We start from the raw sequence: 55,073 nt of genomic DNA, 5'->3' as shown, positions 1-55,073 counted from the left end.
CCGTTCGGTCCGCACGAGCCGGAGAGGCGCCTCATTCCTTCGCTGATCCGGAGCCTCCGTGCCGGACAAGACTTCGATTGTTCGCATGGCGGCCAATTGCGCGACTTCGTCTATGTCGACGATCTCGCGCAGATGATCGCCGCCGTGCTCGACAGCGAGCTCAAAGGCGCGGTCAATCTCGCCAGCGGCGAGGTGTGCAGCCTGCGCAGCGTGATCGAGCACTTCGCCGAGTGCCTCGAGGCGCTTCATCTGGTCAGGTTCGGCGCCGTCGATGCAACGGGCGTCGATGCCGAGCCGATGCTCGCCGCCCATGTCAGCCGCCTCCGCGAGGTGACCGCAGGCGTGCCGCTGGTCGGATTCAAGGCAGGTGCCGCCCGCACGCTCGCATGGTGGACCGATCGCCTGCCGAGGAGCGCGTGAGGTGCGGTCCGCTTGCAGCAGGCGGACGGCAGGCGGGTCCCGTGGCAATTACGGAGTTGTCTCGCCGAGCGTCTATGCTAGCAACGGGCCGACCGAAACCTCCTTCATGTCGGCCGGGGCAAGCGATGACTACGTTCAACCGCATCTTCACGACCGAGCGCCTGCTCCAGATCATCGTGATCCTGGCGGCCACCGTCGCCATGAAGCTGATGAGCTGAATGCCGGCGGACTATCGTCCGCTGAACTCGGGCACGTCGGGCAGATAGTTCGATCCTTCCGAGCCCAGGAAATCGAACATCGCCTGCGCCGGCGGCAGCAGCACCTTGTCGCTGCGGCGGATCACATACCATTGCCGCACGATCGGCAGGCCCGCGACGTCGAGCACGATGAGCCGGCCTTCGGCGAGCTCGTGCGCCACCGTGTGGGCCGAGATGAAGGCGATGCCGAGCCCGGCGATGACCGCCTGCTTGATGGTCTCGTTGCTGCTCATCTCCATGCCGACGATCGGCTCGAGGTCGGACTTTTGGAACATGCCCTCCATCAGCGTCCGCGTGCCCGAGCCGGGCTCGCGGGTGAGGAAGGTCTCGTGCACGAGGTCGGTCAGGCTGAGGCCGGAATCCTTTTCCAGCCAGTGCCCCTTGCGCGCGACGATGATGTGGGGATTGCGCCCGAGCTGGCGGACGTCGACGGAGACGTCGGCCGGTGGCCGACCCATCACGGCGAAATCGAGGTCGTAGCCGTGCATGGCCTCGCGAATCTCCTCGCGATTGCCGATGGTCAGCTTGATCTCGATCTTGGGATAGCGCTTGGAGAATGCCGCGATTGCATGCGGCACGAAATACTTCGCGGTCGAGACCGCGCCGAGATGCACGGTGCCGCCGGTCCGCCCCGCCAGCAGGTCGAGCGCGCCCTGGCAGTCGGTGATGGCGGCCTCGACCCGCTCGGCGAGCGCCAGGACCTCCTTGCCCGCCTCCGTCAGCAGCATGCCGTCGCCGGTCCGCTGCACCAGCGGCAGGCCGGCGAGGTCCTGAAGCTGCCGCAGCTGCTGGGTCACGGCCGGCTGCGTCAGCCCGAGATGGCCGGAGGCCGCCGTCACGCTGCCCTTGGCCGACAACGCCGCAAGCGAACGAAGCTGCCGGATCGTGAGATGCCGGAGCTGGGCCGCAGCATGGCCGGGACCATTATAAGAAAATTCTTTAACGCTCATTATGAATAGAAATTTTCCTTATTAAGCTGCCCCTGTCAATCTCCTGATGCCGGGACTGATCGCTGCCTGCCTCCAGAGGGGAGGGAATGGACGCGGCGCCGGCACAGGGGATGGACGCAGATGACCGGGCAACTCAGGCTGGACGATCACCTTCAACGGTATTCCGAGACCGCGCCGCACGCGCTGGCGGTGGCCGCCGCGGTTGATGCCATCGCGGCGGCGGCGATCGAGATCGCCGACCTCATCGCCACCGGTGATCTCGCGGACGCCTCCGGCCTGACGACGGGGCGCAACAGTGACGGCGACGTGCAGCGCGATCTCGACGTCCAGGCCGATGCGATCCTGCGCCGCTGTCTCGGCAAGCTGCCGATCGCGGCGCTGGCGTCGGAGGAGATGCGCGAGGCCCAGATCGGCGACCGCGAGGGCCGCATCTGCATCGCGATCGATCCGCTCGACGGCTCCTCCAACATCGACATCAATATGACGGTCGGCACGATCTTCTCGATCCTGCCGGCACCCGAGGACCTCTCGCTCGCCTTCCATCAGCGCGGCTCGGCGCAACTCGCGGCGGGCTTCGTCACCTACGGCCCGCAGACCTCGCTGGTGCTGACGCTCGGCGAAGGCGTCGACATCTTCACGCTCGACCGCAAGGCGGGCTGCTTCCGCCTCGCGCGCGCCGGCGCGCAGATCGCCGAGGCCTGCGAGGAATTCGCGATCAACGCGTCGAACCGCCGGCACTGGGATCCGCCGGTGCGCGCCTTCATCGACGAATGCCTCGCCGGCGTCGAAGGGCCGGCCAACCACGATTTCAACATGCGCTGGGTCGGCTCGCTGGTCGCGGAGGCCTACCGCCTCCTCACCCGCGGCGGCGTGTTCCTCTATCCCTCGGATGCGCGTCCCGGCTATGGCGACGGTCGCCTGCGCCTGACTTACGAGGCGCATCCGATGGCCATGATCATCGAGCAGGCCGGCGGCTCCGCCACGACGGGACGCGAGCGCATCCTCGACCTGTCGGCGCAAAACCTGCACCAGCGCGTGCCGCTGATCATGGGTTCGAGCAACGAGGTGCGGCGCGTCGAGGAGCTGCATTGCGATCCGGTGCTGGTCGCCAGCGTTTCAGCGCCGCTATTCGCGCGGCGCGGATTCTTCCGGCTCTGATCGAGGTGACGCATGTCCAGGAAACATCCGATCATCTCCATCACCGGCTCCTCTGGCGCCGGCACCACCTCGGTCAAGAAGACCTTCGAGCAGATATTCTTCCGCGAGAAGGTCAACGCCGCCTACATCGAGGGCGACGCCTTCCACCGCTATGACCGCGCCGAAATGCGCACGCAGATGGCCAAGGAGGCCGAGCGCGGCAACAGGCATTTCAGCCATTTCAGCCCCGAGACCAACCTGTTCGAGGAGCTGGAGCGCGCGTTCCGCGACTACGGCGAGACCGGCACGGCGGTGACGCGTCACTACGTGCACGATGCCGAGGAATCCGCACTGCATGGCGCGGCGCCCGGCACCTTCACCGATTGGAAGAAGCTGCCGGAGAACTCCGACCTCTTGTTCTACGAAGGCCTGCACGGCGCCGTGGTCACCGACAAGGTCAACGTCGCGCGCTATGCCGACCTCAAGATCGGAGTCGTGCCAGTCATCAATCTCGAATGGATCCAGAAGCTGCACCGCGATCGCAGCGCGCGCGGCTATTCGACCGAGGCCGTTACCGACACCATCCTGCGGCGGATGCCCGACTACATCCACTACATCTGCCCGCAATTCACCGAGACCGACATCAACTTCCAGCGCGTGCCGACGGTGGACACCTCCAATCCGTTCGTCGCGCGTTGGATCCCGACGCCGGACGAATCGATGGTCGTGATTCGCTTCAAGAATCCGCGCGGTATCGACTTCCCCTATCTGCTCTCGATGCTGCCGCAGAGCTGGATGTCGCGCGCCAATTCGATCGTCTGTCCCGGTGCGAAGCTCGATCTCGCGATGCAGCTGATCCTGACGCCGCTGATCATGCAGCTCATCGAGCGCAAGCGAAACCTGAAGTAAAGAGGGAGGATCCGATGAACATCTCCGTCCACGCCGAAGCCGACCTCACGGCGGTCGCGCACAACGACCTGGCCAATGCCGTCCGCTTCCTCGCGGTCGATGCCATCGAGACCTCGCAATCCGGCCATCCCGGCCTGCCCATGGGCATGGCCGACGTCGCGACCGTGCTGTTCTCGCGCTTCCTGAAGTTCGACTCCGCGCATCCAACCTGGCCGGACCGCGACCGCTTCGTGCTCTCCGCAGGCCACGGCTCGATGCTGCTCTACGCATTGCTGCATCTGACCGGCGGCGATGTCAGCCTCGACGACATCAAGGCCTTCCGGCGATGGGGCTCGAAGACGCCGGGCCATCCCGAGTATGGCCACACGCCGGGTGTCGAGACCACGACGGGGCCGCTGGGGCAGGGCATCGCGACTGCGGTCGGCATGGCGCTCGCCGAGCGCATGGCCAATGCGCGGCATGGCGACGGGCTCGTCGATCATTTCACCTACGTCATCGCGGGCGACGGCTGCCTGATGGAAGGCATCAGCCAGGAGGCGATCTCGCTCGCCGGCCATCTCGGGCTCGGCCGCCTGATCGTGCTGTTCGACGACAACGGCATCTCCATCGACGGTCCGACCTCGCTCGCGACATCCGACGACCAGCTCGCGCGTTTCGCCGCCTCCGGCTGGTCGGTGCGCGGCGTCGACGGGCATGATCCCGAAGCCGTTGCACAGGCGATCGCGGAGGAGCGGGCGACCGCAAAACCGTCGCTGATCGCCTGCCGCACCATCATCGGCTATGGCGCGCCCGACCGGCAGGGCACCGAGAAGGCGCATGGCGCGCCGCTCGGCGCCGAGCAGGCCGCGGCGGCGCGCCGCACGCTGGGTTGGGATTATCAGCCCTTCGTGGTGCCGATCCCGGTGCTCAAGGCTTGGCGAATGATCGGGCAGCGCGGGCAGGTCGATCGGCTCGCCTGGCTCGATCGCTATGAACGCGCGACGCCAGAGCAGCGCGACCTGTTCGTCGAGGGCAAGGCCGTTGGACTGCCGGCCGCCTATGCGCTGGCCGCCGCGAAATTGCGCGAGCGCTTTGCCAGCGAACGGCCGAAGCTCGCGACGCGGCAGGCCTCGCAGCAGGTGCTCGACGGCATCGCCGGGACCATCCCCGGTCTGGTCGGGGGCTCCGCGGACCTGACGCATTCGAACCTCACGCACGCCAAGGCGCAGGCTCCCGTCAAGCGCGGGGCCTTCGCCGGCGACTACATCCACTACGGCATTCGCGAGCACGGCATGGCCGCCGCGATGAACGGTCTCGCGCTGCATGGCGGCTTCATCCCCTATGGTGGCACGTTCCTGGCGTTCTCCGATTACAGCCGGCCGGCAATCCGCCTTGCAGCCCTGATGCGGCTGCGCGCCATCCACGTGATGACCCACGACTCCATCGGCCTTGGCGAGGATGGCCCGACGCACCAGCCGGTCGAGCATCTTGCGGCGCTGCGCGTGATCCCGAACCTCCTGGTGTTCCGTCCCGCCGACGCGGTGGAGACGCTGGAAGCCTGGGACTGCGCACTCAGCTCCGAGAGCCGTCCCTCCGTGCTGTGCCTGTCGCGGCAGGCGCTGCCAACCTTCCGCAGCGATGCGCGCGGCAGAAACCGTGTCGCGAACGGTGCCTATCTCGTCGTCTCCCCCGATGGCGGACGTGACGTGACGCTGATCGCAACCGGCTCGGAAGTGTCGATCGCACTGGAAGCCGCGCGGCTGCTCGCGACTGAGCACATTCGTGCGGCCGTGGTCTCGGCGCCGTGCTTTGCGCTGTTCGAGGAGCAGCCGGACGATTATCGCGCCACTGTGCTCGGCACGGCGCCGCGCGTCGGTATCGAGGCGGCTGTCGCCGGTGATTGGCATCGCTGGATCGGCGCCGACGGCGAGTTCGTGGGCATGCGCGGCTTCGGCGCCTCGGCGCCGGCGCCGGTGCTGTACCGCGAATTCGGCATCACGCCACAGAGTATTGCCGAAGCCGCCCGCCGGGCGATTGCTCGCAACAGTCGATAAGGAGGACATCCCTTGGCACGCATTACCCTTCGCCAGCTGCTCGATCACGCCGCGTCTCATGGCTACGCGGTGCCGGCGTTCAACATCAACAACATGGAGCAGGGCATCGCGATCATGCAGGCGGCGGCCGAGGTCGACGCGCCCGTCATCATGCAGGCCTCGCGCGGCGCGCGCAGCTATGCCGGCGATCTCATGCTCTCGCACATGATCGACGCGCTGGAGCGGACCTATCCGGACATCCCGCTCTGCATGCACCAGGACCACGGCAATGACGAGGCGACCTGCGCGTCCGCCATTGCCCATGGCTTCACCTCTGTGATGATGGACGGTTCGCTCAAGGCGGATGCCAAGACTGCGGCCGATTACGATTACAATGTCGCAATCACTCGCCGCGTCGTCGATCTCGCGCACTGGGTCGGGGCTTCCGTCGAAGGCGAGCTCGGCGTGCTCGGCTCGCTCGAACATGGCGGCGGCGAGCAGGAGGACGGCCACGGCGTCGAGGGCAAGGTGAGCCACGACCAGCTGTTGACCGATCCCGATCAGGCCGTCGATTTCGTTCGCGCGACGAAAGTCGACGCGCTCGCCATCGCGATGGGCACCTCGCACGGCGCCTACAAGTTCAGCCGCAAGCCCGATGGCGACATCCTGGCGATGCGGGTGGTCGAGGAGATCCACCGCCGCCTGCCGAACACACATCTGGTCATGCATGGCTCTTCCTCGGTGCCGCAGCCGCTGCAGGACATGTTCAACCAGTTCGGCGGCGAGATGCCGCAGACCTGGGGCGTGCCGGTCGAGGAGATCGTGCGCGGCATCAAGAGTGGCGTGCGCAAGGTCAATATCGACACCGATTGTCGCCTCGCGATGACCGCGGTGTTCCGAAAAGTGGCGGCGCAATCGCGCAACGAGTTCGATCCGCGCAAATTCCTCAAGCCCGCGATGGACGCGATGCGCGAGCTTTGCCGCGAGCGCTTCGAGCAGTTCGGCACCGCAGGCCATGCCAGCAAGATCAAGGTCGTTCCCTTGAGCGAGATGGCGCGGCGTTACCGCGCCGGCGAGCTCGACCCACGTATCGACGCCCGTGAGCCCGTTGCGGCCTAGTTAGTCGGAAAGAGCAGAGAAGAGAGCAGGAGAGAGACATGAACGCACATACCGGCACGGTCCGCGGCAAGGAGCGTTATCGCTCTGGCGTCATGGAATACAAGCGCATGGGCTATTGGGAGCCCGACTACACGCCGAAGGACACCGACGTCATCGCGCTGTTTCGCGTCACGCCGCAAGAGGGGGTCGATCCGATCGAAGCGTCGGCTGCGGTGGCCGGTGAATCCTCGACCGCGACCTGGACCGTGGTGTGGACCGACCGCCTCACGGCGGCCGAGAAGTATCGCGCCAAATGCTACCGGGTCGATCCGGTCCCGGGCTCGCCGGGCTCCTATTTCGCCTACATCGCCTATGACCTCGACCTGTTCGAGCCGGGCTCGATCGCGAACCTCTCGGCCTCAATCATCGGCAACGTGTTCGGCTTCAAACCGCTCAAGGCGCTGCGGCTGGAAGACATGCGTTTCCCGGTCGCCTATGTGAAGACGTTCCAGGGGCCGGCGACCGGCATCGTGGTCGAGCGCGAGCGCCTCGACAAGTTCGGCCGGCCGCTGCTCGGCGCGACGGTGAAGCCGAAGCTCGGACTCTCCGGGCGCAACTACGGCCGCGTGGTCTACGAGGCGCTGAAGGGTGGGCTCGACTTCACCAAGGACGACGAGAACATCAACTCGCAGCCCTTCATGCATTGGCGCGACCGCTTCCTCTATTGCATGGAGGCCGTCAACCGGGCCCAGGCGGCCTCGGGCGAGGTGAAGGGCACCTACCTGAACATCACCGCGGGGACGATGGAGGACATCTACGAGCGCGCCGAATTCGCCAAGGAGCTCGGGTCGTGCATCGTGATGATCGACCTCGTGATCGGCTACACCGCGATCCAGTCCATGGCCAAATGGGCGCGGCGCAACGACATGATCCTGCATCTGCATCGCGCCGGTCACTCGACCTATACGCGGCAGAAGAGCCACGGCGTGTCGTTCCGCGTCATCGCGAAGTGGATGCGCCTAGCCGGCGTCGACCACATCCATGCCGGCACGGTGGTCGGCAAGCTCGAGGGCGATCCCAACACCACGCGCGGCTATTACGACGTCTGCCGCGAGGACTTCAACCCGACCAAGCTCGAGCACGGCCTGTTCTTCGACCAGTCCTGGGCGAGCCTGAACAAGATGATGCCGGTGGCCTCCGGCGGCATCCATGCCGGCCAGATGCATCAGCTGCTCGACCTGCTTGGCGAGGACGTGGTGCTGCAATTCGGCGGCGGCACCATCGGCCATCCCATGGGTATCGCGGCCGGCGCGATCGCCAACCGCGTGGCGCTGGAAGCGATGATCCTCGCCCGCAACGAGGGCCGTGACTACGTCCACGAAGGTCCGGAGATTCTGGCGAGGGCGGCCGAGACCTGCACGCCGCTGAAGGCGGCGCTCGAGGTCTGGAAGGACGTGACCTTCAACTATCAATCCACCGACACGCCGGACTTCGTGCCGACGGCGCTCGAAACCGTCTAGGGAGACGCAACATGAAACTCACTCAGGGTTGCTTTTCGTTTCTGCCCGATCTCACCGACGACCAGATCACCAGTCAGGTGCAGTATTGTCTTGGAAAGGGCTGGGCGGTGAACATCGAGTTCACCGACGATCCGCATCCCCGCAACACCTATTGGGAGATGTGGGGCCTGCCGATGTTCGATCTCCAGGACGCTGCCGGCGTGATGATGGAGCTCGCGGAGTGCCGCAGGGTGTATGGCAACAGATACATCCGCATCAGCGGCTTCGATTCCAGTCATGGCTGGGAATCGGTGCGGATCTCCTTCCTGGTCAACCGGCCGCCTGATGAGGCCGAGTTCGAGCTGGTCCGGCAGGAGGTCGGCGGCCGGGCGATCCGCTACACCACCGTGCGCAAGCACGCCGCGCACGCGTCAACTTAAGTCATCCGTTTCCGCACGGAGCTCTCCCTGCTCCGGATCCTTGGCGGACCAACTGCTTCGCCGCCTCCCTCGCGGCGAAGCCCTTTTTTCGAGGTCCCGATGCTGGATGTGCCCCACGCAACCACGACTGAGCCCAGCGAGACCCAATTCGATCTCCGCAAGGAGGCCGAAGCGGCCGGGATCACCGACACGCTGCAGCAGCTCGATCAGGAGCTGGTCGGATTGAGACCGGTGAAGAACCGCGTGCGCCAGATCGCCTCGCTGCTGCTGATCGAGCGCATCCGGCAGCGCGCGGGCCTGGCCTCGGCGCCGCCGACGCTGCACATGTCGTTCACCGGAAATCCCGGCACCGGAAAGACCACGGTCGCGCTGCGCATGGCGAAGATCCTGCACGGTCTCGGCTTCGTGCGGCGCGGGCAGGTGATCTCGGTGACGCGCGACGACCTCGTCGGCCAATATATCGGTCACACCGCGCCGAAGACGAAGGAGATCCTGAAGAAGGCGATGGGCGGCGTGCTGTTCATCGACGAAGCCTATTATCTCCATCGGCCTGACAACGAGCGCGACTACGGTCAGGAAGCGATCGAGATCCTGCTCCAGGTGATGGAGAACCAGCGCGAGGATCTCGTCGTGATCCTCGCCGGCTATGGCGAGCGCATGACGAGCTTCTTCGCCTCCAATCCCGGCTTCCGCTCGCGCATCGCCCACCACATCGAATTTCCCGACTATGCGGAAGAGGAACTGCTCGTCATCGCCGAGCTGATGCTGAAGGAGCGGGGTTATCGGTTCTCGGCGGCGGCGCGCGAGGCCTTCGAGAGATACATCGCGCTGCGCCGGACCCAGCCATTCTTCTCCAACGCGCGTTCGATCCGCAACGCGGTCGACCGTATCCGCCTGCGGCAGGCCGATCGCCTGGTGTCCGATCTCGACCGCATGCTCGATGTCGCCGATCTCGAGACCATCGATCCCATGGACGTCCTGGCGAGCCGCGTCTTCAGCGGCGGCACTGACGCGCGGAGTGCAAAGCCATGACCGGAGAGATCGTCATCGCTCCCTCGATCCTGGCTGCGGATTTCGCGCGCCTCGGCGAGCAGATCGCGGCAATCGACGCGGCTGGCGCCGACTGGATCCATTGCGACGTCATGGACGGACATTTCGTGCCGAACATCAGCTTCGGCGCCGATGTCATCAAGGCCATCCGGCCGATGACGAAGAAGATCTTCGACGTGCATCTCATGATCGCGCCTGTCGATCCCTATCTCGAAGCGTTCGCGAAGGCCGGGGCCGATGTCATCACCGTCCACGCCGAAGCCGGCCCGCATCTCGACCGTTCGCTTCAGGCCATCCGGGCGCTCGGCAAGAAGGCCGGTGTCAGCCTGTGCCCCGCCACTCCCGAGAGCGCGATCGAATATGTGCTTGATCGCATCGATCTCGTGCTGGTGATGACGGTCAATCCAGGATTTGGCGGTCAGTCGTTCCTCGAATCCCAGCTTCCGAAGATCGAACGTGTCAAGGCCATGATCGGCGACCGGCCGATCAGGCTCGAGGTCGACGGCGGCGTCACGCGCGACAATGCCGCTGCGGTGGCGGCGGCCGGCGCCGATACGCTGGTGGCGGGTTCCGCAGTATTCCGCGGCAACTGCGTCGCCGATTATGCCGCGAACATCGAGGCCATTCGCATTGCTGCCGAGACAGCACGGGTTCCGAAGCTGCGAGAGAATGCTGTGCAGCCGATGCGCCTCGGCGAAAGCGCGCGCATCCGGTAGACTACGGATGGCTTCGCCAAGCGTTTGCGCAGAGGTATCGACGGCCTCGGCGACGGATTTTCCCGGAGTCCTACGGGGAATCTGACGCAAGTCGACAATACCCTTCATGCCGGGGTAACCAACGGTGTCGAAGTAAGCGCCCGATTAACGGCGACGCAATGCGCCGCTCCACAATCTGTGGTTCAAGAGCTGCAGAGAGCGTGGGATGCACATTCGATATCTTCACTGGAATGCTGCCCATGGCTGGCGCGGAGCGGATGCCCTGCGCGAGCCACCCCAGCTCGTGCTCTATTTCGGCAGCCGCGAGCAACTCGCGGACGGCCAGCGTTATCGCGAGCTGCGCGGTCTCTATCCCGACAGTCATATCGTCGGATGCAGCACCGGCGGCCAAATCCATGGCGACGATATCTGCGATGACGAAGTCGTCGCTGTCGCCTTGCACTTCGCCCATACGCAAGTGCGGCTGGTGCAGGAGGTCGTCGAGACCCGCGACGCGTCGCGAGCCTGCGGCGTGCGTCTTGCCCGCCAGGTGCTGGCGGCGGATCTGGCGGGCCTGTTCGTCCTATCGGACGGGTTGGCGGTGAACGGCGCCGAGCTGCTCGCCGGGATCACCGAAGTGCTGGGGCCGGATCTGCCCGTGACCGGCGGGCTCGCCGGCGATGGCACCCGATTTGAACAGACGATGGTCGGAGCCGACGCGGAGCCGTCGCCGAACCGCATCGCCGCAATTGCATTCTACGGCGCCTCGTTCCGCTTCGCGCATGGCTGCGCCGGCGGCTGGGACGTGTTCGGGCCGCGCCGCAAGGTGACGAAGGCGCAAGGGTCGGTGGTCGTGGAGCTCGACGGCGAGCCGCCGCTGGATCTGTATACCCGCTATCTCGGCGAGGAGGAGGCTGCGGCGATGCCGGGTTCGGGCCTGGCATTCCCCTTGCGCATTCACGACGAGGCCGAGCCGAACCGGCAGATCGTGCGCTCCGTGTTCGCGGTGGATCGCAATGCCCGCACGCTGACATTCGCGGCCGACATTCCGGAAGGATGTACCGCGCAGTTGATGCGCGCCAATTTCGACAGTCTCGCCGCAGGTGCCGGGGAGGCCGGTAGGCAGGCGCGCAGCGCACTCGCGGACGAGGTTGCCGGGGACAAGCTTGCGATCCTGGTGAGCTGCACCGGCCGCCGCAGAGTGATGGGGCAGCGCACCCAGGACGAGCTGGATGCCGTTGCCGCCGAGCTCGGCGACGACGTCGTCCGGATCGGATTCTACTCCTACGGCGAGATCGCTCCGCCGGCCGTGTCCGGCCGCTGCGAACTGCACAACCAGACCATGACCGTCACCGTCATCGCGGAGGCGGCGGCTTGACCATGCATCGGCTACTCGCCAGACAGATCCGCCAGTCGACGGACGAATCCGGCAAGGTCGATCTGACCAAGCTCGGCGAGCTCGTCAGCGCGGCCTATGAGGAGAGCGATTGCGATCGCCGCCGCACCGACCGCGCGATCAAGCTGATGATCGAGGAGCTCGAACAGACGCATAAGCGAGCCGAACAGGATCTGGGGCGGGCGCGCGAGTTCCTCGACAGCATCATCGAGAATATCCCGATCGCGGTGTTCGCCAAGGATGCGAAGGATTCCCGCTATATCCTGCTCAACCGCGCCGGCGAAGAATATTACGGAATGCCGCGCGAGGAGATGCTGGGCAAGACGCCGGAACAGATCTTTCCGGACAAGATCGCCCGTGCCGTCAACGAGCAGGATCGCCGCGTCGTCGACAGCGGCACGCCGATGTTCCTCGAGGGACATCTGCTCGAAGTCGGCGTCAAAGGCCGCGATCGTCTGGTCAATTCGCGCAAGCTGCTGATCAGGGACGGCAGTGGCGCGCCGCAATATCTGGTCGGCGTGATCGAGGACGTCACCGAGAGGATCACGAACGAGGCGCGGATCAGCCATCTTGCGCATCATGATGTCTTGACCGACCTGCCGAACCGCAGCGCCTTCAACGCCGCGCTTGGCGAGCGGCTGGAGCGGGCGCAGGAGGCGGCGACCAGCTTTGCCGTGCTCAGCCTCGATCTCGACCGCTTCAAGGAGGTCAACGACGTGTTCGGTCACCCCGTCGGCGACATGCTGATGCGGGCGGCGGCGGACCGGCTTGCCGCGGAAGCCGACGGCGCCTTCGTGGCCCGTATCGGCGGCGACGAGTTCATGATCCTGATGCCGGACGACATCAGCCGTGAGGACGTTCTGGGCCTCGCCGAACGGCTGGTCGAGACCATCGGCACGGAGCTCGAGGTCGACGATTATCTGCCCCATGTCGGCCTCAGCATCGGCATCGCGTTTTATCCGGATGACGGCGTGAATGCCGCCACGCTGCTCGCCAACGCCGATTCGGCACTCTATCGTGCCAAGCGCGAGGGCAGGGGGCGGGTCCGCTTCTTCGAATCCGAGATGGATCAGGAGCTGCGCGACCGCAGGCTGTTGCAGCACGATCTGCGGCAGGCGCTGGAGCTGAACCAGTTCCTGGTCTACTTCCAGCCGCAGGCGCGGGTGGATGGCGAGGTCATCGGCTTCGAGGCGCTGCTGCGCTGGAATCATCCGACGCGAGGCTTCGTGCCGCCGGACCAGTTCATTCCGCTGGCCGAGGAGAACGGGCTCATCGTCGAGATCGGCGAATGGGTCTTGCGCGAAGCGTGCCGCGAGGCGGCATCCTGGCCGCGTCCGTTGCAGGTCGCCGTCAATTTGTCGCCGGTCCAGTTCCAGGCCGGCGATCTCGAACGTTCGATCCACCAGATCCTGCTGGAGACGGGGCTGACGCCGACGCGGCTCGAGGTCGAGATCACCGAGGGCGTGCTGATCGGCGATTTCAACCGCGCACTCAATCTGCTGCGGCGGCTGAAGGCGCTCGGCGTCCGCATCGCAATGGACGATTTCGGCACCGGTTATTCCTCGCTGTCCTATCTCCAGTCATTCCCGTTCGACAAGATCAAGATCGATCGGGGGTTCATCTCCAATCTCGAAGCGTCGCCGCAATCGGCCGAGATCGTCCGTGCGGTCCTGAGCCTCGCGCACGCCCTGCATATCCCGGTCATTGCCGAAGGGGTGGAGACGGAGGCGCAGCGCGCCTTCCTGGCGCGCGAGGCCTGCGAGGAGATGCAGGGCTATCTGGTCGGCCGGCCCGACCTGATCGAACGCTATCTCGACCTGGTCGGGGTGACCGTGGAGCGCCGGCTCTACGCCTAGGTCCGGCGTCCCGGGTTCCGGGCGTCAGCCGACATCCATCTGGAACTTTGGGCCGGACATATATTTCCTGGACAATAAGGCAAGGCCAGGCGCGCGCGGGGGGCGCAGCAAATCTTTTGCACAACCGCCATCGCCCTGACGCAAATTGGAGTGATAAGCTCTGCGAATGCGAGGGAGGGTCTCATGGAGAACGTACGTCGCTATCGGGCGCTGGCGTCCCTCTGTCGTCAGCAGGCGGCCTACCGGCCGCTCCAGAACTGGGAACTGCTCGGCCAAGCCGAACATTTCGAACATCTCGCCGAGGTCGCGCTCAAGGCGCATTTCGACGCGTGCAACGTGAAGCACCCCGAGGCCGCCGAGCCGCCCGCGACCTGGGAGACCCCGGTCGCGGCGTAGCGGCGCCTGTTAGTCTCAATGCGACATCAGCGTCGGCACCGTCATGGCTTCCAGCATGGCGCGGGTGACGCCGCCGAGAACGCGCTCCTGCAAGCGCGAATGGCCGTAGCCGCCCATCACCAGGAGATCGAGGGCCTCATCGGCTGCCAGCGACAGGATGGTCGGCTGGATGTCGGAGCGCGTCGCCGAGAGGCCGACCGTGCGGGTCGACAGTCCACGTCGGCCGAGATGTCTTGCCAGGCTGCTCGCTGAAGCTTCGTCTGAGACCGCCTTGTCTTCGTTGATGGTGATGATCACGATCTCATCGGCGCGCGCCAGCAACGGCGCGGCGTCGTGTACGGCGCGGGCCGCGACGCGGCTGCCGTCCCAGCAGATGCCGATCCGGTTCGCCCTGAACGCCCCATGGAAGGTGTAGGGCAGGAACAGCACCGGGCCACCCGCCTGAAACAGGATCTCGCCCGGCACGTCGTTGTCGAACGAGCTTTGCGCCGGATCGGGCTGAAGCACGACGCTGAGGTCGTGCAGCCGCGCCATCTCGCCGAGCGAGCCGGCCGCGTCCGCCGGGATCGCACCGAGCGGGCGGCAGGCGTAGGCGATGCCGGCGTTCGCCGCTTCGATCTCGAACACCGAGAGCGCGGCCTCGGCCCGCTCCACGGCGCGCTCGCGTTCGAGCTCGAACACGGCGGCGACCGCGGCGCCGCCCTCCATCACGTAAGCCGCACTGGTCGCGACATAGCCGACGGCGACCGCGTCAAGATGGGCGCTGAACTGTGCTGCGAGCGAAATCGAGCCATCGATTGCCGGACGCATGGGACGTTCGGTTGGGATGTGGACGAGAATGTCTTTGTACATGGGGCGCCTCCGATGAAAATCCGGGGGCAGTTTTTCACTGCCGGAAGGACCCGCGTTGAGCTGCATCAAATGCGAGGACGGACCTTGCCGCGCGCATTCTTTGCCAAGATTTAATCGGTTGGACGGGACGTCGTAAGGTGACGGTGTCCATGTTGGATGCAAGGCGACACCTTCCAACATGGATATTTCGACATGAACGATCGCGCCAATTCCGACACCCCGACGTCCCGCAAGATCTTGAGGCCGCGCCGGCTCGCGCTGCTCGGCACCGTGGCCGCGCTCGGCGTGGCCGTGCTGGCGGCCTCTCCCGGCTCTTCGAAGTTCGGTCCGGGTTCCTTCATCGCACCGGCCCAGGCCGCGGAATCCGCCGCGACGCCGCCGGGCTTCGGTGACCTCGTCAGCAAGGTCAAGCCCGCCGTCATCTCGGTGCGGGTCAGGATCGACCAGGACAACGACCAGAGCGCCATGCTGCAACAGAACCGGATGGACCAGGACGAGCAGACGCCGTTCGACCAGTTTTCGCGGCAGTTCGACTTCCGCTTTCCGGGCGGCCCGAACGGCATGCCGCGCCAGCGCCATCAGATGATCACGGGCGAAGGCTCCGGCTTCTTCATTTCCGCCGACGGCTATGCCGTGACCAACAACCACGTCGTCGATCATGCCGCCTCGGTGCAGGTGACGATGGACGACGGCACCAGCTACACCGCGAAGGTCGTCGGCACCGATCCCAAGACCGATCTCGCGCTGATCAAGGTCGACGGCAAGAAGGATTTCCCGTTCGTCAAGTTCTCCGACCAGAAGCCGCGCATCGGCGACTGGGTGGTCGCGGTCGGCAATCCCTTCGGTCTCGGCGGCACCGTGACGGCCGGCATCGTCTCGGCCAGCGGCCGCGACATCGGCAACGGTCCCTATGACGACTTCATCCAGATCGATGCGCCGATCAACAAGGGCAATTCTGGCGGTCCGGCCTTCGACATGAGCGGCAACGTGATCGGCGTGAATACCGCGATCTTCTCGCCCTCCGGCGGCTCGGTCGGCATCGGCTTCGACATTCCGGCCTCGACCACAAAGCTCGTCGTGGCGCAGCTGAAGGACAAGGGCGCGGTGACCCGCGGCTGGCTCGGCGTGCAGGTGCAGCCGGTGACATCGGAGATCGCCGACAGCCTCGGCCTGAAGGAGGCGCGCGGCGCCATCGTCGACAATCCGCAGGATGGCAGCCCGGCGGCGAAGGCCGGCATCGAGGCGGGCGACGTCATCACCGCCGTCAACGGCACCGCGGTCAAGGATTCGCGGGACCTTGCCCGCACGATCGCGACCCTTGCGCCTGGCAGCTCGGTGAAGCTCGACGTCTTCCACAAGGGCGACAGCAAGACGGTGACCCTGGCGCTCGGCGAGTTGCCGAACGAGCAACAGGCCAAGGCCGATGTTGGCAAGGAACAGTCGAGCCCCGGCACTCCGCGCCTCGGTCTTGCTCTGGCGCCGGCCGGTGAGGTCCAGGGGGCCGGCCAGAAGGGCGTCGTCGTCACCGAAGTCGATCCGCAAGGGCCGGCGGCGCAGCACGGCATCCGGACCGGCGACGTCATCCTCAATGTCGGCGGCAAGGCCGTCGCCAATGTCGGCGAGGTCCGGTCGGAGCTGGCGCAGGCCAAATCGTCCGGCAAGCGCAGCGTGCTGCTGCAGGTCAGAAGCGCGGAGGCGACGCGGTTCGTCGCGGTGCCCCTCGCCTGAAGCAAACGACGCTTCCCACTTATTCAAAAGGGCGGCCCTCGGGCCGCCTTTTCCTTTCGCGTTCAGGAGAGGGGGCGGCCGCCGATAACATTCTCGTTAACGGCAGGGATGGTGACCCGGTTCATACGAAAAAGCCGTGTTCGGCCGCCACAGTTCCGAACGCTCGTCAGCAACGACGCTGCCGAGAGATTGCAAGCGTGGAACTTCGAACTTGCGGCCGCTTTGTGGAACTCGCCGGTGGTTCGAATTTGATCGGTGCCGACATGGATCGATTGAAGCTCTCGCTGAGAGGTGCGCTGCTCGCGGCGCCGTTCGTGCTGTGGGGCGGAAACGCGCTCGGTCGTGACGACGGCCGCTATGCGAGTTCGCCCCTCAAGCCCTGGTTCGACAGCCTGCGCAGTCACCTCGGGCCGTGCTGCTCGGACGCCGATGGCTTTGCCGTCTCAGATCCCGATTGGGAATCGCACAACGGACACTATCGCGTGCGCCTCGACGGGGAGTGGGTCGACGTGCCTGATGAAGCCGTTATCACCGAGCCGAACCGCGCCGGCCGCACCATGGTGTGGCCGGTGAAGACTGCGTTCGGGGTCTCGATCCGCTGCTTCATGCCGGGCAGCATGATCTGAGGCGTGCAAGCCTCAACGCTTGCTGGATTTGCGCTTAGACGATGTCCTGGCTGTCTTCTTGGTCGTCCGCTTCTTGGACGCTTTTTTCTTCGTAGCCTTCTTCGTGGTCTTCTTCGGGACCTTCTTGCCCTTCTTGCGCGCCTTCGACAGTCCGATCGCGATCGCCTGCTTGCGACTCTTCACCCGTCCGCCACGGCCCTTGCGACCGCTCTTCGCCGTGCCCTGCTTGTAGCGCCGCATCTCGCTTTCGACATCGCTGCCGGAGCTGCGCGAGTAGCGGCGTTTCTTTGCCTTGCGTGCCATGCATGTTCTCCCTTGGCTAAGGAGAACCATTCGACACGGGCATCGTTCCGAAGCCCGCACCCGACGTTCCGGGCGCATGCCGTGACCTAGAGCATTTTCGGTTCTGATTGAATCAGAACCGAAGCTCTAGCTTCTTGTTTTGACGCGTTTTCTTCACGCGAACCGGTATCCACTCGAAAACGTTCTAGACTAGAAGGAATTCGCCAGCTCGATCTCTGCTTCCAGCACCTGGATGCGCCGTGCGGCCTCGGTGAAGGACAGATCGCGCGCATATTGTGCGGGCTGATAGGCCTCTTCACTCAGCCGTTTCAGCTTCAGCCCCTGGGCCCGGGTCATCTGCTCGGCGAGAAAGACCCTGGCGTTGAATTGACCTTGAACCTGCATCTGACATCTCCATCCCGAAATCCTGGCTTGACTATATGTTCTTATTTTGTTCTAACAAGCCATGGACAACAGAATTAATGAAATTCGACGTAAAATCAGCGCCTTCAGACTGGAAATGGCCGAGGTCGAGGCGGCCGTGCGTGCTTCCATCAACGGCGATCGCGATTGCACCCGGCAGGCGCTGGCGCAGATGGATTTGCGCCGGAAGCTCAATCTGCTCATCGGCGAATGGAAGACTGCCGGTGGCGGCGATGTCCTGCCTGACGTTCGCAATCGCGCCCGCCTTCGTCTTGTGAAGCCCGTCGGCAGTTCCGGGCGCGGGATCTCGCGGCGCTGAAGCTTCGAGGGGGAGGGCGTCGTGGAGGAAGACCCGGACGCTTACCGGATCCTGAGGTTACGCGCCGAGATTCTCGAACTCGGCTCTGCCATCCGGCAATTGCAGCGTGCGGGTCTCGATGATGCCGCGGCCCAGCTGCTGATCGGACGCAAGCGGGCGCAGCTCGAGCAACTCGTGAAGACGGACTCTGCGAGCCGCGGGCTCAGCCTCGGAATGCGCCGACCGCAATGAGCTGACGCCGGCGCCCGTCGATGCCGCGGGCGCCGAACAATCATCGCGACAAAAAGGCCCTGCGTTGCCGCGGGGCCTTTGATGTCAGGTGGCGTGAGCTCGCTTGGTATTGCAGCTCACTTGGTATTGCTCATGCCCTTGCTGTTCTGGTTCGTCATGGTGCCGCCCTGGTCTGAACCGGGACCCGAACCGCCCTGGCCTGAGGGATCTGCGCCCTTCGACGACTTGGTGTTGGCGCCGGTGGTCTGCGATGACGACATCGAGGATCCATGTTTGGCCTTGTGCGACTTGGCCTGCGCGGCGAGCGGGGCGGCGGCAAGGCCCGTGGCCAGCACTGCGGTGAGAACGAGCTTGGTCGTTGTCATGCGGGGGGAACTCCCTGGGTTAAATTGACGCAGGCAGCCAACCGCCATTTGCCGCAGGAGTTCCCGACAAAGGTCCTGCCGCGCTTCACCGTGCTTCAAGATTGCTTGTCCTCGACGAGGATGAACACGACGCCGGTGAGGGCCGCGCCGATCGCGAACGTCGTCACCAACGAGAGGGCGAAGACAGTCGCGGCCTGGCTTCCACCGTGATTAAGCAGGCCGGCGACGGCGGGATTGCAAAGGATCAGCGCGAGACTGAAGACGAGGCCGAGGGCCGCGCCCATCATGGCATGCGTCATCAGCTTGATAAGACCGCTCGCAGAGATCAGGTCGGACGACTTCTTTGCGCGCATGGGAACTGCATCCCGATCTGCCGGGCAACGCCCCTGGGTTTGGCTGGTTCCAAATGAATGAAGGAATTGTCATCCCCGGCTTCATCGGACGTTCATGCCGGGCTTGCGAGGATGGGCACGTCAAAACGGGAACACTCGCTATGGGTAAGGTTGTCTTTCTTTACCGGTCGCTGGCCTACCGCAACGCGGCCGCGGACATTCTGCGCAAGGCTCGCAAGCTACCGCTCGGCGCGGAGCGAAGCGCGGCTCGCCGCTATGCCAGGGCACTCCGGGATCTCGCCTGCACGGAGGCCTGGCTCGAAGGCCGGGTCGCGCGCGAACCGCGGATGGCGCAACGAATGATGGCGTCCGGCTAAGCTCCTTGCCTTCCGGTCTGGCCGGAAGGCACACCTCGCTTCGCCTCCTGCTGCCCTGTCTCGGCGCGACCGTTCGCTCGAAAACGTCTAACCCGATGCGCGCTGCAATTCCGCGGAGCTGGCATCCTCGAACTTGCCGGATGGGCTCGCCGCCGACGTCTTGCGTGTCAACGGCACCTCCAGACGGCATAACAGGCCTTCAGCTCGCCAGTCGAACTGCGCTTGTCCACCGAGCTGCGACTCGACGCTCGCAAGCAGGCTCCGCGTGCCGAAGCCGCGGGATTTCGGAGTCATGACGAGCGGACCGCCGGATTCCTCCCAGCTCAGCGTCAGCAATTGGTTCTCGACCTGCCAGCGGATCGCGAGCCGTCCCGACCTCGTCGAGAGCGCGCCGTACTTGGCCGAGTTGGTGAACAGCTCGTGCAGCGCGAGCGCCAGGGTCTGGGCCGTCGTCGGCAGCAACTGGACCTCCGGACCCGCCAACACGATCTGGCCGCCGAGTGAATAGGGCGCAAGCTCCTCATCGATCAGCCTGGAGAGCTCGGCACCCTGCCAGCTCGACAGCGACAGGATGGTGTGCACACGCGCGAGCGCATTGATGCGGCCCTCGACGGCATTGACATAGGCCTTGACCTCGTCGGCGCGGGTGAGGCGCACGATCGATTGCGCCAGCGCCAGCGCATTCTTGGCGCGATGATCGACTTCCCGGGCCAGCAGATTCTGCCGTTCCTCGGCACGCTTGCGTTCGGTGATGTCCACGGTGACGCCGCTTACGCGCACGACGCGACTGCTGTCGTCCACCGTCGCCGCCGCCGTGCCGACGCACCAGCGCACCTCGCCGTCGGGTCGAATGATGCGGAATTCGGTCTCGTAGGCTCGCGTGCCCTTGTTGAATTCGGCAATCGCCTTGCGCAACTGCTCGACGTCATCGGGATGCAGCAACGCCTGAACGTTGGCCGGGTTGACCGCGAAGCTGTCGGGGCTGACGCCAAAGATGCGATATTGCCCCTCGTCCCACATCCAGTCGCCGCTGATCCAGTCCCAATCCCAGGAGCCCATCTTGCCGGCGGCGATCGCCATGCTGCGCCGCTGCTCGCTTTCACGCAGCTTCGCGGTTGAGTTCTCCAGCTCCGCCGTGCGTGCGCGGACGCGATCCTCGAGCTCCCGATTCAGCCGTTCCAGCTCGCGGGTCTTGCGGTAGAGCTCGGCAAACACCTTGATCTTGGCGCGCAGCACCTCCGGCACGACCGGGACCGGCACGTAGTCGACCGCGCCCATCTCGTAGCCGCGCAAGCGGTCGATGTCGCTGACCTGGATGGCGGAGATGAAGATCATCGCGGTCTTCTGGAAGCGAGGATGCTCGCGGATCATCGCGGCGAGCTCGAAGCCGTCGAGCTCGGGCATGCAGACGTCGACCAGGATCACCGCGATCTCGGTCTTGAGCAGCACCTCCAGCGCCTCGCGTCCGGACGAGGCGATCACGAGGTTCTCGTCGAGATCCTTCAATATCACCTCGTAGGCGAGCAGCTTGGCCGGCTGGTCGTCGACGAGGAGGATGTTGACCTTTTCGTGGTCCATTCGCGGATCCAAACTCAACGGTGCAGCCACATGCGGATCGCAAGCAGCAATTGATCGGTGTTGACGGGTTTGGCGAGGTAGTCGGACGCGCCGGCCTCCAGGCATTTTTCGCGGTCGCCCTTCATCGCCTTGGCGGTCAGCGCGATGATCGGAAGGCGGGCGAAGGCCGGGTTCTCGCGAATGACGCCGATGGTTTGGTAGCCATCCATCTGCGGCATCATGATGTCCATCAGCACGATGGCGATCTCCGGGTTGGACTCGACCAGGGTCACCGCCTCGCTGCCGGTCGTCGCCGTCAGCACCTTCATGCCGCGCCGTTCCAGCACGCTCGACAGCGCGAAGATGTTGCGGGCGTCGTCGTCGACGAGCAGCGCAGTCTTGCCGATCAGATCCTCGTCGGAACTGTTCAGCTTCTCGAGCATGCGCTGCTTCTCGATCGGAAGTTCCGTGATGACGCGGTGCAGGAACAGCGCAGTCTCGTCGAGCAGCCGTTCCGGCGATTCGACGCCCTTGACCACGATGCTGCGCGCCATGGTGTGGAGTTCCGCATCCTCCTCCGCCGAAAGCTCGCGGCCGGTGAAGACGACGACCGGAATGTTGGACAGCGCCTCGTCGTTGCGGATCTGGTCCAGCACCTCGAAACCGCTCATGTCGGGCAGGCGGAGGTCGAGCACCACGCAGTCGCAGGGCGACTCGCGCAGCGTCGAGAGCGCGCCGGCGCCCGTGTCGGTCGTGACGATCTCGATGTCGTCGTGATGCAGCAGCTCGCGGATCGAGAGCTGTTCGGCTTCATTGTCCTCGACGATCAGGAGCCGCTTGCGCCGCGGCCTTGCATATTCCTTGATCTGCGTCAGCGCGGCCGAAACGCCTTCGGTCGTCGTCGGCTTGTTGACGAAGGAGAACGCGCCGCGCGCCAGCGCATGCTGGCGGTCCTCGTCGAGCGTGATGATCTGCACCGGGATGTGACGGGTGAGCGGATTGTGCTTGAGCTGGCTCAGCACGGTCCAGCCGAGCATGTCGGGCAGGAACACGTCGAGCGAGACGGCGCGCGGCTGGTATTGCTTGGCGAGCTCCAGCGCCTCGGCGCCCTGGGCGGCAACCAGCACCTTGAATCCCTTGTCGCGTGCGAGGTCGACCAGCACGCGCGCATAATGCGGGTCGTCCTCGACGATCAGGAGGATGCTGTCGCCGGGCTCGAGATTGAGCCGGTCGTCGGCAAGCTGCTCGATGACGCGCGGCTGGTCGGGCGCGGCCGGTTGCAGTGCCGGCGGCTGGCTGTATTGCTGCGGTGCCGGCGCAGTCCGCGGCGCGAGCGTCGGGCCGGAATATTTCAGCGGCAGATAGAGCGTGAAGGACGATCCCTTGCCCGGCGCGCTGCGCAGATGGATTTCGCCGCCGAGCAGGCTCGCCAGCTCGCGGCTGATCGCAAGTCCAAGGCCGGTGCCGCCATATTTGCGACTGGTGCCGGCGTCCGCCTGCTGGAACGCCTCGAAGATCAGCTTCTGCTTCTCCAGGGGGATGCCGATGCCGGTATCGGACACTTCGAATGCGATCACGGCCGGTGCGGTATTCAGCACCGGGTGATCCGTTCCCCAGCCGCCGAGCGCGCCGGTCACCTTGAGGCGCACCTCGCCTTCGGCGGTGAACTTGAAGGCGTTGGAGAGCAGGTTCTTCAGGACCTGTTGCAGACGCTTGGAGTCGGTGACGATGCTGCGTGGCAGGTTCGGATCGATGTCGATCTTGAACGACAGGTTGCGATTATCCGCCTCGTGCCGGAACGGCCGCCCGACGGTCTCGAGCAGGTTCGCGGTCAGGATCTCCTCGGCATCGACCGTCACCGTGCCGGACTCGATCTTGGACAGGTCGAGAATGTCGCTGATGAGATTGAGCAGGTCGGTGCCGGCGCCGTGGATGGTGCGGGCGAATTCGACCTGCTTGGCGGTGAGGTTGCCGTCCGGATTGTCGGTGAGCTGCTGTCCCAGGATCAGGATCGAGTTCAGCGGCGTGCGCAGCTCGTGGCTCATATTGGCGAGGAATTCGGACTTGTACTTCGAGGTCAGCGCAAGCTCGGTCGCCTTTTCCTCCAGGGCGCGGCGGGCCTGCTCGATCTCCTGGTTCTTGCGCTCGACCTCGACGTTGCGCTCGGCGAGCTGCTGCGCCTTCTGCTCGAGCTGGTCGTTGGTCTGCTGCAATTCGCGCTGCTGGGTCTGAAGCTCGCCGGCGAGCTGTTGCGACTGCTTGAGCAGGCCTTCGGTCTGCATCGTCGCTTCGATCGAATTGAGCACGATGCCGATGGAGTCGGTGAGCTGCTCCAGGAACGTCATCTGCGAGGTCGTGAAGGAGACGAGCGAGGCGAGCTCGATCACGGCCTTGACCTGGCCCTCGAACAGCACCGGCAGCACCACGAGGTTCTTCGGTGCGACGCGGAACAGCGCCGAGTTGATCGGCACCACGTCGGATGGAATGTCGGCGATCACGCGAGGCCGTTTGTCGAGCGCGCATTGGCCGATCAGGCCGTCGCCGAACTGCAGCACGCGCTGATAGGGGTAGATGCCGTCGCTGGCGTAGGAGGCCAGCAGCAGGAGTTGCGGATTGTCCTCGCTCTCGACCTGGTAGATCACGCCGGTATGGGCGTTCACCAGCGGCGACAGCTCGGTGAGCAGCAGCCGGCCGACGGTGGTGAGGTCGCGCTGGCCCTGGAGCATGTTGGTGAATTTGGCGAGGTTGGTCTTCAGCCAGTCCTGCTCGGTGTTCACGTCCGTCGTCAGACGGAGGTTCGTGATCATCGTGTTGATGTTGTCTTTGAGCTCGGCGAGCTCGCCGCGGGCATCGACCTGGATCGACGGAGTGAGGTCGCCTTTGGTCACGGCGGTCGCGACTTCCGCGATCGCGCGCACCTGCGAGGTGAGGTTGGCCGCGAGCAGGTTGACGTTGCCGGTGAGGTCCTTCCACGTGCCGGCCGCACCGGGCACGTCGGCCTGACCGCCGAGACGGCCTTCGACGCCGACCTCGCGCGCCACCGACGACACCTGATCGGCGAAGGTCGCGAGCGTCTCGGTCATGTTGTTGATGGTGTCGGCGAGCGCCGCGACCTCGCCCTTCGACTTCACCGTGAGGTTCTGCTTGAGGTCGCCGTTGGCGACCGCCGTCACCACCTTGACGATGCCGCGAACCTGCTCGGTGAGGTTCGCCGCCATGACGTTGACGGTGTCGGTGAGGTCCTTCCAGGTACCGGCCACGCCGGGCACCTGGGCCTGGCCGCCGAGTTCGCCCTCGGTGCCGACTTCGCGCGCCACGCGCGTGACTTCGCCGGCGAAGGCGTTGAGCTGGTCCACCATGGTGTTGATGGTGTTCTTGAGCTCGAGGATCTCGCCCTTCACGTCGACAGTGATCTTGCGCGACAGGTCGCCGCGCGCCACGGCGGTGGTGACTTCGGCGATGTTGCGGACCTGCGTGGTGAGGTTCGCGGCGAGCAGGTTGACGTTGTCGGTGAGATCCTTCCAGGTGCCGCCGACGCCGGGCACGACGGCCTGACCGCCGAGGCGGCCTTCGGTGCCGACCTCGCGGGCGACGCGCGTCACTTCGGCGGCGAAGGAGCGGAGCTGCTCCACCATGGTGTTGAGGGTGTCCTTGAGCAGAAGGATCTCGCCGCGCACGTCCACCGTGATCTTCTTGGAGAGGTCGCCGCCGGCGATGGCGGTTGCGACCTCGGCGATGTTGCGGACCTGGGCCGTCAGGTTCGAGGCCATGAAGTTGACGTTGTCGGTGAGGTCCTTCCAGGTGCCGGCAACGCCGGACACTTCGGCCTGGCCGCCGAGCTTGCCCTCGGTGCCGACCTCGCGCGCGACGCGGGTGACTTCGCCGGCGAAGGCGTTGAGCTGGTCCACCATGGTGTTGATGGTGTTCTTGAGCTCCAGGATTTCGCCCTTCACGTCGACGGTGATCTTGCGCGACAGGTCGCCGCGCGCCACGGCGGTGGTGACTTCGGCGATGTTGCGGACCTGGGCGGTGAGGTTGCCCGCCATCGAGTTCACGGAGTCCGTCAGATCCTTCCAGGTGCCGGCGACGCCCGGCACGTTGGCCTGGCCGCCGAGGCGGCCTTCGGTGCCGACCTCGCGCGCCACGCGCGTGACCTCGCCCGCGAAGCGGTTGAGCTGGTCAACCATCGTGTTCAGCGTGTCCTTGAGCTGAAGGATCTCGCCGCGCACGTCCACCGTGATCTTGCGCGAGAGGTCGCCGCCGGCGATGGCGGTTGCGACCTCGGCGATGTTGCGGACCTGGGCGGTCAGGTTGCCCGCCATCGAGTTGACGTTGTCGGTGAGGTCTTTCCAGGTGCCGGCGACGCCCGTGACCTGGGCCTGGCCGCCGAGCTTGCCTTCGGTGCCGACTTCGCGCGCGACGCGCGTGACCTCGCCGGCGAAGGCGTTGAGCTGGTCGACCATGGTGTTGAGCGTTTCCTTCAGCTGAAGGATTTCGCCCGACACGTTCACGGTGATCTTCTTGGACAAATCGCCCTTGGCGACGGCGGTCGCGACCTCGGCGATGTTGCGGACCTGACCGGTCAGGTTCGAGGCCATCGAGTTGACGCTGTCGGTGAGATCCTTCCAGGTACCGGCGACGCCACGCACCTGGGCCTGGCCGCCGAGCTTGCCTTCGGTGCCGACCTCGCGCGCGACGCGGGTGACTTCGCCGGCGAAGGCGTTGAGCTGGTCCACCATGGTGTTGATGGTGTCCTTCAGCTCGAGGATCTCGCCGCGCACGTCCACGGTGATTTTCTTCGAGAGGTCGCCGCCGGCAACCGCCGTCGTCACCTCGGCGATGTTGCGGACCTGTGCGGTCAGGTTCGACGCCATCGAGTTGACGCTTTCCGTGAGATCCTTCCAGGTGCCGGCGACGCCGAGCACGTTGGCCTGGCCACCGAGCCGCCCCTCGGTGCCGACCTCGCGCGCCACGCGCGTGACTTCGCCGGCAAAGGCGTTGAGCTGGTCGACCATGGTGTTGAGCGTTTCCTTCAGCTGAAGGATCTCGCCCGAGACGTTCACGGTGATCTTCTTGGAGAGGTCGCCGCCGGCGATGGCGGTGGCGACGTCGGCGATGTTGCGGACCTGTGCGGTCAGGTTCGAAGCCATGAAGTTGACGTTGTCGGTGAGGTCCTTCCAGGTGCCGGCGACACCGGGCACTTGCGCCTGGCCGCCGAGCTTGCCTTCGGTACCGACCTCACGCGCCACGCGCGTCACTTCCGAAGCGAAGGAGTTGAGCTGGTCCACCATGGTGTTGATGGTGTCCTTCAGCTCCAGGATTTCGCCGCGCACGTCCACGGTGATCTTGCGCGAGAGGTCGCCGCGTGCCACGGCAGTCGTCACGTTGGCGATGTTGCGCACCTGCGCGGTCAGGTTGCCGCACATCGCGTTGACGGAGTCGGTCAAGTCCTTCCAGGTGCCGGCGACGCCGGGCACGATCGCCTGGCCGCCGAGCTTGCCGTCGGTGCCGACCTCGCGCGCCACGCGCGTCACTTCGGAGGCGAAGGAGCGGAGCTGGTCCACCATCGTGTTGATGGCTTCCTTGAGCTGAAGGATCTCGCCGCGGACGTCGACCGTGATCTTCTTGGAGAGGTCGCCGTTGGCAACCGCGATCGTCACCTCTGCGATGTTGCGAACCTGGTTGGTCAGGTTGTTCGCCATCGAGTTGACGCTCTCGGTGAGGTCCTTCCAGACGCCGGTCACCTCAGGCACCTGGGCCTGGCCGCCGAGCTTGCCTTCCGTGCCGACCTCGCGCGCCACGCGCGTCACCTCGGAGGTGAACACGCCGAGCTGCTTGATCATGGTGTTGACGATGTTGGCCGACTGCAGGAACTCGCCCCGCAGCGGACGGCCTTCGACGTCGAGCTTGACGGTCTGGAGCAGGTCGCCTTGCGCGACGGCGGCGACTGCGCGCGTCACCTCGCGCGTCGGCCACAACAAATCGTCGATCAGCGTGTTGACGGAGCCTTCCATGTCGGCCCAGGAACCCGAGGCGAGGCCGAACTTGACGCGCTGGCGGGTCTTGCCCTCGCGGCCCACGACCTGGCCGACCAGCTCGAGCTGCTGCGCCATGCGCTGGTTGGCGGCGATGATTTCATTAAAAGTGTCGGCGATCTTGCCGTCGATGCCGAGATAGTCGCCGCTCATGCGCACCGAGAAATCGCCGCTGCGCATCGCCTGCAGGGCGAGCAGCAATTCGGCCCGGGAATCCGGATCCGACACACCGTTGGTTTTTGGCTTTGGGACGCGACGACCGGACCGTGATGCAGCTCCGGGATCGAGGTCGCTCATACTAATTCCCCCGCAGGCGTCTGCCGAATCCTGGAAAAGACGCAATCGGTCAAAATAGAGCGTCAGCCAAATTCGAAATCAAGCGCCAAGGTGCGACGCGAGGAAATGGAACCTGTCTTGCTCAGCCCAAACACAACAACCGCGATCCCTGGGATTGGTTCCATGCGAGTTCCGAAAAGAGAAGATGCCTGCCGCCGCCGGCTCGGCCAGCCCGCAGGCGGCTCCGTCGACCACGGGCGCGGCGAGCCGGTCGAACCCGAGCTGAAGCGGTACCTTGTCGTCCGGTGGCGAGGACGACAATGGCGATGCGAGCCGGGACAAGATGCCGGAGAGTGATCGTACGGTGCGGCCGGAGAGCCCGCAGCATCATCCCAACGAGAAATAGCGGCTGCTACTTGTCCGCCATGGTGCGCTCGGCGTCCTTGACCTGTGCGCGCAGCAGCGGAAGCTGCTCGCGCGCGAAAGCCGCGAGCGCCGTGTTGTCGGGCGCCTTCAGATAGCGTTCGAGCAGGTCGATGGCCGATTCATATTCGGGAATCTGCGAGGCATAAAAGCTTCGGACGAAACTCGGCCCGTCTGAAGTTTCGGGCTCGATCAGGCTCGCGCCGACCGACGCGGTCTTGCCCGCATGGGGTTCCGCGCCGATCGCCTCCTGGATCTGCCGCAACGCCTTGTCGCGCTTGGCCGCTTCCTCGGCACGCAAGGCGGCGAGATTCTTGACCTCGGCGTTGCCCTTCAGATCGGTGCTCTCCAGCAGGCCCTGCTGGAAGCGGCTGAAATTGTAGAGGCCGCTGATCACGTCGGTTGCGCTCGGCGGTCGGTCGAGAGGCTTTCGGTCACCGGTGCTGTCGGCAGGCGCTGCCGTGCCGATGAATAGCAAGATGATCGCGATGAGAACTCGCATCGCTGAACAATTGCTGAAGAGAGCCGAAGTTCCCTGAACATTACGATCCGGCAATCGGGTTGCGATGCCGGAGTTCCGTCCCCACGTCCTTTCCATGAAACAGTCTGACATCTTCAGAGATAACGCCGACAATTGCCTCCAGCTCGCCGAGCGCGCCGAAGGGCAGCCTGCGTACAAGCGCTATTCGCGCATGGCGGACGCCTGGACGGCGCTCGCTTACGAGCAGGATTGGCTCGATGGCGAAATTCCGCCTCTCGCGGGTCGTTTCCCGCGACAACAGCGGAGCGCGTGAGCGCTTCGTTTCGCAGAACGTGTGTGAGACCGCTCACGGAATGCAAGTGACCAATCGGGGGATGATCGGGGAACAGTCAATCGCGTCGGTTTTCATTCCAGCAGGAGGATTTGCAATGGCTCCACGTCTGGCCCTTCTTTCACTCATTCTCGCCTTTGGCGTCTCGGTGGCGTTTGCGACGGTGACGACGGTGCGTCAGGTGCATCTTGAGAACGCATCGGCCACGGTTCACGCGGTGCACAGCTAGCGCCACGCCGGAACATTCGGCGCCGTGATGCGTAACCGCTTCGACACATCAGGAGAGGCGAAGGCACATCATGGCCCATTCCGACCACGGCATCGTCAGGGACAAGCGGGCAGAGGAGCAGCCGCGCGACAAGCAGCGCGCGCAGTCCGTGCACAAGACTGACACCAAGGCAGTTCCGAAAGGCTCCCCGTCGCGTGAGGCGACGCGCGATCCCAAGCTGAACGACCAGAGCAAGACGCCGGGCTCCGGCATGACGCCGGATGATTCCGGCGGCGCGCCGACCGGCTAGATGGAACGCCAGGTTTCGCACGAGGAACGAATCCTGGTGCGCCGAGTCGATAGGTTGCTTCCGGTTGTCATACCCCCGGTGCGCCGGAAGCAATCTCCAAGGACGGCCCCGACACCCACCGTGCCGGGGCCGTTCGCTTGCGAGAAAGCCTCGATGGCTCAGTCCTCGGCGCCGCTTTCGGGATCTCCCTGGGTATGACCCGCAGGTCCCCGGCCGAACACGCCGAAGCTGCTCGACTTCACGCCGACAGCGGCGTCGACGTCCGCGGCGGCCAGCCCGAACTTGAGGAGCTCGCGGACCGCTGCCGCCCGCGTCGGCATGCGATGTTTGAACCGGAAATCGTCAACGGCGGCCAACTCGTCCGGCGAGAGCATGACCTGAAGGCGCTCGGCGCGAAGATCGTTCATGGTCGATCGTGCAAATTGAGTAGGTTGAGCAGCTTCCTCAACGAACCAATTTGGCGGGAGTTCCATAAGCGACGATAAAACACCCAAATGAGTAAAAAAATACAACAAAATCAATAAGTTATTATTGAAACGACTTTCGACCTGGCGCATTTTCTCTGGGAAGGGAGAGAAGCCATGACGGACGAAGTCAGGTTGCCCCGCAAGCTTTCAGAAGAGCCGGAATCCCCCAAGCCGGTGCGTCCAAGCCATCAGAAGGTCATCGAGCAAGTCGAGCGTTGGGCCAACAGCCCGGGGCTGCAGCCACCAAGGATGGAAAATGCGAAGACGGTCTGAGCCACACACATTCAAGCAACGTCTCGAGGCGCAGAAGCTGCGCCTCGAGCAAGAGCTGTCGGGCCTGCCCGATGGACGCCAGCGCGACGGTGTTCTTGCGCGGATCGACCAGCTTCAGACCGCCGCAGAGATGTATGGCTTTCTGATGCTACGGGAGGAGGCCGCGGCCTCTCGCTGATGGCCCGGCAGCGCATCGTAGAGTCCGGTGATGAGATGCGAGGCGCCGGACCGGAGGTCGCAATGCAGACGCCGAGCTTCCCGGAGAAATTTCGCATAGGCGCTGGCCATGAAGGCCGCCATCTCCCCGTGCCGCGCCTGAACGAGGTCGCGCCTTCGCCGCGATGTTCCTGGCCGGCCCCGGGGAGCCTCGATCCCGGAACGATCGCTCACTCACCCCGTTGCTTCACATTGGCTGAGTGGAGGATCGAGATGCTGAATGAAGGCGAGCTGGGCCTCAGCGAGATGGGCCGGCTGATCGGCAGCGACAAGGTCGAGGGAACGTCGGTCTACGGCGCCGATCGCAACCGGATCGGTTCGATCGAGCGGGTGATGATCGACAAGGTCAGCGGCAAGGTGTCGTACGCGGTGTTGGGCTTCGGAGGATTCCTGGGCCTCGGCAACGACCGCTATCCGTTGCCGTGGCAGTCGCTGAAATACGACACCGAGCTCGGCGGATACGTCACCGGCATCACGGCCAGGGAGCTGGAGGGCGCGCCGAAATACGCCGAGCGAAGCGATTGGAACTGGGGTGACGATGCCGCGGTGCGCGGCATCAACGCCTATTACGGCGTCCCCTTCGCTTGAGCCTTCAGGGAAGGACAGGTCCATGAGCAAGGAACGACCCAATGACGATCCCCGGCAACAGAACGACTGGGGTTCGCACAAGCAGACGGACAAGCCCTGGAAGGGCAATCCGGAGAAGGAGCAGGGATCTGACGAGGTGAAGCCCGATCTCGAGAAATGGCACGAGACGAAGACGCACTGAGACAGGCGCGCTTCCCGTAAGACGTCAGAGACGAGCGCGGCACTCATCGTGCCGCGCTTTCGTCTTTGAGCGGACTGGATGTCGCGGTCAAGCCAGGGCATGACAGCCGTACGTGGCGCGGCCTATGCGGCCGCCTCCTTCCGCCCCGGTCCCGCATGCACATGCACCTGCTTGGCATGCAACGCCTCGCCGCATTCCGAGCACACCATCACGGGATCGAACAGCTTGCCGCAGCTCTTGTGCTCGTGCAGCAGCGGCCGGCCGCGCTCGTCGCCCATATGGGTGTCGCCCCAATGCACCATCGCCATGATGATCGGGTAGAGGTCGAGGCCTTTTTGCGTGAGGATGTACTCGTAGCGCTTGGGCGCCTCGGAATAGGGGACGCGGCGCAGGATGCCGAAGCGCACCAGCTTCTTCAGCCGCTCCGAGAGCAGGTGCCGCGTGATCTGCAGTGAGGACTGGAATCCCTCGAACCGGCGCACCCGCAGGAAACATTCGCGCAGGATCAGCAGCGTCCAGCGGTCGCCGACCACGGCAATGGTGCGGGAGAGCGAGCACTGCTCTTCGTCCAACGTGTCCCACTTCATGATCGGTCTCCGGCTCGGGCCTGGTCAGTCAGAAAAAGGAACTTACTTGAATGATCAGTACAATTTGTCCGCGAAGCTAGCATTGAGCCTCGCAGTTTGACAGTTCTATTTTAGAACTATAGCCTCCCTCCATTGCACCGCGCTCATCGGAGGAGGCGACCTTGCCCAAGCGAAACGCGACAGCCGCCGTGATCGGGGCCGGCGATTTCATCGGCTCCGAGATCGCCAAGAAGTTTGCAGCCGAGGGGTTCACGGTCTTCGCCGGCCGCCGCAACGGCGACAAGCTGGCGCCGCTGGTCAAGGACATCGAGGCCGCCGGCGGCGAGATCCATGCCCGTTCGCTCGATGCGCGCAAGGAGGAGGAGATCATCTCGTTCCTCAACGACGCCGACAAGCATGCCCCGCTCGAGGTCTGCATCTTCAACGTCGGCGCCAACGTCAATTTCCCTGTTCTCGACACCACCGAGCGCGTGTTCCGCAAGGTGTGGGAGATGGCCTGCTACTCCGGCTTCCTCGCGGGCCGGGAAGCGGCGCGGCTGATGCTGCCGCGTGGCGGCGGCAACATCTTCTTCACCGGCGCAACAGCGTCCTTGCGCGGCGGCAGCGGCTTTGCCGCTTTCGCCAGCGCCAAGTTCGGTTTACGCGCGGTGGCGCAGGCGATGGCGCGCGAGCTCGGGCCGAAGCAAATTCATGTCGCCCATCTCATCATCGATTCCGGCGTCGACACCGAATGGGTGCGGCAGCGCCGGCTCGAGGCGCTCGGGCCGAATGCACTGGACAATCCCGATCTCCTGATGCCGCCGTCCTCGGTCGCGGATGCCTATTGGCAGCTCTACCAGCAGCCCAGGAGCGCCTGGACCTTCGAAATGGAGATCCGTCCCTTCGGAGAGAAATGGTGACCGCGGCGCAGAAGTCCGGCTAGACTGAATCCAGCTCAAGCAAAATTCCGGGGAGGTATTTAAGTGAAGACCGCGATCACCGAACTGTTCGGCATCGAGCATCCCATCATCCAGGGCGGCATGCATTTCGTCGGCTTTGCGGAGCTTGCCGCTGCCGTCTCCAACGCCGGCGGGCTCGGCATCATCACGGGTCTGACGCAGAAGACGCCGGAGCTGCTCGCCAAGGAGATCGCGCGCTGCCACGACATGACCGACAAGCCGTTCGGCGTGAACCTCACCTTCCTGCCGACCTTCGCGGCGCCGCCTTATCCCGAATACATCGCGGCCATCGTCGAAGGTGGCATCAAGGCGGTGGAGACCGCGGGCCGCAGCCCCGAGGCCTACATGCCGGCGCTGAAGGCCGCAGGCATCAAGGTCATCCACAAATGCACCTCGGTGCGCCACTCGCTGAAGGCCGAGCGCATCGGCTGCGACGCCGTCAGCGTCGACGGCTTCGAGTGTGGCGGCCATCCCGGCGAGGACGACATCCCCAACATGATCCTGCTGCCGCGCGCGGCGGAGGAATTGAAGATCCCGTTCGTCGCCTCCGGCGGCATGGCCGACGGCCGCAGCCTGGTCGCGGCGCTGTCGCTGGGCGCGGCCGGCATGAACATGGGCACGCGCTTCATCGCCACCAAGGAAGCGCCTGTGCATCAGAACGTGAAGAACGCGCTGGTCGCGGCCACCGAGCTCGATACCCGCCTGATCATGCGCTCCTTGCGCAACACCGAGCGCGTGCTGAGAAACGCCAATGTCGATCGCCTCATCGAGATCGAGCGCGAGAAGGGCGACAAGCTGAAGATCGACGACATCCACGACCAGGTGGCGGGCGTCTATCCCAGGATCATGCTGGAGGGACAGATGGACGCCGGCGCCTGGAGCTGCGGCATGGTCGCCGGGCTGATCCACGACATCCCTTCCTGCAAGGAACTGATCGATCGGATCATGGCCGAGGCGGAACAGATCATCCGCAGTCGCCTGATGGGGTTCCTGGATGGGACGGCGACGACGCGAAAGGTCGCCTGACACCGCCAAACTTCTTAACCAACGCGGGAACTGACCGCTGGAATTGCGCGCGACGCCTCCTAAATAGGGATAAAATAGCCCTTTCAAAATCAATTTCAGGAGGCGTCCGTGGTCCTGAAGAGCGTTCATTTTGCAGTTGCCGTTGCCCTCGTGCTCGCAGCGGGCGGCGTCGCGCGCGCTGACGACTACAAGCCAGACGAATATCTCGGTCTCGATCTCTCCAAGGCGGTACTGTCGCCGAAGCGGCTCGGGCCCGAGACGCAGTTCGCACCCATCGCGCTCGAAGCGCGCGGCGGCAATGAGGCGCAGGCACGCGCGGAGCCGGTCGACGTGCCGAAGAAGGTTGCGGCCGAACGTGTTCGCGCGGCCGAGCCGAAGGTTGCGCATGCCAAGCCCGCCCAGCCGCGCGGGGTGGCCCGCACCAAGCTCGCGCATCGCCACGGCAATCCGCTGGACGCGCAGGCGATGGACACCCGTATCCAGACCTGGCCGTGCCGCAGCGGCGGCATCTGCAACTGGAAGCACTAGGTACTTCGCCTCTCCCCGCGTGCGGGGAGAGGCCGGAATCCGCGCGGAGCGTGGATTCCGGGTGAGGGGGACTCTCCGCGAGTCCAATGCTCACCGTCTCCGCGGAGAGTCCCCCTCACCCCAACCCTCTCCCCGCAAGCGGGGCGAGGGGGCAGACCTGCATCGCGGCTGCGCTATTCGCGCTTGATGCCCCGTCATCCCCGCGTCGCAAAACCGTAGGCCTGGGGTCAAGAAACCATCAGGTTAGCCGTCAAGCAGCGCAGGCACCTTCCGTCGCGATTCGACGAAGGTTTCCTGAATGGCAACGCTCCGCGCCACGCGCCCATGGACCCGGCGGCAATTCCTGGTCCGCTCGACCTCAAGCCTGGCGGTTACCTCGCTCGGCACGCTCGCAACACCGTATCTCAGCCGTGCAGCGGATCGTCCGCAGATCGCAGGCGGCATCCAGTCCGGCGATATCTCGGATGGCTCCGCGATGGTCTGGGCGCGTGCGGATCGCGCCGCGCGGATGCATGTGGAGTGCTCCACCGTCGAGAGCTTCAAGACCATCATCGCGTCGGCTTCGCACGACGCGCTGCCGGACGCCGATTTCACGGCGAAGCTGCAGCTGAACGACCTGCCGTCCGGGCAGGATATCTTCTATCGCGTCCGCTTCGACGACGTCGCGACCGGCATCGCCGGAGAAAGCAACATTGGCCATTTCCGCACGGCGCCGGAAGCGGGCCGGTCGATCTCGTTCGTGTGGTCTGGTGACGTCGCAGGGCAGGGCTGGGGCATCGACGTCGCGCGCGGCGGCTATCGCAGCTATCGCACCATGCTCGACAACCACCCGGATTTCTTCATCCATTCCGGCGATCACATCTACGCCGACTGCACGATTCCCGCCGAGCAGAAGCTGCCGAACGGCGAGACCTGGCGCAACCTCGTGACCGAGGAAAAGTGCGAGGTCGCGCACACGCTGGCGCAGTTCCGCGGCAACTACAAATACAATCATCTCGACGATCATTTCCGCGCCTTCCACGCGGAGGTGCCGATGTTCGCGCAGTGGGACGACCACGAGGTCACCAACGACTGGTCGCCGACCGGCAGTTACGATGCTTCGGGGTATGAGGATGACGGCACCCCGCGCCTGGTCGCGCGCGCCCGCCGCGCCTTCTTCGACTTCATGCCGATCCGCGATATCGGCGCGCGACAGGGCCGGGTCTATCGCAAGATCGCCTATGGTCCGCTCTTGGACGTCTTCATGATCGACATGCGCAGCTATCGCGACGACAGCTGGAACAAGGGCGGCGACCATCGCGGCTGGATCCTCGGCGCCGAGCAGCTCGCCTGGCTGAAGCGCGAGCTCGCCGCCTCGCGCGCAACATGGAGAGTGATTGCGGCGGACCTGCCGATCGGCCTGGTCAGCCTGGATGCCGTGGCCCTTGGCGATGGGCTGCCCGACCGGCGCGAGCACGAGATCGCCGATCTTCTCAGCTCCATCAAGCGCACCGGCGTGCGCAACATCGTCTGGCTCACCGCCGACATGCACTACACCGCCGCGCATTATTACGATCCGGGCAGGGCGCAGTTTCAGGATTTCGAGCCGTTCTGGGAATTCGTCTCCGGCCCGCTGCACGCCGGCAGCTGGGGCCCGGGCGAGCTCGACAATACGTTTGGTCCGGTCGCGATGTACCAGAACGGCTGCAGCGCGGCGCAGGGCGAGAATTTGGCGCCCTGCTTCGGACTGCAATTCTTTGGCCGCGTCGACATCGACGGCGAGAGCGGCGTGATGACCGTGACGCTGAAAGACGTCGACAATCGCGACCTTTGGTCCGTCGACATCGTGCCGCAGCGGCAGACCCGTCCCGCTGTGGTCGCGCAGCATTCGTGAGGGGGCGTACGACGCCTTGCCGCGTCGTCATGCCCGGGCTTGTCCCGGGCATCCACGTTCTTCGTGCCGCGGAGCAGGGCGTGGACGGCCGGGACAGGCCCGGCCATGACGGCGGGATGCATCGCGCGCACCTAACCCGTTCTTGATTGGCCGCCTCCCGCCGCCCTCGCTATACTCGGCGCTCCCGCCACCTCTTTTCCATCACCGAAGAGTCTGTTCCCCGCGGCCCCGCCGCGCGACCGGCGGGATGCAATATGTCAGGAGCCTGTTCATGGACAATCTGAAGACACAGGGCATCAGCATGCCCAAGCTCGGCCTCGGTACCTTCCGCATGCAGGGCGATGCCTGCCGCGCCGCGGTCGAGAGTGCGCTGTCGATCGGCTACCGCCACATCGACACGGCCGAGATGTACGCCAATGAGGAGCCGATCGGTTCAGCCATCGCCGCGTCCCGCCTGCCGCGGAACGAGCTGCACGTCACGACCAAGGTCTGGCACGAGAATCTCAATCCCGATGCGATTCGCCGCGCCTTCGACAACAGCCTCAACAAGCTCAGGCTCGACCACGTCGACCTCTATCTCGTGCACTGGCCCTCGACATCGGCGAACTGGGGCGCGGTGTTCGAGACCTTGATGAAGCTGAAGGAAGAGGGCCGCACCCGCGCCATCGGCGTTGCGAACTTCACCACGGCGCTGCTCAAGATCGCGGTCGAGGACATCGGGGCGCCGATCGCCTGCAACCAGATCGAATATCATGCGATGCTCGATCAATCGAAGGTGCTGGCTTATCTCAAGGCGAAATCGATCCCGCTCGTCGCGTATTGTCCGCTGGCGCAGGGGCGCGTTGCCTCGGATGCGGTGCTGGCCGAGATCGGCGCCAGGCATGGTGCGACCGCTGCGCAAGTGGCGCTGAAATGGCTGCTCGACCAGGATGGCGTTGCCGCGATTCCGAAGGCCTCGCGCCGCGAGAGCCAGCAGGCCAATCTCGATGCGCTGAAGATCACGCTCGACGATGCCGACCGCCGGAAGATCGCCGCGCTGCCGAAGGATCGCCGCTGCGTCAATCCGGGCTTCGCGCCGGCGTGGGACTAGAGCGGGTACTCATGAAGGCGCCGAGGTCGCTTTTGGGGGCAAGCAGAAATCCTATGCTTCATCAGAGCATTACTGCTTGCGACCCCAAAGCGGTCGATGTCGAGCTCGTCCCGAGCTGCTATCAGGCCAGCTGATCGACCAGTGCCGACCATAGAGCCCATTGTTCGCCCCGATGTACCGGGTCCTCAATTGCAGTGTGCACCATGACGACCTTAGAGGTCGGATCAACGCAAATATACTGGCCCTTGAATCCTAACAACGCGAACTGCCGCCTCTCACCGGGCAACAACCACAAGAGATAACCGTAGCCCAATTTCTTCGTCGCCACGACCGGGCGCAGATAGTCATCCGAAGCTCGAACGGTGGTTGCATCGATCATCCATTGCGTCGGAACGATCTGCTTGCCATCCCATGCGCCATCATGCGCCAGCAAACGTCCTAGCCGGGCGTAATCGCGTAGAACGGCATTGAAGCCAAAGTGCCCCAGTTCGAAGCCTTCTGCGTCTACCAGCCAATTGGCATCCGCTTCCGCGCCGATCGGCTCCCATACTTTCTCGCGCAGATAGTCAGATGCTGACTTGTTGACAGCACCGTGAAGCACCATGCTGAGCACGTCGGCCTCTATGCTTGCGTAATAAAATCTCGTTCCCGCTGGGGCGACACGCTGATTGAATTGCACAATGCTCTTAACCGTACCCAACTTTGAATCCGGGAACGCGATCCCCATGCCGTTCCACAGGCGATTGAGGTCACGTCCTCCGTCTCTTGTTTCACCGAAATCGACGCCTGAGGACATGTGCAGCAGATCGCGAATTGGTGTCCTGCCGTACTCGCTTCCCATAAAAGCCGGTACATAACTTTCGGGGATATCATCGACCGACTTAATCGCCCCCTCCGAGATGGCGATCCCGATCAACAGTCCGGTTATCGTCTTGACCATCGACTGGGATACGAACCTATCCTGATCAGTTCGCGCGTACTGATAGCCCTCGAAGATAATCTGGTCGTCCTTGGCAATCAGCAGGCCAGTGGTCGGATTGCGCGACATGTAGTCGAGGGGCGAGAACTTGCTTCCCTGAAAATGGTAGTAAACGTCTGCCCTCGAGCACTTGAACTTCCAAGGGGGCACAGCTCGCCTGACGAGTCGCGTTTGATAGATGTGATCGATATGGGTGAATGCGCCGACACGGTATCTTGGCTCCCAAGGGTCGCCTTGCCTCCGCGCCTCCGTAATGTCGGGAAGAGGATAACCATCTTTGGCGCCGTAAAGCTCGGCGTTTGGACCTGTTGTGGAGAAAATCGGACCGGCGCAGTCTTGCGTCTCGCCGGGGGAAACTGGTTCCGCGGTTGCGGGAATGGGACCGGCAAACGCACAGGCGACCGTAGCAACCAACGATGACACAGCCTCGCGACGGGAATATTGCGGCTCCGACATGATGTCCCCCGAAGAGTCCCGCAAGTAGAGATCAAATCGGGTGGAAACTTCAAGGAGTATGTCTCCTATTGGCCCCATAGCCAAAGTAGATCGATGCCCGCTGTCGGGCCGCTAATGGAGGCAGAGCGGACGTGGCGGATCGATGAGTACATGCCCTCGTCGTCTCCGCCGATTTGAACGCAAAGAAATGGCCCCGTGAGGGGCCATTTCCATATGCGCTCTCGGTTAGTCCCAGTGATGGTGGCGATGGCTGCGCTTGATCACCACGACCTTGTCGCGATGGTGGCCGCGATGCCAGCCGTAGTCGCGATGCCCACGGAATTCGGCGCGGGCGCCGTACGGACCGTGATGATGGTGATAGCCGCCGTGCTTGATCACCACGGTTTCCGCGCTCGCCAGCGTCGGCGCCGCGATCACGAGCGCACCCAGGGCCGCAACCACATAACCAAGCTTCTTCATGATGTCCTCCTCCAATTCGAATGCACATTTAAACCGCGCATTCATGCGAACGTTCCGCAAGGATCACAGGAGAATTCTGAACAGCTGTTCAGCTGGTTAATCGCAGCGCTGTTGTGTCGGCGTCGGCGCGCCCGTCGCGACATACTTGCCGTCCTTGATCGTGTACTCGCCGCGCTCGCTGCGATTGTAGATCGCGCGCAAGCTGCCGTCCTTCGCCAGTTGCAGCCCGAACTCGCGGGTCTGATGCAGCGACGGAAAATACACCATCACATTGAGCAGGCGCTCGGCGCTCACCGTGGCGGACACGACCTCGTTCTCGTCCTTGGCGTCGCCGAAATTGCGTCGGTACATCACCCGACCGTCCTTCCGGATTTCGTAAGTGAGGAGCGCCCCCTTGTCGCGGTCGGGCCGGGCCGCGCAGTCGACCGCCCATGAGCCGAGCAGGCCCCATTGCTCGACCGTCGCAGCCAGCGTCTCGGCACCGGCCCTGGGGCAGATCGCCGCCCACAGCATCGCAGCCGCGATCCAGCGGCCCAAACCACGTGTCATGTCCCTAAAGAACCCCGCCTCGAAGAATTCCAATGTAGCATCCCGCCCGCATCCGTCCATGGCCGCCCCCGATCGCTCGCGAATTTGATCCGCGTCAATGAGGGCGGTCCTTTCCGGGGTAGGATGGCGTTTCCCGAAAGCGAACCTGGATAGAGCAATGCTGAATCAAGTCATGGATTTTGCGGGCGAAGTGCTGCCGGGGAGCTGCGCCGTGCCGCCGTATTCCGAGACCGAGTTTCTGAGCGAGCTGGGTGATCGCCTGCGGTCCTCGCGCATGCGCTGCGACCTGTCGCGCCGCGAGCTGGCCCGCCGTTCCGGGATTTCCGAGCGCTATATCGCCCAGATCGAGGCCGGCAAGGGCAACGTCTCGATCGTGCTTCTGCTGAGGTTGGCCTCCGCAATCCACGGCAGCCAGCCCCAGGCGGCCTGACGCTTCGAGGTGACCGTCATGGGGCAGCTCGTCCTCGCCGCCAAGGTCACCCACGTTCCATCACTGATGCTGTCGGAGCTATCAGGTAGCCCGTTACGCGATGCGCGCGCGCCGGCAGTCAGCTCCCTGCGGGAGCTCGGCCGGCGGGCGAGAGAGCGCGGCGTCACCTGCTTCGTGGTGTTCGACACCCACTGGCTCTCCAATTTCGGCTACCACATCAACGCGAATGCGCGGCATCGCGGCTCGTTCACGAGCCACGAGGCGCCGCAGATGATCCAGGATCTGCGCTACGACCTGCCGGGTGACACGCGCCTCGCCGAAGCCATCGCTGCCCGGGCCGGGGACGCCGGCCTGAACGTGATCGCCCATCAGGTGGCCAGCCTCGGGCTCGAATACGGCACGATCGTGCCAATGCACTATATGAATCCGGACGGTTTCGCGAAGGTCGTCTCGGTCGCCTCGCCGCTGTTCACCTCATTCGAGGAGAGCCGGCTTCTCGGTGAGGCAACCCGCCGGGCGATCGACGAATCCGGTGAGCGGGTCGCGATCCTCGCCAGCGGTTCGCTCTCACATCGGCTCTGGCCGAACAAGAAGCTCGGCCCCGAGGCCTGGACGTCGGTCGCCAGCGAGTTCAACCGCCAGGTCGATCTGCGCGTGCTCGAGCTGTGGCAGAGCCGCCGCTACCGCGAATTCCTCGACATGCTTCCGGACTACGCCACCAAGTGCAACGGCGAAGGCGGCATGGCCGACACCATCATGCTGTTCGCCGCGCTCGGCTGGTACGACTACCGGGGTGCCGCCGAGCAGCTCTGTGATTACTTTCCGTCGTCCGGGAGCGGCCAGGTCAACGTGGAGTTTCACGTCGAGGCGTGAGGCAAGTGGCCTCAGGCCCGCTTCTCCACGTTGGCGCTGCGGGCCGGCACGCCGAACTCCTTGCGGCAGACCTCCGCCAGCACGGCGACGCCCTCGCGGATCTGCTGATGCGTCGGACTTGCAAAGCACAGCCGCAGGCGCGAGCTGGAATGGCTCCTGTTGGTCGACCATTCCGGCCCCGGATTGATCGAGACGCCCGCCGTGAGCGCGGCCTGATACAGCTTCAACGTGTCGACCTGGTCGGGCAGCTTGACCCAGAGGAAGATGCCACCCTTGGGCTCCTCGAATTCCGCCGCCGTCCCGAACTGCTCGTTCAACGCCTCCATCAACGTGTCGAGCTTGGTGCGCAGCGCCTTGGTCAGCGCCGGCACATGGCTTTCGAAATGCGGCTTGCAATAGGCGGCGAGCACCATCTGCTCCAGCGCGCCGGAGCCGGCATCGGTCTTCAGCGCCAGCATCCGCGACATCACCTCCCAGGGTGCCACGATGAAGCCGACGCGCAAGGCCGGTGCGATCGATTTCGAGAACGAGCCGATATGGATCACGCCGCCGCTCTCGCTCATCGCATGGATCGCCGGCGGCCGCTGCCCCGACCAGACGAGGTCGGCATAGCAATCGTCCTCGAAGATCGACACACCGTACTCGGTCGCGAGCCGCACCAGCTCGGCGCGGCGGCTCTCGGGCATGATGCTGCCGGTCGGGTTCTGCACGGTCGGGATCGTGTAGATGTATTTGGGACGGATGCCGCGGCTCTTCAAATCGGCCAGTGTGGCGGCCAGCGCGTCCATGCGCATGCCGTCCTTGTCGAGGGGGACGCCGACCACATTGACGCCGAGCCGCGCCAGGCGGGTCAGCGAGCCCTGATAGCTGTCCTGCTCGAAGATCACGGTGTCGCCGCGCGTCAGCAGCGTCGCGTTGACGAGGTCGAGTGCCTGGAGCGAGCCCGAGACGATCAGGAGATCGTCGACGGTGCAGCTGATGCCGGCATCACGCTTGAGTTTCGTCACCAGGAATTCACGCAGGGGAAGATAGCCCTGCGGCCCATGCGCCAGCCCGTAAGTGGCGAGCGAGCGGCCCTCGCGCCGCAGCACCGCATTGGTCGCTTCGATCAGCTCGTCGAGCGGCACCTGTTCGGAATCATTGTTGCCGCCGACGAAGCTGTATTTGGCAAGGCCCGTCCAGCGCGCGGAAGGGGCCGGCAGCCCTGCTGGAAACAGGGGCGCGAAATCGAAGCTGGACGTCATGGGGCGTTCCTCGTTTTGTTCTTGTTGAGCGGCCGGCGTTGCGCCGGGCCACCTTACTTCTTGCCGGCCGTCCGGGTCGGACGTCCCTGGCTGATGAAAGCGTAATGCGCATTGGCGACGCCGCCAACCATCAGCGCCTCGACCACGGGCTCGGCGATCTCGCCGGTCGCGGCCCAGTCGACCAGGAAATTGGCCCCGGTCCCGCCGCGCACGTCGTCGGTCGGGACGAAGATCGAGACGGTGGCCAGCGGCTTCAGCGCCACCTGGCCTTTCAGGTAGGTCTCGACCTGCTTGCCTGCGGTGTCGAAATAGGCGATGCGTTTGATCACCAGCGGCTGGGTCTCGGAGGCGTTGTGAACACTCAAGGTCACCGAGAAGTCGACGCGCAGCTTGCCCTGGCTCATCGCCACGCTGGAGTAAGCCGGCACGTAGAAGCCGCCGGAGACGACGAGTTCCTCCTTTGGCATTGCGGTGAGGGAATCGGCAAAGTTCTGTTCAATATTGACCTTGGATTGTGCGGCCGCGGGCACGGCAAAGGCGAGGGGGCATAGCAGCATTGCTGCGAGCAGGCTTCTTTGCATGTGACGAATTGCTCGCTTGCCGCGCCGCAACCTGTCTCTAGGGTGCGGCAAAACGGACCAATTTGGCATGCACGAGCTCATTCGCGACATCACTCTCTGTATTCTGTTTGCCTGGATGCTGGGCCTGCTCGCCCATTTCTCCCGGCAACCGCTGATCCTGGCCTATCTTATCGCCGGCTTTTGCATAGGTCCATTCGGCGCCGGCTGGGTCCATTCGCAGGAATCGATCGGCGTCATTTCCGAGCTCGGCCTGATCTTCATGCTGTTCATGATCGGCCTGGAGATCGACCTGAAGAAGATCGTGCGGGCGGGGAAGGTGATCCTGTTCGCGGCGGGCGGCCAGCTGCTCGGCGGCTGCCTGCTCGGGGTGCTGTTCTTCGTCGGCATCGGCCTGTCGCTCGGCGGCGGACACTTCGATGCGGTCTATCTCTGCGTCGCCTGCGCGCTGTCCAGCACCGTCATCATCGTCAAGGTGCTCTACGAGAAGCGCGAGCTGGACACGCTGCCGGGACGCATCACGCTCGGCGTCTTGGTGCTGCAGGACATCTTCGCCATCCTGTTCCTGGCGGTGCAGCCGAGCCTCGCCAATCTCCAGGCCAGCGTCATCCTGCTCTCGATCGGCCGCGTCGCGGTGCTGGTCGCCGCCGCGCTGCTGGTCAGCCGCTACGTGCTGCCGCGCCTGTTCCACCAGATCGCCCGCCGGCCCGAGCTGATCCTGCTCGGCGCGCTGGCCTGGTGCTTCCTGGTCGCCGAGACCGCCGAGCGGCTGTCGCTGTCGCGCGAAATGGGCGCGCTGATCGCCGGTGTCTCGCTCTCGACCTTTCCCTACGCGCTCGACGTCACCGCCAAGGTCACCACGCTGCGCGACTTCTTCATCACCCTGTTTTTCGTCGCGCTCGGCATGACCATTCCCGTCCCGGGCCTCTCCGTGATCGGGCTGGCGCTGATGATCGCGGCGTTCACGGTGGTCAGCCGTCTCGTCACCACCTTCACGCCGCTCTATCTGATGAAGCAGGGCCTGCGCGCCAGCCTGTTGCCGGCCCTCAACCTCGCGCAGATCTCGGAATTCTCGCTGGTGGTGATCCAGACCGGCGTCAACGATCACCATATCGCAGCCCAGACCGCGAACGCCGCCTCCTTCGCCTTCGTGGTGCTGGCCGTGCTCTCGACCTTCGCGATGAGCCGCAGCGACGAGATCACCCGCTGGGCGATCGGCCCCCTGAAGCGGATCGGCCTGCGCGACCTCGACCATGGCAATGGCCATGCCGAGGAGGGGCACGAGGGCGGCCATGGCGAGGCCCGCCGCATCGTCATCCTCGGCTTCTTCCGTGCGGCGAGCGCGCTGCTGGCCGAGATCGAGCGGCAGGCGCCGGTGCTGCTCGAGCAGATCACCGTGATCGATTTCAACCCCAATGTGTACCAGACGTTGCTGTCGCGCGGCCTGCACGTGATCTATGGCGACATCAGCAGCGCCGATACGCTGCTCCATGCCGGCGTCGGCAAGTCCGAGATGATCATCCTCAGCGTGCCGGATGCGTTATTGAAGGGCGCCAGCAACGAGAAGCTGGTCCGCCACGTCCGCACCCTGAATCCGACCGCCATGATCGTGGCCACGGCCGACCTGCTGTCGGACGTGGACGAACTCTATGCGGCCGGCGCCAGCTACGTCACCGTGACCAGGCTCAGCGACGCTCATGAGCTGTTTACCGTGATCGAGGCCGCGCAGGCCGGCCTGCTCGCCGACAAGCGCGCCGAGCTCGATCAGCGGCTCGGCGAGCGCCGCGAAGTGTTGCCCTGAGGGTGGTCGGCCTTCCCGCCCGGCTGTCTGCACCTATATCCCTGGTATCTTCGGTGCAAGCCTGTCTACCTTGGCAGGCCAGCCGGTTGGCATATGCGGTTGCGTCCAGGACACTAGCGCCCCGGCCCAAGTCCGGCTAAGCCTCCCGCCCATAACCGTTAGAGATTGGGACATGCCCGATAGCGTTCAGGAAGTCTTGCAGGCCTTTGCCCGGGGTGAGCTCGTGGTCGTCACCGACGACGAGGATCGCGAGGGCGAGGGCGATCTGATCGTCGCCGCCTCGCTCTGCACCGCCGAGAAGATGGCGTTCATCATCCGTCACACCTCCGGCATCGTCTGCGCGCCCGTGACCACCGAGGACGCGCGCCGCCTGCGGCTCGATCCGATGGTGGCCCACAACGATTCCGCGCACACCACCGCCTTCACGGTGTCGATCGACTACAAGCCCGATGGCGGCACCGGCATCTCCGCCGAGGAGCGCGCCTCGTGCTGCCGCGCGCTGGCCAATCCGAATGTCGGCGCCAACGATTTTGCCCGGCCCGGGCACATCTTCCCGCTGATCGCCAAGGACGGCGGCGTGCTCTTGCGCTCCGGCCATACCGAAGCCGCCGTCGACCTCTGCAAGCTCTCCGGCCTGCCGCCGGTCGGCGTCATCAGCGAGCTGATGAACGACGACGGCAGCGTGATGAAGGGCGAGCAGGTCGCGCAGTTCGCGGCCAGGCACAAGCTGAAGCACGTCACCATCGCGGACATGATCGCCTACCGCCAGGCGCGCGAGAAGCTGATCGAGCGGGTCTCGACCTTCGTCACCGAAAGCCCGATCGGACCCTTGCAGGGCTATGCCTACCGCTCGCCGTTCGATTCCATCGCCCACGTCGCGTTCGTCTATAACGGCGTCGGCGACGGCAAGAACGTGCTGACGCGCTTCCACAAGCCTAACATCGTCAAGGACATCTTCACCGGCCACAAGCGCATGGCGGCCGTGCTGGAGCATTTCAAAAAGTCGGGCCGGGGCGTGCTGGTCTATTTGCGCGACGGCGCGGCCGGCGTTCCGGTCGCGGCGCTGCCGGACGAGACGCAGACCGAGGCCGACCGCAACCGCCAGTGGCGCGAGGTCGGCGTCGGCGCGCAGATCCTGCGCGATCTCGGCGTCACCTCGATCCGGCATCTCACCTCCTCGGTGCACGACTACAAGGGCCTGTCGGGCTTCGGCATCGAGATCGTCGCCAACGAGCAGCTCGAGAGTTAGCGCTGTCATTCGGGGAGGCGCCATGCGTGGCCCCGGGATTCACGCAGATCCATCGATCCGCATCGCAATTGCACTTGTTGCCGCGGCGCTTTAGTTTGTCGGGCAATTTCTGACGGAACCAGACGAAAGGACGTTTCATGAGCGTGCGCCCTCAGGCCAAGGACAAGCCGGCTGCGGCTTCTTTCCAGTGGGACGATCCGTTCCTGCTCGACGAGCAGCTGACCGAAGACGAGCGCATGGTGCGCGACACCGCCCGTGCCTACGCCCAGGACAAGCTGCTGCCGCGCGTCACCAAGGCCTATCTCGAAGAGAAGACCGACCGCGAGATCTTCAACGAGATGGGTGAGCTCGGCCTGATCGGCATCACGCTGCCCGAGGAATATGGCTGCGCCAATGCGAGCTACGTCGCCTATGGCCTCGTCGCGCGCGAGATCGAGCGGGTCGATTCCGGCTATCGCTCGATGAACTCGGTGCAGTCCTCGCTGGTGATGTACCCGATCTACGCCTATGGCGACGAGAACCAGCGCAAGAAATACCTGCCCAAGCTCGCCAGCGGCGAGTGGGTCGGCTGCTTCGGCCTGACCGAGCCCGACGCCGGCTCCGATCCGGCCGGCATGAAGACCCGCGCCGAGAAGGTCGCGGACGGCTACCGCCTCACCGGCAGCAAGATGTGGATCTCGAACGCGCCGATCGCCGACGTGTTCGTGGTCTGGGCCAAGTCGGCCGCCCACGACAACCAGATCCGCGGCTTCGTGCTGGAGAAGGGCATGAAGGGCCTGTCCGCCCCGAAGATCGGCGGCAAGCTGTCGCTTCGCGCCTCCATCACCGGCGAGGTCGTGATGGACGGCGTCGTCGTCCCCGAGGACGCGCTGCTGCCCAACGTCTCCGGCCTGAAGGGCCCGTTCGGCTGCCTCAACCGCGCCCGCTACGGCATCTCCTGGGGCGCGATGGGCGCCGCCGAGGACTGCATGCACCGCGCCCGCCAGTACACGCTCGACCGCAAGCAGTTCGGCAAGCCGCTGGCCGCCACCCAGCTGGTGCAGAAGAAGCTCGCCGACATGGAGACCGAGATCGCGCTCGGCCTGCAGGGCTCGCTGCGCGTCGGCCGCCTGATGGACGAAGGCAAGTTCGCGCCCGAGATGATCTCGATCATGAAGCGCAACAATTGCGGCAAGGCCCTGGACATCGCCCGCGTCGCCCGCGACATGCACGGCGGCAACGGCATCTCGGCCGAGTACCACGTGATGCGCCACGTCCATAACCTCGAGACCGTCAACACCTATGAGGGCACCCACGACGTCCACGCCCTGATCCTCGGACGCGCCATCACGGGCATCCAGGCGTTTTTCTAGTCGCAGCGTTCTTTGGCCGCGGCTAGTTTGCTCCGCTGTCATCGTCCGCCTTGTGCGCAGTTGCGCACTGGGGCGGGCGATCCAGTATCCCAGAGACCTCGCCTTCGCCACCGCGCCACGGCGTACTGGATAGCCCGCTTTCGCGGGGTATGACGGCGAGGGGTGGGGCTGCAGTGCACAGGAAGTCCGAAGTCCCATGTCCGACAACGACGACGTCCCGTTCAACCGCAATTTCCCGCTGAAGGCCGGCATCGTCGAGGAAGTCCGGCCCGGCGTGCGCCGCGTGCTCTGCAACAATCCGAGCCCGTTCACCTTCACCGGCACCGTCAGCTATATCGTCGGCACCGGCAATGTCGCGATCATCGATCCCGGTCCGGATGACGAGGCACACGCGGCTGCGCTGCTCGATGCCGTGCGCGGCGAGACGGTGAGCCATATCTTCGTCACCCACACCCACCGCGACCATTCGCCGAACACCGCCCGGATCAAGCAGGCGACGGGCGCGCCGGTCTATGCCGAAGGCCCGCACCGGGCCTCGCGTCCGCGTTTCGAGAGCGAAAAGCACAATCCGGAATCCGGCTCCGATCGCGACTTTGCGCCAGACGTCAACCTCGCCCATGGCGACGTCGTCGAAGGCGACGGCTGGCGGCTCGAGGCCGTGGCGACGCCGGGGCACACCGCCAATCATCTCGCCTTTGCCTGGCCGGAGCGGAAGTTCAACTTCGTCGGCGACCACGTGATGGGCTGGTCCACCTCGATCGTGGCGCCGCCCGACGGCTCGATGATCGACTACATGGACTCGCTCGACCGGCTCGCCGCCCGCGAGGAAGATCTCTATTTCTCCGGCCACGGCCCCGAGATCCCCGAGGGCCAGCGTTTCGTGCGCTTCCTGATCCGTCACCGCAAGGCGCGCGAGGCCTCGATCCTGCACCGCCTCGCCAAGGGCGAGACCGACATCCCGACCATGGTCCGCGCGATCTACATCGGCATCGATCCGAGGCTGACGACGGCCGCCGGCTATTCCGTGCTGGCGCATCTGGAAGACCTGGTCGCCCGCGGCGTGGTGGCGACCGAGGGCGATCCCGTGATCGGCGGGACGTATCGGATGGCGGGTTAATTGCAGGCCGTCATTCCGGGGCGCGCGTAGCGCGAACTATGGTGCGCAATTGCGCACCTGAGAATCCATTCATCCGCAAGCGCTGTGGCACGATGGATCCCGGGTTCGCGCTACCGCGCGCCCCGGGATGACGCTCTATCGCGTCACTTCTTCACCGTCTTGGCCGGCGCTTTCGGCGGCGCCACCGGGGTCTTCTTCACCGGCTTCAGCGCATCGGCATCGGCGGCGGTGTTGAGATCGTCGATGAATTTCTTGACGCGTGCGGCATTGCTGCCGAGATCGCGGTCGAAATTGCGCGAGGCCGAGCGGATATCGACGCGGGAATCATCGCCGTCCGCCACGAACCTCATCGAAATGTCCTCGCGAAACCCCATGATCGGCGTGCGCGCCACCGCCTCGATGCGGCCGATGCGGCGCGGCGGCTGCGGTGCGCGCTCGTCGATGACGATCCATTTGCGCTTGTTGACGAGCTGCAGCGCGATCGCATAGGCGCGGTCGACGGAGATCTCGAGCTCGACGGGCTCGACGTCGGGATAGAAGTGGCGCTGCTGCTCCGCCGAATAGAGGCCGGCATAGACCGCGGGGTTGGCGCCCTCGCCGGTGCGCAGTCGCGCCAGCGCCTCGAAACGCGGCGGATCGATCGGATCGGTGGTGATGTCGTAGATCGCCGGCAGCTTGCGATATTGCAGGGCCAGATAGGCGGGATAGGCGAGGATCGCGCCGTCGATCAGGAAGGCGAGCAGGATGCGCGCCATGCCGCGCGAGCCGTTCTGCCAGATCGCGGCAAAGCCGGCGAGCCCGACCAGGATCGAGAGCCCTGATATCGCAAGGCCGCCGAAGAAGGTCGCAAGCCCCGGCTTCGGCTCCAGGAAATCGAAGCGGACGATGATGATCGACACCACCACCGCCACCACCGCGAACACGGCCAGATTGCGCGCCCAGCTCGCGAGGCTGGACACGGGCTCCGACTGATAGGGAGCGGAAAACCTGCGGGCCATCGGGTGAGCTCTGCCGGGGCTTCTGGAGAGGTGCCGGCCGACGAGGCGCGACGATGAGCCGTTGAGACCACGGCCCGGGGGCAAATTCAAGAGTCGTTCACCCTCCCCTGAAGGGGAGGGTCGATCGCGCGAAGCGCGAGCGGGGTGGGGTGACAGTCTCTCCACCGAGGCGGTGCCCGTGCGGAGAGATCACCCCACCCCGTCTCGCAAATCTCGCTTTGCTCGATCGCGAGCCGACCCTCCCCCTTCAGGGGAGGGTGGTACCAACGCCTACGCCGCCGCGTTCGGGAAGCGGTAGTCCTTGAACTGGTCGCGCAGCGCCGTCTTGAGGATCTTGCCGGTCGCCGTGTGCGGAATGCCGTCGACGAAGGCGATGTCGTCGGGCATCCACCATTTGGCGATCTTGCCGTCCATGTAGGCCAGGATGTCCTCGCGCGTGGCCTGCTGGCCCTGCTTGAGCTGCACGATCAGAAGCGGCCGTTCGTCCCATTTGGGGTGGAACACGCCGATCACGGCGGCTTCCGCCACGGCGGGATGGCCGACCGCGAGGTTCTCGAGGTCGATCGAGGAGATCCATTCGCCGCCGGACTTGATCACGTCCTTGGAGCGGTCGGTGATCCGCATGTAGCCGTCCTCGTCGATGGTCGAGACGTCGCCGGTGTCGAAGAAGCCGTCCTCGTCGAGGATGTTGGTGTCGACGCGGTAATAGGCCTTGGCGACGGCGGGGCCGGAGACCTTGAGGCGGCCGAAGGTCTTGCCGTCCCAGGGCAGCTCCTTGCCGGCATCGTCGGTGATCTTCATCTCGACCGCGAAGGGGGCATAGCCCTGCATCTGCAGCACGTCGAGCCGTGCATCGCCGGTCGCATTCTGGAACGGCGGCTTCAGCGCCGCGACGCTGCCGATCGGGCTCATCTCGGTCATGCCCCAGGCGTGACGCACGTTCGAGCCCATGTCGAGGAACGCCTTGATCATGGAGCGCGGCATCGCCGAGCCGCCGCAGATCACCATCTTCAGGTCCGGCAGCCTGAGATTATTGGCGGTCATGTGCTGGAGCAGCATCAGCCACACCGTCGGCACGCCGGCCGTATGCGTCACCCTCTCGGTCGAGAGCAGCTCGTAGACCGAGGCGCCGTCGAGCTTGGCGCCGGGCATGACCAGCTTGGTGCCCTGCGACGGGGCGGAGAAGGCGATGCCCCAGCTGTTGGCATGGAACAGCGGAACCACCGGCAGCATTGTCTCGGACGCGCTCGTGCCGAGCGCGTCGACATTGTTGGCCATCAGCGCGTGCAGCACGTTGGAGCGATGCGAATACAGCACACCTTTCGGGTCGCCCGTCGTGCCGGAGGTGTAGCACATCGCGGCTGCCGTGTTCTCGTCAAAGTCCTTCCATTTGAATTTGCCGTCGGCCTGCGCGATCCAGTCCTCGTAGGCGATCACGTTCTTCAGTGTGGTCTGCGGCATATGCGCCTTGTCGGTGAGCACGATGTAGCGCTCCACGCTCGGCAGCTTGTCGGCGATCTTTTCCAGGATCGGAACGAAGGTGAGGTCGGTCATCACGATGCGGTCCTGCGCATGGTTGATGATCCAGGCGATCTGCTCGGGGAAAAGGCGGGGATTGACGGTATGGCAGATGGCGCCGATCCCCATGATGCCGTACCACACCTCGAGATGGCGCCAGGTGTTCCAGGCGATCGTCGCGACACGGTCGCCGAGCTTGATGCCGTCGCGCTCCAGCATCTGCGAGACCTTGAGCGCCCGCTTGTGGATCTCGGCGTAGGTGGTGCGATGGATCGGTCCCTCGACCGAGCGTGTGACCACCTCCTGCTTGCCATGAATTTTGGCGGCGTGTTCGATGATCCGGTGGCAGAGCAGGGGCCAATCTTGCATCAAACCAAGCATTCCGACGTTCCTCCGAGAAAGTCGCTGGGCGCGTTGTCGCTCTCAGCGTTGGGCCAAAGATTGCCATGAGTTTTAGCCTGCCGGACTTTCGCCGCAAATGGTCTTGTCGCGGCTATATGTCCGCTGGCGCGGCAATGGTTACCGCTGCGCTCGGGCTATCGCTCCTGCTCGCCGAGAGGGCCGAGGCGCGGAAATATCCTGCGCCCCTCGACATCTTCGGTCTTGGTACACCACGGCCGCGCGCGGCCGCTCATACCGCCAGGATTCCGCTGCCGAGACCGCGGCCCGACGAGGCTCCGCCCGAGGCGGAGGGAAAGTCGTCTCCCGATAAGCCTGGCGCCGACAAGCCTGCCGAGGCCGCCTCACCACCCCAGAAGCCGGTCTCAGCCTGCCGTCTGGCGCTGACCGAGGAGATCGCGATCGCGCCCTCCATTGCGGATATCCGCGGCCCCGGCGCCTGCGGCGGCGAGGATCTGGTCCGGCTGGAAGCCATCGTGCTGCCGGACAAGCGCAAGGTGACGGTCAAGCCGGCGGCGATCCTCCGCTGCACCATGGCCTCCGCGATCGCCGACTGGCTGCGCAAGGACATGGTGCCGCTGGCCACCAGCCTCGGCTCGACCATTGGCGAACTCGATAATTTTGACAGCTTCGAGTGCCGCGGCCGCAACCGCGTCGCCGGCGCGTTGCTGTCCGAGCACGGCAAGGCCAACGCGCTTGACGTTCGCGGCATCAAGCTCGCCAACGGGCAGTCGATCGGCCTGACCGACCGCACCATGCCGCGCGAGGTGCGCGAGCGCGTGCTGCATTCGGTTTGCACGCGGTTTTCCACCGTGCTCGGCCCGGGCTCGGACTGGTACCATGAGGACCATATCCATCTCGACCTGGCGCAGCGGCGCAACGATTACCGGATCTGCCAGTGGAATGTCTGGGATCCGCTGCCGCAAATCGCCCCGCTGCTGCCGGCGGAACGGCCTGAGGAGGCGCCGCCGCGCGAGGTCGCGGCCAGGCCCGAGACCAAGCCTGGAGAAAAGGAAGGCGCTGACGACGAGGCGGAGAAGGCGCCCGCGCCCGCTGAGAAGCCGGGGGCCGAGGGCAGCAAGTCCCAGCCGCACAGGCCGGCAACAAAAAAGCGCCGGTGAAACCGGCGCTTTTGGATCTCAAGGCTCAGCAAGCGATCAGTAGCTGCCTGCCTGGCCGGTCTGGCTGCTGCCGAGCGCCAGCCGCGAATTGTAGGGCGAGTCGCCGTGCTTCGGCTCGAGCACGACCACGATCGTGCCGACCTTGACGCGATCATAGAGGTCGATCGCGTCCTCGTTGGTCAGGCGGATGCAGCCTGACGAGATCGAGGCGCCGATATATTCCGGCTGGTTGGTGCCGTGGATGCGGAACAACGTGTCCTTGCCGCCGGAATAGAGGTAGATCGCGCGAGAGCCCATCGGATTGTCCGGACCGGGTGCGACATAGGTCGGCACACCCAGGCGCGAAATTTCGCCGGGGGTGGGGTGCCAAGCCGGCCACTCGGTCTTGCTGCCCACCTTGGCGATGCCCGACCAGGCCATGGCCTCTTCGCCGACGGTGATGCCGTAACGGATCGCCTTGCCGCCATCCATTACGTAATAGAGATAGTGATTGTCCGAATCGACCACGATCGAGCCCGGCGCCTCTTTGCGGTGGTAGTCGACGATGGCGCGGCGGAACGGCTCCGCAACCGGGGTGTTCTCGTACCGGACCTTGGCGAGAAGTTCCTTGTCCTTCGGCTTGAAGGCCTTGGTGTCGGTCGCCTCGAAATGCGTGGCCTGCATGCAGCCCGACAGCATCAGGCCAGCGGCCAAAATCCCAAACTTAACTTTCAGCGACGACATGGTTTGGTTCCAATCAAAACAATACCGTGCGGAAGACTTGAGCTTAACGCCCAAGTTCCTCGACTCCGTTAATCCCATTATCGTTGAAATCTGCCACAATTCCAGCACTGAAGCCCTTTTCCCGCGCTGCGAGAGCCGAGCTGTGGCTTTTCTGCCGCAAATTTTGCGGTCCCATGGAGATTTTTGGGCTGCGGGAGCCGGACTGTCGATTCCATGCCACAGTTGAGCCATGGCGCTGCCACAAATGCGAATGCTTCCTTAATGCAGTTGTCATCGTGAACTGGCCAGAATCGCGCTAAGGGCTGTCATTCTGTCGCAGGTGCTGTCGGAGTCGTGCATGTTTTCGGTGTTTGTTCCCTCCGAGTCTGCCCTGAAGAAGGTCGTGATCGAGGATCTCTCGGCGTTGCCGGAAAACGCGGTCTGGATCGATCTCGTCAATCCCAGTGCGGCCGAGGACAAGGCGGTGGAGCGGCTCGCGGGCATCGCCATCCCGACCCGGGAAGACATGCAGGAGATCGAGATCTCCAGCCGGCTCTATATCGAGAACGGCGCGCGCTACATGACGGCGACGCTGATGTGCCACTCCGATACCGACATGCCCCGGACCACGGCGGTGACCTTCATCCTCGGCGACCACCGCCTGGTGACGGTGCGCTACGACCTGCCGAAGCCCTTCGCCCTGGTCGAGGCCAAGCTCGCCCGCTCATGCACGCCGTCCATCACCGGCGAGTCGGTGCTGATGGAGCTTTTGGACGCCGTGATCGACCGCTGCGCCGACATCCTGGAGCGCTGCGGCGCCGAGATCGACCAGGTCAGCCACGACATTTTCGAGCCCGAGAGCGAGCGCCACGGTCACGCCAAGCGGTATTCCCAGATCCTGATCTCGATCGGCCGCAAGGGCGACCTGACCTCCAAGGTTCGCGAGAGCCTGGTCTCGATCGGCCGCGTCGTCGCCTTCCTCTCGGCGGTGGTCGAGGGGGTGAAATGGTCGAAGGACATGCGCGAGCAGCTCAAGACCATGCAGCGCGACGTCTCTTCGCTGACCGACCACGCCTCCTATCTCTCCAGCAAGATCACCTTCGTGCTCGACGCCATGCTCGGCGTCGTCAATCTCGAGCAGAACAACATCATCAAGCTGTTCTCGGTCATGGCCGTCGTCCTGATGCCGCCGACGCTGATCGCCTCGATCTACGGCATGAACTTCAAGGTCATGCCGGAACTCGAATGGGTGCACGGCTATCCGATGGCACTGGTGATGATGCTGATCGCCGCCATCGTCCCTTACTGGATCTTCAAGTTCAAGAAGTGGCTGTAATACTACCGAGACCTTACGCCGTTCGCAGAGACACGGTGGTTGGTGTCGCAGAATAGAGCGGGATTGCGGCCGCGCGGTGATGGGTGCTCAGTGCCCCAATTCCTCCGGTAAAATTTGAGCGGTGGGCTGAACGTTTGCGCGAAACTTGTCTGCGATAAGCAGTGCGTAGCCGCGAGGAACAACCATGGTTGAAAAACACATAACGTCGCCCCGCAACGTCATCGACCTCGCGAACTATCGTCAGGTCCTGGCGAGCGGCAAGGCGTCGTCGATGTCGGTGCGCATGTGCCGGCACTGTGGTGCTCCGCTGCTCGACGGTGAGAACGACGACGACTGCTCGACCGCATTCAGCACGGCCGCTCCGCGGCCGCGCGACAGGTCGCGTCGGATTCGAATCGATTGAGGAACGGAAGGCGAGGGCGATCCAGGTCTTGCGGCGGCGTTGTCTGGATCGCCTTGCTTCCTTTCTTTTCAGGACAAACGGCTATGACGTTCGATCGGCGGCTGCGCTAAAGGCCATCTGGGCCCCATCGCGCGCCAAAACGGTGCCTGTGTCGCCCTCTGTCAATCCTCTCCGTCAAAAATATTCCACTTTACCGAAATTCGGTTTCGGCGTATGTGTCGCTCATCCCGGCTCACCAAGAGGGGCGACTTGTGGTCGTCATGTTCGCGAGCCGGGCTTGCGGTGGACGCGGCAGCGTCGGCGCGAGAGGTGCGGGCAGGGCGGGTAGTCCCTGTGAGCTCGTAACCGCGTGCGGACGACGGCGCTGCTAGGCTTCGTCTCGTCTGTAAGTTTCCGGCTTCGTCGACAGGGCCGGGAATACTGCGGCGACATGGCGGGCCGTGCGTACGGCAAAACCGTGTGGTCCTGGCC

The 55,073-nt window shown here is 64.6% G+C and carries 57 protein-coding genes (1 of these 57 running past the window's edge); 38 read left to right on the top strand and 19 right to left on the bottom strand.

Annotated features, from left to right (window positions below):
• On the top strand, window positions 1-420 hold the 3' portion of the coding sequence (locus UNPF46_RS35455) for an NAD-dependent epimerase/dehydratase family protein (RefSeq protein ID WP_142253135.1). It extends 477 nt beyond the left edge of the window; 420 of the gene's 897 nt are visible here — the last part of the coding sequence; the start codon falls outside the window, past its left edge; the stop codon is at window positions 418-420.
• 229 nt (window positions 421-649) lie between these two features.
• Here UNPF46_RS35455 and UNPF46_RS35450 read toward each other — a convergent pair whose 3' ends face one another.
• Window positions 650-1,627: a LysR family transcriptional regulator gene (locus tag UNPF46_RS35450; RefSeq protein ID WP_100177063.1), complete on the bottom strand. Its 978-nt coding sequence runs from the start codon at window positions 1,625-1,627 to the stop codon at window positions 650-652.
• A 120-nt stretch (window positions 1,628-1,747) separates the two neighbouring features.
• On the opposite strand from UNPF46_RS35450, the gene UNPF46_RS35445 reads away from it, so the two are divergent.
• The 11 genes from UNPF46_RS35445 (at window position 1,748) to UNPF46_RS35395 (ending at window position 14,115) form a co-directional block, all read left to right on the top strand.
• Window positions 1,748-2,785 (top strand): class 1 fructose-bisphosphatase, encoded by a 1,038-nt coding sequence (locus tag UNPF46_RS35445; protein ID WP_142253134.1) that lies wholly within the window; start codon window positions 1,748-1,750, stop codon window positions 2,783-2,785.
• 12 nt (window positions 2,786-2,797) lie between these two features.
• Window positions 2,798-3,673, top strand: coding sequence for a phosphoribulokinase (locus tag UNPF46_RS35440; RefSeq protein ID WP_100177061.1), 876 nt, complete (start codon window positions 2,798-2,800; stop codon window positions 3,671-3,673).
• Window positions 3,674-3,687: 14 nt separating this feature from the next.
• Window positions 3,688-5,706 carry a transketolase gene (gene tkt / locus UNPF46_RS35435; protein ID WP_142253133.1) on the top strand — a complete coding sequence of 673 codons (2,019 nt, stop codon included), beginning with the start codon at window positions 3,688-3,690 and terminating at the stop codon, window positions 5,704-5,706.
• A 12-nt stretch (window positions 5,707-5,718) separates the two neighbouring features.
• The gene (gene fba, locus UNPF46_RS35430) at window positions 5,719-6,804 is read left to right on the top strand and encodes a class II fructose-bisphosphate aldolase (RefSeq protein ID WP_100177059.1); all 1,086 of its coding nucleotides are present in this window, start codon (window positions 5,719-5,721) and stop codon (window positions 6,802-6,804) included.
• Window positions 6,805-6,842: 38 nt separating this feature from the next.
• Window positions 6,843-8,303: a form I ribulose bisphosphate carboxylase large subunit gene (locus tag UNPF46_RS35425; RefSeq protein WP_142253132.1), complete on the top strand. Its 1,461-nt coding sequence runs from the start codon at window positions 6,843-6,845 to the stop codon at window positions 8,301-8,303.
• A gap of 11 nt (window positions 8,304-8,314) precedes the next feature.
• Window positions 8,315-8,722: a ribulose bisphosphate carboxylase small subunit gene (locus UNPF46_RS35420; protein ID WP_142253131.1), complete on the top strand. Its 408-nt coding sequence runs from the start codon at window positions 8,315-8,317 to the stop codon at window positions 8,720-8,722.
• Window positions 8,723-8,821: 99 nt separating this feature from the next.
• Window positions 8,822-9,754: a CbbX protein gene (gene cbbX, locus UNPF46_RS35415; RefSeq protein WP_100177056.1), complete on the top strand. Its 933-nt coding sequence runs from the start codon at window positions 8,822-8,824 to the stop codon at window positions 9,752-9,754.
• Window positions 9,751-10,488: a ribulose-phosphate 3-epimerase gene (gene rpe, locus UNPF46_RS35410; protein ID WP_142253130.1), complete on the top strand. Its 738-nt coding sequence runs from the start codon at window positions 9,751-9,753 to the stop codon at window positions 10,486-10,488. Before cbbX ends, rpe begins: the two co-directional genes overlap by 4 nt.
• A 205-nt stretch (window positions 10,489-10,693) precedes the next feature.
• Complete coding sequence (locus UNPF46_RS35405) at window positions 10,694-11,845, top strand: FIST signal transduction protein (RefSeq protein WP_142253129.1); 1,152 nt, start codon at window positions 10,694-10,696, stop codon at window positions 11,843-11,845.
• 2 nt (window positions 11,846-11,847) lie between these two features.
• Window positions 11,848-13,719 carry a putative bifunctional diguanylate cyclase/phosphodiesterase gene (locus tag UNPF46_RS35400; protein ID WP_246668807.1) on the top strand — a complete coding sequence of 624 codons (1,872 nt, stop codon included), beginning with the start codon at window positions 11,848-11,850 and terminating at the stop codon, window positions 13,717-13,719.
• Window positions 13,720-13,902: 183 nt separating this feature from the next.
• Entirely contained in the window at window positions 13,903-14,115 is a 213-nt protein-coding gene (locus UNPF46_RS35395; protein WP_142253127.1) for a hypothetical protein, read from the top strand.
• Window positions 14,116-14,130: 15 nt separating this feature from the next.
• On the opposite strand, the gene UNPF46_RS35390 is transcribed toward UNPF46_RS35395, so the two are convergent.
• A complete protein-coding gene (locus UNPF46_RS35390; RefSeq protein WP_181770262.1) occupies window positions 14,131-14,967 on the bottom strand; it encodes a universal stress protein in 837 nt (278 codons plus the stop codon).
• Between the two features lie 192 nt (window positions 14,968-15,159).
• On the opposite strand from UNPF46_RS35390, the gene UNPF46_RS35385 reads away from it, so the two are divergent.
• Together UNPF46_RS35385 and UNPF46_RS35380 are read left to right on the top strand one after the other, a co-directional pair.
• Complete coding sequence (locus UNPF46_RS35385) at window positions 15,160-16,695, top strand: Do family serine endopeptidase (protein ID WP_142253125.1); 1,536 nt, start codon at window positions 15,160-15,162, stop codon at window positions 16,693-16,695.
• A 263-nt stretch (window positions 16,696-16,958) separates the two neighbouring features.
• A complete protein-coding gene (locus tag UNPF46_RS35380; protein WP_100181134.1) occupies window positions 16,959-17,321 on the top strand; it encodes a hypothetical protein in 363 nt (120 codons plus the stop codon).
• A 12-nt stretch (window positions 17,322-17,333) separates the two neighbouring features.
• Here the strand turns inward: UNPF46_RS35380 and UNPF46_RS35375 are convergent, their stop codons facing one another.
• Window positions 17,334-17,624, bottom strand: a complete 291-nt coding sequence (locus tag UNPF46_RS35375; RefSeq protein ID WP_100177050.1) for a DUF6496 domain-containing protein — start codon at window positions 17,622-17,624, stop codon at window positions 17,334-17,336.
• Between the two features lie 189 nt (window positions 17,625-17,813).
• Window positions 17,814-18,008: a DUF3072 domain-containing protein gene (locus UNPF46_RS35370; protein WP_100177048.1), complete on the bottom strand. Its 195-nt coding sequence runs from the start codon at window positions 18,006-18,008 to the stop codon at window positions 17,814-17,816.
• Window positions 18,009-18,123: 115 nt separating this feature from the next.
• Between UNPF46_RS35370 and UNPF46_RS35365 the strand changes: the two genes are divergently transcribed.
• Both UNPF46_RS35365 and UNPF46_RS35360 read left to right on the top strand, forming a co-directional pair.
• Window positions 18,124-18,345, top strand: a complete 222-nt coding sequence (locus UNPF46_RS35365) for a hypothetical protein (RefSeq protein WP_100177047.1) — start codon at window positions 18,124-18,126, stop codon at window positions 18,343-18,345.
• 21 nt (window positions 18,346-18,366) lie between these two features.
• The gene (locus tag UNPF46_RS35360) at window positions 18,367-18,576 is read left to right on the top strand and encodes a hypothetical protein (RefSeq protein WP_100177046.1); all 210 of its coding nucleotides are present in this window, start codon (window positions 18,367-18,369) and stop codon (window positions 18,574-18,576) included.
• Window positions 18,577-18,692: 116 nt separating this feature from the next.
• Here UNPF46_RS35360 and UNPF46_RS35355 read toward each other — a convergent pair whose 3' ends face one another.
• Complete coding sequence (locus UNPF46_RS35355; protein ID WP_100177045.1) at window positions 18,693-18,941, bottom strand: hypothetical protein; 249 nt, start codon at window positions 18,939-18,941, stop codon at window positions 18,693-18,695.
• A gap of 95 nt (window positions 18,942-19,036) precedes the next feature.
• Entirely contained in the window at window positions 19,037-19,294 is a 258-nt protein-coding gene (locus UNPF46_RS35350; protein WP_142253124.1) for a hypothetical protein, read from the bottom strand.
• 140 nt (window positions 19,295-19,434) lie between these two features.
• Between UNPF46_RS35350 and UNPF46_RS35345 the strand changes: the two genes are divergently transcribed.
• Window positions 19,435-19,650, top strand: a complete 216-nt coding sequence (locus UNPF46_RS35345; protein WP_100177043.1) for a hypothetical protein — start codon at window positions 19,435-19,437, stop codon at window positions 19,648-19,650.
• Between the two features lie 87 nt (window positions 19,651-19,737).
• On the opposite strand, the gene UNPF46_RS35340 is transcribed toward UNPF46_RS35345, so the two are convergent.
• The 3 genes from UNPF46_RS35340 to UNPF46_RS35325 form a co-directional block, all read right to left on the bottom strand.
• The gene (locus UNPF46_RS35340; protein WP_142253123.1) at window positions 19,738-21,228 is read right to left on the bottom strand and encodes an HWE histidine kinase domain-containing protein; all 1,491 of its coding nucleotides are present in this window, start codon (window positions 21,226-21,228) and stop codon (window positions 19,738-19,740) included.
• Between the two features lie 14 nt (window positions 21,229-21,242).
• Entirely contained in the window at window positions 21,243-27,539 is a 6,297-nt protein-coding gene (locus UNPF46_RS35335) for a HAMP domain-containing protein (RefSeq protein ID WP_142253122.1), read from the bottom strand.
• Window positions 27,540-27,930: 391 nt separating this feature from the next.
• A complete protein-coding gene (locus UNPF46_RS35325; RefSeq protein WP_142253121.1) occupies window positions 27,931-28,443 on the bottom strand; it encodes a DUF4142 domain-containing protein in 513 nt (170 codons plus the stop codon).
• A 94-nt stretch (window positions 28,444-28,537) separates the two neighbouring features.
• Here UNPF46_RS35325 and UNPF46_RS38470 point away from each other — a divergent pair, with 94 nt between their 5' ends.
• The 3 genes from UNPF46_RS38470 to UNPF46_RS35315 all read left to right on the top strand — a co-directional run bounded on the left by UNPF46_RS38470 (window position 28,538) and on the right by UNPF46_RS35315 (window position 29,271).
• Window positions 28,538-28,735, top strand: a complete 198-nt coding sequence (locus UNPF46_RS38470; protein WP_100181132.1) for a hypothetical protein — start codon at window positions 28,538-28,540, stop codon at window positions 28,733-28,735.
• Complete coding sequence (locus tag UNPF46_RS38075; protein WP_161497225.1) at window positions 28,680-28,982, top strand: hypothetical protein; 303 nt, start codon at window positions 28,680-28,682, stop codon at window positions 28,980-28,982. Before UNPF46_RS38470 ends, UNPF46_RS38075 begins: the two co-directional genes overlap by 56 nt.
• Before the next feature lie 70 nt (window positions 28,983-29,052).
• Window positions 29,053-29,271 carry a hypothetical protein gene (locus UNPF46_RS35315; protein ID WP_142253120.1) on the top strand — a complete coding sequence of 73 codons (219 nt, stop codon included), beginning with the start codon at window positions 29,053-29,055 and terminating at the stop codon, window positions 29,269-29,271.
• Window positions 29,272-29,429: 158 nt separating this feature from the next.
• Here UNPF46_RS35315 and UNPF46_RS35310 read toward each other — a convergent pair whose 3' ends face one another.
• Complete coding sequence (locus tag UNPF46_RS35310; protein WP_181770264.1) at window positions 29,430-29,678, bottom strand: hypothetical protein; 249 nt, start codon at window positions 29,676-29,678, stop codon at window positions 29,430-29,432.
• A 174-nt stretch (window positions 29,679-29,852) separates the two neighbouring features.
• On the opposite strand from UNPF46_RS35310, the gene UNPF46_RS38070 reads away from it, so the two are divergent.
• The 4 genes from UNPF46_RS38070 to UNPF46_RS38065 all read left to right on the top strand — a co-directional run bounded on the left by UNPF46_RS38070 (window position 29,853) and on the right by UNPF46_RS38065 (window position 30,996).
• A complete protein-coding gene (locus UNPF46_RS38070; protein WP_174718913.1) occupies window positions 29,853-30,011 on the top strand; it encodes a hypothetical protein in 159 nt (52 codons plus the stop codon).
• On the top strand, window positions 29,995-30,189 hold the full coding sequence (locus UNPF46_RS35305; protein ID WP_142253119.1) for a hypothetical protein: 195 nt from the start codon (window positions 29,995-29,997) through the stop codon (window positions 30,187-30,189). The genes UNPF46_RS38070 and UNPF46_RS35305 overlap by 17 nt, the downstream gene beginning before the upstream one ends.
• A gap of 251 nt (window positions 30,190-30,440) precedes the next feature.
• Entirely contained in the window at window positions 30,441-30,815 is a 375-nt protein-coding gene (locus UNPF46_RS35300) for a PRC-barrel domain-containing protein (RefSeq protein ID WP_142253118.1), read from the top strand.
• A 22-nt stretch (window positions 30,816-30,837) separates the two neighbouring features.
• A complete protein-coding gene (locus UNPF46_RS38065; protein WP_181770261.1) occupies window positions 30,838-30,996 on the top strand; it encodes a hypothetical protein in 159 nt (52 codons plus the stop codon).
• Window positions 30,997-31,118: 122 nt separating this feature from the next.
• Here UNPF46_RS38065 and UNPF46_RS35295 read toward each other — a convergent pair whose 3' ends face one another.
• Window positions 31,119-31,583 (bottom strand): winged helix-turn-helix transcriptional regulator, encoded by a 465-nt coding sequence (locus UNPF46_RS35295; RefSeq protein WP_142253117.1) that lies wholly within the window; start codon window positions 31,581-31,583, stop codon window positions 31,119-31,121.
• A 161-nt stretch (window positions 31,584-31,744) separates the two neighbouring features.
• Here UNPF46_RS35295 and UNPF46_RS35290 point away from each other — a divergent pair, with 161 nt between their 5' ends.
• The 5 genes from UNPF46_RS35290 (at window position 31,745) to UNPF46_RS35270 (ending at window position 37,038) form a co-directional block, all read left to right on the top strand.
• Window positions 31,745-32,482, top strand: coding sequence for an SDR family oxidoreductase (locus UNPF46_RS35290; RefSeq protein WP_100180264.1), 738 nt, complete (start codon window positions 31,745-31,747; stop codon window positions 32,480-32,482).
• Window positions 32,483-32,545: 63 nt separating this feature from the next.
• Complete coding sequence (locus tag UNPF46_RS35285) at window positions 32,546-33,547, top strand: NAD(P)H-dependent flavin oxidoreductase (RefSeq protein WP_142253116.1); 1,002 nt, start codon at window positions 32,546-32,548, stop codon at window positions 33,545-33,547.
• A 108-nt stretch (window positions 33,548-33,655) separates the two neighbouring features.
• Window positions 33,656-34,075: a hypothetical protein gene (locus UNPF46_RS35280; RefSeq protein WP_100180266.1), complete on the top strand. Its 420-nt coding sequence runs from the start codon at window positions 33,656-33,658 to the stop codon at window positions 34,073-34,075.
• A gap of 298 nt (window positions 34,076-34,373) precedes the next feature.
• Window positions 34,374-35,948: an alkaline phosphatase D family protein gene (locus UNPF46_RS35275; RefSeq protein WP_142253115.1), complete on the top strand. Its 1,575-nt coding sequence runs from the start codon at window positions 34,374-34,376 to the stop codon at window positions 35,946-35,948.
• 271 nt (window positions 35,949-36,219) lie between these two features.
• Window positions 36,220-37,038, top strand: a complete 819-nt coding sequence (locus UNPF46_RS35270) for an aldo/keto reductase (RefSeq protein WP_142253114.1) — start codon at window positions 36,220-36,222, stop codon at window positions 37,036-37,038.
• Between the two features lie 121 nt (window positions 37,039-37,159).
• On the opposite strand, the gene UNPF46_RS35265 is transcribed toward UNPF46_RS35270, so the two are convergent.
• From UNPF46_RS35265 to UNPF46_RS35255, 3 genes are all read right to left on the bottom strand, one after another.
• Complete coding sequence (locus UNPF46_RS35265; protein ID WP_181770260.1) at window positions 37,160-38,473, bottom strand: serine hydrolase domain-containing protein; 1,314 nt, start codon at window positions 38,471-38,473, stop codon at window positions 37,160-37,162.
• Window positions 38,474-38,698: 225 nt separating this feature from the next.
• Window positions 38,699-38,932, bottom strand: coding sequence for a hypothetical protein (locus UNPF46_RS35260; RefSeq protein WP_142253112.1), 234 nt, complete (start codon window positions 38,930-38,932; stop codon window positions 38,699-38,701).
• A 96-nt stretch (window positions 38,933-39,028) separates the two neighbouring features.
• Window positions 39,029-39,481: a hypothetical protein gene (locus tag UNPF46_RS35255; RefSeq protein ID WP_181770259.1), complete on the bottom strand. Its 453-nt coding sequence runs from the start codon at window positions 39,479-39,481 to the stop codon at window positions 39,029-39,031.
• A gap of 157 nt (window positions 39,482-39,638) precedes the next feature.
• On the opposite strand from UNPF46_RS35255, the gene UNPF46_RS35250 reads away from it, so the two are divergent.
• On the top strand, window positions 39,639-39,911 hold the full coding sequence (locus UNPF46_RS35250) for a helix-turn-helix domain-containing protein (protein WP_174719210.1): 273 nt from the start codon (window positions 39,639-39,641) through the stop codon (window positions 39,909-39,911).
• 18 nt (window positions 39,912-39,929) lie between these two features.
• Window positions 39,930-40,784: a 3,4-dihydroxyphenylacetate 2,3-dioxygenase gene (gene hpaD / locus UNPF46_RS35245; protein ID WP_100180270.1), complete on the top strand. Its 855-nt coding sequence runs from the start codon at window positions 39,930-39,932 to the stop codon at window positions 40,782-40,784.
• A gap of 11 nt (window positions 40,785-40,795) precedes the next feature.
• Here hpaD and UNPF46_RS35240 read toward each other — a convergent pair whose 3' ends face one another.
• Entirely contained in the window at window positions 40,796-42,028 is a 1,233-nt protein-coding gene (locus UNPF46_RS35240; protein ID WP_142253110.1) for an aminotransferase-like domain-containing protein, read from the bottom strand.
• Between the two features lie 53 nt (window positions 42,029-42,081).
• A complete protein-coding gene (locus UNPF46_RS35235) occupies window positions 42,082-42,609 on the bottom strand; it encodes a DUF3124 domain-containing protein (protein WP_349628189.1) in 528 nt (175 codons plus the stop codon).
• Between the two features lie 67 nt (window positions 42,610-42,676).
• On the opposite strand from UNPF46_RS35235, the gene UNPF46_RS35230 reads away from it, so the two are divergent.
• From UNPF46_RS35230 to UNPF46_RS35215, 4 genes are all read left to right on the top strand, one after another.
• Entirely contained in the window at window positions 42,677-44,407 is a 1,731-nt protein-coding gene (locus UNPF46_RS35230) for a cation:proton antiporter domain-containing protein (protein WP_142253108.1), read from the top strand.
• A gap of 172 nt (window positions 44,408-44,579) precedes the next feature.
• A complete protein-coding gene (ribB, locus tag UNPF46_RS35225; RefSeq protein ID WP_100180274.1) occupies window positions 44,580-45,656 on the top strand; it encodes a 3,4-dihydroxy-2-butanone-4-phosphate synthase in 1,077 nt (358 codons plus the stop codon).
• A 137-nt stretch (window positions 45,657-45,793) separates the two neighbouring features.
• The gene (locus tag UNPF46_RS35220; RefSeq protein WP_097659667.1) at window positions 45,794-47,008 is read left to right on the top strand and encodes an acyl-CoA dehydrogenase; all 1,215 of its coding nucleotides are present in this window, start codon (window positions 45,794-45,796) and stop codon (window positions 47,006-47,008) included.
• Window positions 47,009-47,204: 196 nt separating this feature from the next.
• Window positions 47,205-48,125, top strand: coding sequence for an MBL fold metallo-hydrolase (locus tag UNPF46_RS35215; RefSeq protein WP_100180276.1), 921 nt, complete (start codon window positions 47,205-47,207; stop codon window positions 48,123-48,125).
• 143 nt (window positions 48,126-48,268) lie between these two features.
• On the opposite strand, the gene UNPF46_RS35210 is transcribed toward UNPF46_RS35215, so the two are convergent.
• Both UNPF46_RS35210 and UNPF46_RS35205 read right to left on the bottom strand, forming a co-directional pair.
• Window positions 48,269-49,123, bottom strand: a complete 855-nt coding sequence (locus UNPF46_RS35210) for a DUF1499 domain-containing protein (RefSeq protein ID WP_100180277.1) — start codon at window positions 49,121-49,123, stop codon at window positions 48,269-48,271.
• 270 nt (window positions 49,124-49,393) lie between these two features.
• Window positions 49,394-51,022 (bottom strand): fatty-acid--CoA ligase, encoded by a 1,629-nt coding sequence (locus UNPF46_RS35205; RefSeq protein ID WP_100180278.1) that lies wholly within the window; start codon window positions 51,020-51,022, stop codon window positions 49,394-49,396.
• A 65-nt stretch (window positions 51,023-51,087) separates the two neighbouring features.
• Here UNPF46_RS35205 and UNPF46_RS35200 point away from each other — a divergent pair, with 65 nt between their 5' ends.
• Window positions 51,088-52,161 carry an extensin family protein gene (locus UNPF46_RS35200; RefSeq protein ID WP_142253107.1) on the top strand — a complete coding sequence of 358 codons (1,074 nt, stop codon included), beginning with the start codon at window positions 51,088-51,090 and terminating at the stop codon, window positions 52,159-52,161.
• Between the two features lie 36 nt (window positions 52,162-52,197).
• Here the strand turns inward: UNPF46_RS35200 and UNPF46_RS35195 are convergent, their stop codons facing one another.
• Window positions 52,198-52,884 (bottom strand): L,D-transpeptidase, encoded by a 687-nt coding sequence (locus tag UNPF46_RS35195; protein WP_100180280.1) that lies wholly within the window; start codon window positions 52,882-52,884, stop codon window positions 52,198-52,200.
• Between the two features lie 337 nt (window positions 52,885-53,221).
• On the opposite strand from UNPF46_RS35195, the gene UNPF46_RS35190 reads away from it, so the two are divergent.
• Together UNPF46_RS35190 and UNPF46_RS35185 are read left to right on the top strand one after the other, a co-directional pair.
• Window positions 53,222-54,199, top strand: a complete 978-nt coding sequence (locus UNPF46_RS35190; protein ID WP_100180281.1) for a magnesium transporter CorA family protein — start codon at window positions 53,222-53,224, stop codon at window positions 54,197-54,199.
• A gap of 184 nt (window positions 54,200-54,383) precedes the next feature.
• Entirely contained in the window at window positions 54,384-54,602 is a 219-nt protein-coding gene (locus UNPF46_RS35185; RefSeq protein WP_100180282.1) for a hypothetical protein, read from the top strand.
• Window positions 54,603-55,073 lie beyond the last annotated feature (471 nt).

The sequence above is a fragment of the Bradyrhizobium sp. UNPF46 genome, assembly GCF_006658625.1.
GTDB lineage: Bacteria > Pseudomonadota > Alphaproteobacteria > Rhizobiales > Xanthobacteraceae > Bradyrhizobium > Bradyrhizobium nitroreducens.
This window is presented reverse-complemented; position numbering and strand designations above follow the sequence as displayed.

Bases quoted from the DNA above. Each gene is read 5' to 3' on its own strand.
- UNPF46_RS35450 (WP_100177063.1), bottom strand. From the start codon at position 1,627: ATGAGCGTTAAAGAATTTTCTTATAATGGTCCCGGCCATGCTGCGGCC.
- UNPF46_RS35445 (WP_142253134.1), top strand. From the start codon at position 1,748: ATGACCGGGCAACTCAGGCTGGACGATCACCTTCAACGGTATTCCGAG.
- UNPF46_RS35440 (WP_100177061.1), top strand. From the start codon at position 2,798: ATGTCCAGGAAACATCCGATCATCTCCATCACCGGCTCCTCTGGCGCC.
- tkt (WP_142253133.1), top strand. From the start codon at position 3,688: ATGAACATCTCCGTCCACGCCGAAGCCGACCTCACGGCGGTCGCGCAC.
- UNPF46_RS35425 (WP_142253132.1), top strand. From the start codon at position 6,843: ATGAACGCACATACCGGCACGGTCCGCGGCAAGGAGCGTTATCGCTCT.
- UNPF46_RS35420 (WP_142253131.1), top strand. From the start codon at position 8,315: ATGAAACTCACTCAGGGTTGCTTTTCGTTTCTGCCCGATCTCACCGAC.
- cbbX (WP_100177056.1), top strand. From the start codon at position 8,822: ATGCTGGATGTGCCCCACGCAACCACGACTGAGCCCAGCGAGACCCAA.
- rpe (WP_142253130.1), top strand. From the start codon at position 9,751: ATGACCGGAGAGATCGTCATCGCTCCCTCGATCCTGGCTGCGGATTTC.
- UNPF46_RS35405 (WP_142253129.1), top strand. From the start codon at position 10,694: ATGCACATTCGATATCTTCACTGGAATGCTGCCCATGGCTGGCGCGGA.
- UNPF46_RS35400 (WP_246668807.1), top strand. From the start codon at position 11,848: ATGCATCGGCTACTCGCCAGACAGATCCGCCAGTCGACGGACGAATCC.
- UNPF46_RS35395 (WP_142253127.1), top strand. From the start codon at position 13,903: ATGGAGAACGTACGTCGCTATCGGGCGCTGGCGTCCCTCTGTCGTCAG.
- UNPF46_RS35390 (WP_181770262.1), bottom strand. From the start codon at position 14,967: ATGTACAAAGACATTCTCGTCCACATCCCAACCGAACGTCCCATGCGT.
- UNPF46_RS35385 (WP_142253125.1), top strand. From the start codon at position 15,160: ATGAACGATCGCGCCAATTCCGACACCCCGACGTCCCGCAAGATCTTG.
- UNPF46_RS35380 (WP_100181134.1), top strand. From the start codon at position 16,959: ATGGATCGATTGAAGCTCTCGCTGAGAGGTGCGCTGCTCGCGGCGCCG.
- UNPF46_RS35375 (WP_100177050.1), bottom strand. From the start codon at position 17,624: ATGGCACGCAAGGCAAAGAAACGCCGCTACTCGCGCAGCTCCGGCAGC.
- UNPF46_RS35370 (WP_100177048.1), bottom strand. From the start codon at position 18,008: ATGCAGGTTCAAGGTCAATTCAACGCCAGGGTCTTTCTCGCCGAGCAG.
- UNPF46_RS35365 (WP_100177047.1), top strand. From the start codon at position 18,124: ATGGCCGAGGTCGAGGCGGCCGTGCGTGCTTCCATCAACGGCGATCGC.
- UNPF46_RS35355 (WP_100177045.1), bottom strand. From the start codon at position 18,941: ATGACAACGACCAAGCTCGTTCTCACCGCAGTGCTGGCCACGGGCCTT.
- UNPF46_RS35350 (WP_142253124.1), bottom strand. From the start codon at position 19,294: ATGCGCGCAAAGAAGTCGTCCGACCTGATCTCTGCGAGCGGTCTTATC.
- UNPF46_RS35345 (WP_100177043.1), top strand. From the start codon at position 19,435: ATGGGTAAGGTTGTCTTTCTTTACCGGTCGCTGGCCTACCGCAACGCG.
- UNPF46_RS35340 (WP_142253123.1), bottom strand. From the start codon at position 21,228: ATGGACCACGAAAAGGTCAACATCCTCCTCGTCGACGACCAGCCGGCC.
- UNPF46_RS35335 (WP_142253122.1), bottom strand. From the start codon at position 27,539: ATGAGCGACCTCGATCCCGGAGCTGCATCACGGTCCGGTCGTCGCGTC.
- UNPF46_RS35325 (WP_142253121.1), bottom strand. From the start codon at position 28,443: ATGCGAGTTCTCATCGCGATCATCTTGCTATTCATCGGCACGGCAGCG.
- UNPF46_RS38470 (WP_100181132.1), top strand. From the start codon at position 28,538: ATGAAACAGTCTGACATCTTCAGAGATAACGCCGACAATTGCCTCCAG.
- UNPF46_RS38075 (WP_161497225.1), top strand. From the start codon at position 28,680: ATGGCGAAATTCCGCCTCTCGCGGGTCGTTTCCCGCGACAACAGCGGA.
- UNPF46_RS35315 (WP_142253120.1), top strand. From the start codon at position 29,053: ATGGCCCATTCCGACCACGGCATCGTCAGGGACAAGCGGGCAGAGGAG.
- UNPF46_RS35310 (WP_181770264.1), bottom strand. From the start codon at position 29,678: ATGAACGATCTTCGCGCCGAGCGCCTTCAGGTCATGCTCTCGCCGGAC.
- UNPF46_RS38070 (WP_174718913.1), top strand. From the start codon at position 29,853: ATGACGGACGAAGTCAGGTTGCCCCGCAAGCTTTCAGAAGAGCCGGAA.
- UNPF46_RS35305 (WP_142253119.1), top strand. From the start codon at position 29,995: ATGCGAAGACGGTCTGAGCCACACACATTCAAGCAACGTCTCGAGGCG.
- UNPF46_RS35300 (WP_142253118.1), top strand. From the start codon at position 30,441: ATGCTGAATGAAGGCGAGCTGGGCCTCAGCGAGATGGGCCGGCTGATC.
- UNPF46_RS38065 (WP_181770261.1), top strand. From the start codon at position 30,838: ATGAGCAAGGAACGACCCAATGACGATCCCCGGCAACAGAACGACTGG.
- UNPF46_RS35295 (WP_142253117.1), bottom strand. From the start codon at position 31,583: ATGAAGTGGGACACGTTGGACGAAGAGCAGTGCTCGCTCTCCCGCACC.
- UNPF46_RS35275 (WP_142253115.1), top strand. From the start codon at position 34,374: ATGGCAACGCTCCGCGCCACGCGCCCATGGACCCGGCGGCAATTCCTG.
- UNPF46_RS35270 (WP_142253114.1), top strand. From the start codon at position 36,220: ATGGACAATCTGAAGACACAGGGCATCAGCATGCCCAAGCTCGGCCTC.
- UNPF46_RS35265 (WP_181770260.1), bottom strand. From the start codon at position 38,473: ATGTCGGAGCCGCAATATTCCCGTCGCGAGGCTGTGTCATCGTTGGTT.
- UNPF46_RS35260 (WP_142253112.1), bottom strand. From the start codon at position 38,932: ATGAAGAAGCTTGGTTATGTGGTTGCGGCCCTGGGTGCGCTCGTGATC.
- UNPF46_RS35255 (WP_181770259.1), bottom strand. From the start codon at position 39,481: ATGACACGTGGTTTGGGCCGCTGGATCGCGGCTGCGATGCTGTGGGCG.
- UNPF46_RS35250 (WP_174719210.1), top strand. From the start codon at position 39,639: ATGCTGAATCAAGTCATGGATTTTGCGGGCGAAGTGCTGCCGGGGAGC.
- hpaD (WP_100180270.1), top strand. From the start codon at position 39,930: ATGGGGCAGCTCGTCCTCGCCGCCAAGGTCACCCACGTTCCATCACTG.
- UNPF46_RS35240 (WP_142253110.1), bottom strand. From the start codon at position 42,028: ATGACGTCCAGCTTCGATTTCGCGCCCCTGTTTCCAGCAGGGCTGCCG.
- UNPF46_RS35235 (WP_349628189.1), bottom strand. From the start codon at position 42,609: ATGCAAAGAAGCCTGCTCGCAGCAATGCTGCTATGCCCCCTCGCCTTT.
- UNPF46_RS35230 (WP_142253108.1), top strand. From the start codon at position 42,677: ATGCACGAGCTCATTCGCGACATCACTCTCTGTATTCTGTTTGCCTGG.
- ribB (WP_100180274.1), top strand. From the start codon at position 44,580: ATGCCCGATAGCGTTCAGGAAGTCTTGCAGGCCTTTGCCCGGGGTGAG.
- UNPF46_RS35220 (WP_097659667.1), top strand. From the start codon at position 45,794: ATGAGCGTGCGCCCTCAGGCCAAGGACAAGCCGGCTGCGGCTTCTTTC.
- UNPF46_RS35215 (WP_100180276.1), top strand. From the start codon at position 47,205: ATGTCCGACAACGACGACGTCCCGTTCAACCGCAATTTCCCGCTGAAG.
- UNPF46_RS35210 (WP_100180277.1), bottom strand. From the start codon at position 49,123: ATGGCCCGCAGGTTTTCCGCTCCCTATCAGTCGGAGCCCGTGTCCAGC.
- UNPF46_RS35205 (WP_100180278.1), bottom strand. From the start codon at position 51,022: ATGCTTGGTTTGATGCAAGATTGGCCCCTGCTCTGCCACCGGATCATC.
- UNPF46_RS35200 (WP_142253107.1), top strand. From the start codon at position 51,088: ATGAGTTTTAGCCTGCCGGACTTTCGCCGCAAATGGTCTTGTCGCGGC.
- UNPF46_RS35195 (WP_100180280.1), bottom strand. From the start codon at position 52,884: ATGTCGTCGCTGAAAGTTAAGTTTGGGATTTTGGCCGCTGGCCTGATG.
- UNPF46_RS35190 (WP_100180281.1), top strand. From the start codon at position 53,222: ATGTTTTCGGTGTTTGTTCCCTCCGAGTCTGCCCTGAAGAAGGTCGTG.
- UNPF46_RS35185 (WP_100180282.1), top strand. From the start codon at position 54,384: ATGGTTGAAAAACACATAACGTCGCCCCGCAACGTCATCGACCTCGCG.